The sequence below is a fragment of the Acetobacterium paludosum genome, from assembly GCF_008086595.1.
In the GTDB taxonomy this organism is placed as follows: Bacteria; Bacillota; Clostridia; order Eubacteriales; family Eubacteriaceae; genus Acetobacterium; species Acetobacterium paludosum.
Genome location: NZ_RXYA01000006.1, coordinates 173,015 through 229,322 on the forward strand (window position 1 = coordinate 173,015; position 56,308 = coordinate 229,322).

45 protein-coding genes, 5 tRNA genes, 2 riboswitches and 1 other annotated feature are annotated in these 56,308 nt (G+C 39.6%); of the genes, 43 read left to right on the forward strand and 7 right to left on the reverse strand.

Annotated elements, in window-relative coordinates:
• Window positions 1-80: 80 nt before the first annotated feature.
• Window positions 81-629 (reverse strand): PadR family transcriptional regulator, encoded by a 549-nt coding sequence (locus FZC41_RS08210; RefSeq protein ID WP_148566920.1) that lies wholly within the window; start codon window positions 627-629, stop codon window positions 81-83.
• A 346-nt stretch (window positions 630-975) separates the two neighbouring features.
• Between FZC41_RS08210 and FZC41_RS08215 the strand changes: the two genes are divergently transcribed.
• From FZC41_RS08215 to carE, 5 genes are all read left to right on the forward strand, one after another.
• Window positions 976-2,550 (forward strand): acyl CoA:acetate/3-ketoacid CoA transferase, encoded by a 1,575-nt coding sequence (locus FZC41_RS08215; RefSeq protein ID WP_148566921.1) that lies wholly within the window; start codon window positions 976-978, stop codon window positions 2,548-2,550.
• Between the two features lie 29 nt (window positions 2,551-2,579).
• Window positions 2,580-4,148: an AMP-binding protein gene (locus FZC41_RS08220; protein ID WP_170253914.1), complete on the forward strand. Its 1,569-nt coding sequence runs from the start codon at window positions 2,580-2,582 to the stop codon at window positions 4,146-4,148.
• Between the two features lie 165 nt (window positions 4,149-4,313).
• Entirely contained in the window at window positions 4,314-5,453 is a 1,140-nt protein-coding gene (gene carC, locus FZC41_RS08225) for a caffeyl-CoA reductase-Etf complex subunit CarC (RefSeq protein WP_148566923.1), read from the forward strand.
• A gap of 25 nt (window positions 5,454-5,478) precedes the next feature.
• On the forward strand, window positions 5,479-6,267 hold the full coding sequence (carD, locus tag FZC41_RS08230) for a caffeyl-CoA reductase-Etf complex subunit CarD (RefSeq protein WP_148566924.1): 789 nt from the start codon (window positions 5,479-5,481) through the stop codon (window positions 6,265-6,267).
• Window positions 6,268-6,282: 15 nt separating this feature from the next.
• Window positions 6,283-7,464 (forward strand): caffeyl-CoA reductase-Etf complex subunit CarE, encoded by a 1,182-nt coding sequence (gene carE, locus FZC41_RS08235; RefSeq protein ID WP_148566925.1) that lies wholly within the window; start codon window positions 6,283-6,285, stop codon window positions 7,462-7,464.
• 220 nt (window positions 7,465-7,684) lie between these two features.
• Here carE and FZC41_RS08240 read toward each other — a convergent pair whose 3' ends face one another.
• From FZC41_RS08240 to FZC41_RS08250, 3 genes are all read right to left on the reverse strand, one after another.
• Complete coding sequence (locus FZC41_RS08240; protein ID WP_148566926.1) at window positions 7,685-9,292, reverse strand: MDR family MFS transporter; 1,608 nt, start codon at window positions 9,290-9,292, stop codon at window positions 7,685-7,687.
• Between the two features lie 75 nt (window positions 9,293-9,367).
• Complete coding sequence (locus FZC41_RS08245; protein ID WP_148566927.1) at window positions 9,368-9,904, reverse strand: PadR family transcriptional regulator; 537 nt, start codon at window positions 9,902-9,904, stop codon at window positions 9,368-9,370.
• Window positions 9,905-10,170: 266 nt separating this feature from the next.
• Window positions 10,171-11,511 carry a GDSL-type esterase/lipase family protein gene (locus FZC41_RS08250; protein WP_170253915.1) on the reverse strand — a complete coding sequence of 447 codons (1,341 nt, stop codon included), beginning with the start codon at window positions 11,509-11,511 and terminating at the stop codon, window positions 10,171-10,173.
• Window positions 11,512-11,730: 219 nt separating this feature from the next.
• Here FZC41_RS08250 and FZC41_RS08255 point away from each other — a divergent pair, with 219 nt between their 5' ends.
• From FZC41_RS08255 to FZC41_RS08265, 3 genes are read left to right on the forward strand one after another with little or no spacing between them, the layout of a single operon-like run.
• Window positions 11,731-13,392 carry a GspE/PulE family protein gene (locus tag FZC41_RS08255; RefSeq protein WP_148566929.1) on the forward strand — a complete coding sequence of 554 codons (1,662 nt, stop codon included), beginning with the start codon at window positions 11,731-11,733 and terminating at the stop codon, window positions 13,390-13,392.
• A gap of 9 nt (window positions 13,393-13,401) precedes the next feature.
• Entirely contained in the window at window positions 13,402-14,628 is a 1,227-nt protein-coding gene (locus tag FZC41_RS08260; RefSeq protein ID WP_148566930.1) for a type II secretion system F family protein, read from the forward strand.
• A 44-nt stretch (window positions 14,629-14,672) separates the two neighbouring features.
• Window positions 14,673-15,338 carry a putative ABC transporter permease gene (locus FZC41_RS08265; protein ID WP_148566931.1) on the forward strand — a complete coding sequence of 222 codons (666 nt, stop codon included), beginning with the start codon at window positions 14,673-14,675 and terminating at the stop codon, window positions 15,336-15,338.
• A 57-nt stretch (window positions 15,339-15,395) separates the two neighbouring features.
• On the opposite strand, the gene FZC41_RS08270 is transcribed toward FZC41_RS08265, so the two are convergent.
• On the reverse strand, window positions 15,396-15,683 hold the full coding sequence (locus tag FZC41_RS08270) for a hypothetical protein (protein WP_148566932.1): 288 nt from the start codon (window positions 15,681-15,683) through the stop codon (window positions 15,396-15,398).
• Window positions 15,684-16,094: 411 nt separating this feature from the next.
• On the opposite strand from FZC41_RS08270, the gene FZC41_RS08275 reads away from it, so the two are divergent.
• From FZC41_RS08275 to FZC41_RS08390, 24 genes are all read left to right on the forward strand, one after another.
• On the forward strand, window positions 16,095-17,282 hold the full coding sequence (locus FZC41_RS08275) for an FprA family A-type flavoprotein (RefSeq protein ID WP_148566933.1): 1,188 nt from the start codon (window positions 16,095-16,097) through the stop codon (window positions 17,280-17,282).
• Window positions 17,283-17,289: 7 nt separating this feature from the next.
• On the forward strand, window positions 17,290-18,402 hold the full coding sequence (gene mnmA / locus FZC41_RS08280; protein ID WP_170253916.1) for a tRNA 2-thiouridine(34) synthase MnmA: 1,113 nt from the start codon (window positions 17,290-17,292) through the stop codon (window positions 18,400-18,402).
• 196 nt (window positions 18,403-18,598) lie between these two features.
• On the forward strand, window positions 18,599-20,644 hold the full coding sequence (locus FZC41_RS08285) for a hypothetical protein (RefSeq protein WP_148566935.1): 2,046 nt from the start codon (window positions 18,599-18,601) through the stop codon (window positions 20,642-20,644).
• A gap of 31 nt (window positions 20,645-20,675) precedes the next feature.
• Window positions 20,676-21,359, forward strand: coding sequence for a response regulator transcription factor (locus FZC41_RS08290; RefSeq protein WP_148566936.1), 684 nt, complete (start codon window positions 20,676-20,678; stop codon window positions 21,357-21,359).
• Window positions 21,346-22,659 carry a sensor histidine kinase gene (locus FZC41_RS08295; protein WP_148566937.1) on the forward strand — a complete coding sequence of 438 codons (1,314 nt, stop codon included), beginning with the start codon at window positions 21,346-21,348 and terminating at the stop codon, window positions 22,657-22,659. Before FZC41_RS08290 ends, FZC41_RS08295 begins: the two co-directional genes overlap by 14 nt.
• Window positions 22,656-23,795 (forward strand): iron-containing alcohol dehydrogenase, encoded by a 1,140-nt coding sequence (locus FZC41_RS08300; RefSeq protein WP_148566938.1) that lies wholly within the window; start codon window positions 22,656-22,658, stop codon window positions 23,793-23,795. Before FZC41_RS08295 ends, FZC41_RS08300 begins: the two co-directional genes overlap by 4 nt.
• A 45-nt stretch (window positions 23,796-23,840) precedes the next feature.
• The gene (locus tag FZC41_RS08305) at window positions 23,841-26,048 is read left to right on the forward strand and encodes an ATP-dependent helicase (protein WP_148566939.1); all 2,208 of its coding nucleotides are present in this window, start codon (window positions 23,841-23,843) and stop codon (window positions 26,046-26,048) included.
• A gap of 46 nt (window positions 26,049-26,094) precedes the next feature.
• Window positions 26,095-28,086: an NAD-dependent DNA ligase LigA gene (ligA, locus tag FZC41_RS08310; protein WP_148566940.1), complete on the forward strand. Its 1,992-nt coding sequence runs from the start codon at window positions 26,095-26,097 to the stop codon at window positions 28,084-28,086.
• A 99-nt stretch (window positions 28,087-28,185) separates the two neighbouring features.
• Window positions 28,186-28,473, forward strand: a complete 288-nt coding sequence (gene gatC / locus FZC41_RS08315; RefSeq protein WP_148566941.1) for an Asp-tRNA(Asn)/Glu-tRNA(Gln) amidotransferase subunit GatC — start codon at window positions 28,186-28,188, stop codon at window positions 28,471-28,473.
• A gap of 9 nt (window positions 28,474-28,482) precedes the next feature.
• Window positions 28,483-29,955 (forward strand): Asp-tRNA(Asn)/Glu-tRNA(Gln) amidotransferase subunit GatA, encoded by a 1,473-nt coding sequence (gene gatA / locus FZC41_RS08320; RefSeq protein ID WP_148566942.1) that lies wholly within the window; start codon window positions 28,483-28,485, stop codon window positions 29,953-29,955.
• A 3-nt stretch (window positions 29,956-29,958) separates the two neighbouring features.
• Entirely contained in the window at window positions 29,959-31,395 is a 1,437-nt protein-coding gene (gatB, locus tag FZC41_RS08325; protein WP_148566943.1) for an Asp-tRNA(Asn)/Glu-tRNA(Gln) amidotransferase subunit GatB, read from the forward strand.
• A gap of 178 nt (window positions 31,396-31,573) precedes the next feature.
• Window positions 31,574-32,290 carry a ribonuclease PH gene (gene rph / locus FZC41_RS08330; protein ID WP_148566973.1) on the forward strand — a complete coding sequence of 239 codons (717 nt, stop codon included), beginning with the start codon at window positions 31,574-31,576 and terminating at the stop codon, window positions 32,288-32,290.
• Window positions 32,291-32,303: 13 nt separating this feature from the next.
• On the forward strand, window positions 32,304-32,900 hold the full coding sequence (rdgB, locus tag FZC41_RS08335; protein ID WP_148566944.1) for an RdgB/HAM1 family non-canonical purine NTP pyrophosphatase: 597 nt from the start codon (window positions 32,304-32,306) through the stop codon (window positions 32,898-32,900).
• A 13-nt stretch (window positions 32,901-32,913) separates the two neighbouring features.
• Entirely contained in the window at window positions 32,914-33,405 is a 492-nt protein-coding gene (locus tag FZC41_RS08340) for a metallophosphoesterase family protein (RefSeq protein WP_148566945.1), read from the forward strand.
• 200 nt (window positions 33,406-33,605) lie between these two features.
• Window positions 33,606-33,679, forward strand: a tRNA-Gly gene (locus FZC41_RS08345).
• Window positions 33,680-33,697: 18 nt separating this feature from the next.
• Window positions 33,698-33,774: transfer RNA gene (locus tag FZC41_RS08350), tRNA-Arg, on the forward strand.
• A 24-nt stretch (window positions 33,775-33,798) separates the two neighbouring features.
• A tRNA-His gene (locus tag FZC41_RS08355) sits at window positions 33,799-33,875 on the forward strand.
• Window positions 33,876-33,895: 20 nt separating this feature from the next.
• Window positions 33,896-33,971, forward strand: a tRNA-Gln gene (locus tag FZC41_RS08360).
• A 190-nt stretch (window positions 33,972-34,161) separates the two neighbouring features.
• Window positions 34,162-34,237 (forward strand) — tRNA-Lys (locus FZC41_RS08365).
• 162 nt (window positions 34,238-34,399) lie between these two features.
• The gene (locus tag FZC41_RS08370) at window positions 34,400-35,149 is read left to right on the forward strand and encodes an alpha/beta fold hydrolase (protein WP_148566946.1); all 750 of its coding nucleotides are present in this window, start codon (window positions 34,400-34,402) and stop codon (window positions 35,147-35,149) included.
• Window positions 35,150-35,205: 56 nt separating this feature from the next.
• The gene (locus FZC41_RS08375; RefSeq protein ID WP_148566947.1) at window positions 35,206-35,577 is read left to right on the forward strand and encodes a YccF domain-containing protein; all 372 of its coding nucleotides are present in this window, start codon (window positions 35,206-35,208) and stop codon (window positions 35,575-35,577) included.
• 255 nt (window positions 35,578-35,832) lie between these two features.
• Complete coding sequence (locus FZC41_RS08380; RefSeq protein ID WP_148566948.1) at window positions 35,833-36,882, forward strand: ATP-binding cassette domain-containing protein; 1,050 nt, start codon at window positions 35,833-35,835, stop codon at window positions 36,880-36,882.
• A complete protein-coding gene (locus FZC41_RS08385; protein WP_148566949.1) occupies window positions 36,875-37,531 on the forward strand; it encodes a methionine ABC transporter permease in 657 nt (218 codons plus the stop codon). The genes FZC41_RS08380 and FZC41_RS08385 overlap by 8 nt, the downstream gene beginning before the upstream one ends.
• A gap of 121 nt (window positions 37,532-37,652) precedes the next feature.
• Window positions 37,653-38,471, forward strand: coding sequence for a MetQ/NlpA family ABC transporter substrate-binding protein (locus FZC41_RS08390; RefSeq protein ID WP_148566950.1), 819 nt, complete (start codon window positions 37,653-37,655; stop codon window positions 38,469-38,471).
• 156 nt (window positions 38,472-38,627) lie between these two features.
• Here the strand turns inward: FZC41_RS08390 and FZC41_RS08395 are convergent, their stop codons facing one another.
• Window positions 38,628-39,947 (reverse strand): amidase domain-containing protein, encoded by a 1,320-nt coding sequence (locus tag FZC41_RS08395; protein WP_243136678.1) that lies wholly within the window; start codon window positions 39,945-39,947, stop codon window positions 38,628-38,630.
• Between the two features lie 412 nt (window positions 39,948-40,359).
• On the opposite strand from FZC41_RS08395, the gene cobT reads away from it, so the two are divergent.
• The 9 genes from cobT (at window position 40,360) to FZC41_RS08440 (ending at window position 51,878) form a co-directional block, all read left to right on the forward strand.
• Window positions 40,360-41,412, forward strand: a complete 1,053-nt coding sequence (gene cobT, locus FZC41_RS08400) for a nicotinate-nucleotide--dimethylbenzimidazole phosphoribosyltransferase (protein ID WP_148566952.1) — start codon at window positions 40,360-40,362, stop codon at window positions 41,410-41,412.
• A gap of 55 nt (window positions 41,413-41,467) precedes the next feature.
• Window positions 41,468-41,737: a binding site (T-box leader), on the forward strand.
• 150 nt (window positions 41,738-41,887) lie between these two features.
• A complete protein-coding gene (locus FZC41_RS08405) occupies window positions 41,888-43,189 on the forward strand; it encodes a phenylacetate--CoA ligase family protein (protein WP_148566953.1) in 1,302 nt (433 codons plus the stop codon).
• Window positions 43,190-43,200: 11 nt separating this feature from the next.
• The gene (locus FZC41_RS08410) at window positions 43,201-43,638 is read left to right on the forward strand and encodes an ACT domain-containing protein (protein ID WP_148566954.1); all 438 of its coding nucleotides are present in this window, start codon (window positions 43,201-43,203) and stop codon (window positions 43,636-43,638) included.
• Window positions 43,639-43,775: 137 nt separating this feature from the next.
• Entirely contained in the window at window positions 43,776-44,423 is a 648-nt protein-coding gene (locus FZC41_RS08415) for a TetR/AcrR family transcriptional regulator (protein WP_148566955.1), read from the forward strand.
• Between the two features lie 302 nt (window positions 44,424-44,725).
• Window positions 44,726-45,478 carry a DeoR/GlpR family DNA-binding transcription regulator gene (locus FZC41_RS08420; protein ID WP_148566956.1) on the forward strand — a complete coding sequence of 251 codons (753 nt, stop codon included), beginning with the start codon at window positions 44,726-44,728 and terminating at the stop codon, window positions 45,476-45,478.
• A complete protein-coding gene (gene pfkB, locus FZC41_RS08425; protein WP_148566957.1) occupies window positions 45,475-46,392 on the forward strand; it encodes a 1-phosphofructokinase in 918 nt (305 codons plus the stop codon). Before FZC41_RS08420 ends, pfkB begins: the two co-directional genes overlap by 4 nt.
• 12 nt (window positions 46,393-46,404) lie before the next feature.
• Window positions 46,405-48,315 (forward strand): PTS fructose transporter subunit IIABC, encoded by a 1,911-nt coding sequence (locus FZC41_RS08430; protein ID WP_148566958.1) that lies wholly within the window; start codon window positions 46,405-46,407, stop codon window positions 48,313-48,315.
• 314 nt (window positions 48,316-48,629) lie between these two features.
• Window positions 48,630-50,168, forward strand: a complete 1,539-nt coding sequence (locus FZC41_RS08435) for an MBG domain-containing protein (protein WP_148566959.1) — start codon at window positions 48,630-48,632, stop codon at window positions 50,166-50,168.
• Window positions 50,169-50,318: 150 nt separating this feature from the next.
• Window positions 50,319-51,878, forward strand: a complete 1,560-nt coding sequence (locus FZC41_RS08440; protein WP_148566960.1) for a hypothetical protein — start codon at window positions 50,319-50,321, stop codon at window positions 51,876-51,878.
• 76 nt (window positions 51,879-51,954) lie between these two features.
• Here FZC41_RS08440 and gad read toward each other — a convergent pair whose 3' ends face one another.
• The gene (gad, locus tag FZC41_RS08445; protein ID WP_148566961.1) at window positions 51,955-53,364 is read right to left on the reverse strand and encodes a glutamate decarboxylase; all 1,410 of its coding nucleotides are present in this window, start codon (window positions 53,362-53,364) and stop codon (window positions 51,955-51,957) included.
• A gap of 239 nt (window positions 53,365-53,603) precedes the next feature.
• A riboswitch (M-box (ykoK) riboswitch) is annotated at window positions 53,604-53,767 on the forward strand.
• Window positions 53,768-54,018: 251 nt separating this feature from the next.
• Between gad and FZC41_RS08450 the strand changes: the two genes are divergently transcribed.
• Both FZC41_RS08450 and FZC41_RS08455 read left to right on the forward strand, forming a co-directional pair.
• Window positions 54,019-54,948: a magnesium transporter CorA family protein gene (locus FZC41_RS08450; RefSeq protein ID WP_148566962.1), complete on the forward strand. Its 930-nt coding sequence runs from the start codon at window positions 54,019-54,021 to the stop codon at window positions 54,946-54,948.
• A 65-nt stretch (window positions 54,949-55,013) separates the two neighbouring features.
• Window positions 55,014-55,142, forward strand: a riboswitch (FMN riboswitch).
• A 78-nt stretch (window positions 55,143-55,220) separates the two neighbouring features.
• Window positions 55,221-55,787 (forward strand): ECF transporter S component, encoded by a 567-nt coding sequence (locus FZC41_RS08455; protein WP_148566963.1) that lies wholly within the window; start codon window positions 55,221-55,223, stop codon window positions 55,785-55,787.
• Window positions 55,788-56,308: the final 521 nt, after the last annotated feature.

The following is a 56,308-nucleotide window of genomic DNA, read 5'->3' on the forward strand; positions in this document are numbered from 1 at the left end:
GAAAAAATGGCGCTCTGCTAATAAAAAAAACTGCTTTGCAAGTTTTTTTGCAAGTCAGTTTTTTTTATTTGATCAGTTTGTTAATTCTGATGACTAACGGCATCAAGGCATACTTTTAACCAGGCTATATAAGAATCTTCCCGCATAATAGCACCCAATAAGACGGCATAATCCCCAAATTCTTTTGACCCGTATTGGGGGATGCTATCATAAGATTTTGTCATGGAGCTTTCCAGATAGCCTTTTTTAAAATTATGTTTACCCAGTTGACTGTGTAAATGTTGCTCATAATCAGATGCTGATATAAAATCGCTGAAGAAAGTCCGCAATCTAAATACATCTTTAGGGGTTACGCCTAAAGGTTCGTCACGTAATAGCCACTCAACAAATTCAGCATGTCCCTCAGTTGTAATGGTATATAATTTTTTCTCCATTTTCTCACCTTGAATAATGAGTTCAACGGTGATGAGATTTTCATCAAATAAGCGTTTTAATTCCGGGTAAACCTGGCTGTGCTTAGCATGCCAGAAATTTGCCATGATTCGCTTTTCAAATTCTTTGGAAATATCATATCCTGTTATGGGTCCTCGATCAATTAAGCCGAGCAATGCGTATTTTAATGTTCTCATAGATATTCCCCTTTCAAAATCATTTTGTTAGCAGATTGCACAATTAGATATTTTAGCATAAGTAAATCAGGATAGATAGAGTTTTATGACTCCTTTAGGGTAAATTACTTTATAGTTTAAGAATAATCTTTACGGTGATCACGCGTGAATCTTTACTGCTAAAAAAATATTATACTTGAAATCGATGACACAATCAATAAAAATATGTATTTCTTAAAATGTTTAATATAACATGTAACTATTGACATGTTTAATAAATTGTGATAAATTAATAACATGAAAACGCAAGCAATTTACTAAAAACTTTCAATGAACTAGGTAATATTTTATCAAGGAGGACAATTTTATGGCTAAATTTATTTCGGCGGCAGAAGCAGCTAAGTTAATTCCAGACGGAGCAACAGTAGGTGTGGCTGGAATGGGACTTTCAGGCTGGCCAGAAGAAGTAGCAGTTGCGATTGCTGATAACTTTAAAGAAACCGGCCATCCCTGTAAACTCACAATGAAACAGGGAAGTGCAATGGGTGACTGGCGAGAAAGAGGGATGACCAGACTGGGACTTGAAGGACTGGTTACAAAATGGTCGGCTGCACATATTGGTTCGGCTTTTGCAATGAATGATCTGGTACGGGCCAATAAAATGGCTTGCCATTGTTTACCACAAGGTGTAATCGTTAATCTTTGGCGGGAAATTGCCGCTAAAAGACCTGGTTTGATCACAAAAGTGGGATTGGGTACTTTCGTGGATCCGCGTTTAGAAGGCGGAAAAATGAATAAGGTCACCACTGAGGATCTGGTTGAACTCGTCGAGTTCAAGGGTGAAGAATACCTGTTCTATAAATCCTTCAAGTTGGACGTTGCGATGTTACGTGGAACCACCGCAGATGAAAACGGCAACATTACCTTTGAAAATGAAGGCCCTATCAATGAAGGTCTGGCAGTTGCCCAGGCGGCTAAGAACAGCGGCGGGATTGTCATCGTTCAAGTGGAATATCAGGCAGTGAAAAACACCTTAAAACCGAAAGATGTAAAAATACCGGGAGCACTGGTTGACTATGTCGTTGTTGCAACGGATAAGAATGCCTGCTGGCAGACCGAAGGTGTTTACTATGAACCTGCTTTTGCCGGTAATCTGAGAAAACCACTGAGTGCTATTCCAATCCTGCCACTGACTGAAAGAAAAGTCATGGCCAGACGCGCTGCGATGGAACTGGCGAAAGGGGATTTGGTTAACCTTGGGGTTGGTATTCCTTCCGATGTTGCCAGTATTGTCTCAGAAGGCGGTTATATCGAAGAAATTACGATGACAACAGAAATCGGTGGTTTTGGTGGAATCCCGGCAAGTCTTCCGAATTTTGGGAGTTCATACAATGCCGAAGCCAATATTGATCATGGATCCATGTTTGATTTATATGACGGCGGTGGCATCAATATTGCAATTCTTGGTTTGGCTCAAGCCGATGAAGCGGGAAATATCAATGTCAGCAAATTTACAATCCCTGGCGTGGGCGACCGATTAACGGGCCCTGGTGGTTTTATCAATATCACTCAAAGCACCCACAAGGTTGTCTTTGCAGGATCTTTCAACGCAAAATGTGAAGTGGAAGTAAGCGATGGGAAACTGGTTATTAAAAAAGAAGGTAAAGGAAAAAAATTCCTGAAAGCAGTTGAACAAATCACTTTCAGTGGAAAATACGCAGCCGAAAACGGACAGGAAATCCTTTATGTGACAGAACGTTGTGTGTTTAAACTGATTGACGGAAAAATGACCATCATTGAAGTGGCACCTGGGATTGACCTGGAAAAAGATATCCTCAATCAGATGGATTTCAAACCAGCGATTTCTGCAGACTTGAAAGAAATGGATCCGGGTCTATTTTCTGAAAAATGGGATGGACTTGACACAATAATGGGCAAGTAATCGGGGCCTGGATTTAGGGAGTGATGGATGTGGAACTAATAAGGCATACAATCAATTCTTTTTTAAAGGAAAGAGTTAAAAAAACACCAGAAAAAATTGCCATTGTCTTTGAGGATGATGCTTACACCTGGATGGAGCTGGATCAGCTTTCGGATGGCATTGCCCTGTCACTGCTTAAATCCGGGGTGGAAAAAGGGACCCATGTCGGAATCTGGAGTCTGAACAGTCCGCTGTTTATGCTTTATACTCTGGCACTGGCGAAAATCGGGGCGGTTATGGTTTTGATCAATACCCGGTGTCATCAGTCAGAACTGGAAGATCTTTTAGTCTATGCCGATGTGGCAGCCTTATGTTATGGCGAAGATACAAATACCCTTAAATTCTCAGCATTGATTGAACAGCTTGACCGCAAAAGACTCGCTTTGCTGAAGCGAACAATTGCCATGGGAAAGAATAAAAAGGACATTCCCGAGCAATATCAAATGAAGATGGATGACAACGCTGATCTGGAACGGCTCGGCAACGCCAAGAAAAAGGTCATGCCAGAAGATGTGCTGGGGATCTTATTCACGTCCGGAACAACATCCGCTGCCAAAGGCGTCATGCTTAGTCATTTTGCCACCATTAACATTGCCATCGAAACGGCAACCCAACTGCATTGGAACGAAACCGACAAAAGTTGTCTGGGAATTCCATTATTTCACTGCTTTGGGCTTTCGTCGGGTTTTATGGCCGGTATTTATGCCGGCATCGAGATCCACTTACTGGAGAGTTATAAAACCATTCGGGTTTTAAAATGTGTGGAGCAGAACCAATGCACAATTTTAAATGGGGTCCCAACCATGTTCATGGCAATGATTAAACATCCCCGATTCGTAACCTACAAGCTCGATTCACTAAACAGCGGCATTATTGCCGGGTCTTATGTGAATGCCAATGACTATCTGACCATTTGTGAGAAATTGGGAATGAGAAAACTGCAGATGTCCTACGGTCAGACCGAGGCTTCGCCGAGTATCACCTTTTCGGATTATGAAGACACGATTCTTGATAAAAGCAGATCGGTGGGCAAAGTGATTCCTCATGTTGAGCTAAAAATACTGGCCGATAATCAAAATGAAATCTGCATTAAAGGGTACAACACCATGCTGGGCTATTATAAACTGGCAGCAGAAACGCAACAGGCCATCGACGCTGAGGGCTGGCTTCATACCGGCGACCTGGGATACCTGGATGCGGATGGAAATCTCTGTATCACCGGAAGATTAAAAGAAATGATCGTCCGCGGCGGCGAAAATATCTCCCCCTATGAGATTGAAAACCACATCAAAAATTTTCCCTACGTTGCCGATGTCAAAGTCATCGGGATCGAAGCCGAAGTACTCCAGGAAGAAATTGCCGCCTGTATTGTCACCGATGGCCGAAAAAAAATAAGTGAGACGGAAATGCGGGAATTTTTAAGTCAGCACCTGGCGGCCTATAAGATCCCCAAATATTTTATCTTCTTAAAGAAGTTTCCCTTAAATGCCAGTGGAAAAATAGTTCTGATTGAACTGAAAAATCAGATCAAGATGATTATCGATAAAAATAAAAAATAGAATTTAAAAATAAGCTTCAATTGCTTAGCGTTCGGTTTCCACAAACGATTTCGTAACGTGTAGCCTGTACGACGTGCAGTGGAGAAATTGTTTCGTGCGAAACTGATCGCTAAGCTCACGATACACTATTATTTAACAAAAATTAGCTAAGCTAAGGAGGAAAAAATGTATTTCAGTGAACAAAACAAAATGATTCGAAAGTTGGCAAGAGATTTTGCGCTAAAAGAATTAACAACCGAAATATTGGATCAAGTGGAAGAATCAGGTGAATTTCCCCAGGAGATTCTTGATAAAATGGCGAAATTTGGTTTCTTTGGAATTAAGATTCCCAAGTCATTAGGCGGAGCCGGCGGGGATCACATGTCCTATGTCATTTGTATGGAAGAATTTGCCCGGGTTAGCGGGGTTGCCAGCGTTTATTTGTCAGCACCTAACTCACTGGCCGGTGGTCCATTACTGCTTTCCGGAACCGATGAACAAATCGAAAAATACCTGAAACCCATTATCACCGGCAAGAAAAAACTGGCCTTTGCCTTAACTGAACCGGGAGCTGGTTCAGATGCCGGGGGGATGTCAACCTCCGCTGTGGATATGGGCGATTATTACCTTTTAAACGGACGTAAAACCTTTATTACCATGGCACCCTTATGCGATGATGCCGTTATCTATGCCAAAACAGATATGTCAAAAGGCACCCGCGGCATTTCAGCATTTATTGTCGACTTAAAATCCGAAGGGGTTTCGTTGGGGAAAAACGAGCACAAGATGGGTCTGATTGGTTGTGCTACATCAGATATTATCATGGAAGATGTGAAAGTACCCAAGGAAAATCGTTTGGGAGAAGTCAACAAAGGCTTTAGTAATGCCATGAAAACGCTGGACGTAGGTCGACTTGGCGTGGCATCACAATCCATCGGTGTGGCTCAGGGCGCTTTAGACGAAGCCATTAAATATGCCAAAGAAAGAAAACAATTCGGCAGACGAATTGCCGATTTCCAGGCCATCGCCTTTATGATTGCCGATATGGCCACTAAACTGGAAGCAGCCAAACTATTGGTTTACAATGCCGCCAGCTTAATGGACAATAAGCAGAATGCCTCAAAAGAAGCATCGATGGCTAAGTTCTACGCCGCCGAGATCTGTAACGAAATCTGTGGCAAAGCCGTTCAGATTCACGGCGGATATGGATTTATTAAAGACTATAAAGTTGAACGGATGTATCGTGACTGTCGCGTATTTACTATCTACGAAGGAACCTCTCAGGTTCAGCAGATGGTTATTTCCGGCATGCTGTTAAAGAAATAGAGACTAAGAAAGGAACTAAATATAGATGAGAATTCTAGTTTGTGCAAAACAAGTACCGGATACGAATGAGGTAAAAATCGATCCGAAAACAGGAACAATGATCCGTGAAGGCGTACCAAGTATTTTAAATCCCGATGATGCTAATGCTTTAGAAGCGGCGCTGGTAATTAAGGATGAAAACCCGGGAACTGAAGTCATTGTCATAACGATGGGACCACCTCAGGCTTCTGAAATGCTCAGAGAATGCCTGGCAATGGGTGCCGATGAAGCCTATTTATTAAGTGATCGCGCTTTCGGAGGCGCCGACACCTGGGCAACATCAGCAACCCTGGCAGCCGGGATCAAAAATGTCAAAAAAATTGACCTGATTCTGGCCGGCAGACAAGCCATCGATGGCGATACCGCTCAGGTTGGCTCACAGATTGCCCAACGGTTGAAAATGCCAGTGGTCACCTACGTCGAGGATATCAAAATCGAAGACAAAAAGGCCATTGTTCATCGTCAAATGGAAGACGGTTACGAAGTCATCGAAGTTCAGATGCCCTGTCTTTTGACCTGCGTGAAAGAACTGAATGAACCCCGATATATGAGTATCGGAGGAATTATGGATGCATACGAACAAACAATCACTACCTGGAATCATGAAGATATTGGGCTGTCACCAGAAGCCTGTGGTCTGAATGCCTCCCCAACTCAGGTATTCCGATCGTTCTCACCGCCAGCTAAGGGCGTCGGTGAAATGATCACCGGGAACACCGTGAACGAAATTGCCGGCACCCTGGTTTCGAAGCTTAAAGAAAAGCACATAATATAGAAAGGACAAATAAAAATGGCGATAAAAGTAATAGATGAAAAATGTATCGGATGTTCAAAATGTCAGAAAAGCTGTCCTTTTGATGCAATCACGATTGAAAATAAAATAGCGGTTATCGGCGATGCGTGTACCAATTGCGGAACCTGTATTGACGTTTGTCCCACCGATGCCATTCTCCAGGAAGGCACCGAAAAGATCATCCGGGACCTGAGTATGTATAAAGGCGTCTGGGTTTTTGCTGAACAACGCGAAGGAAAAATCATGCCGGTTGTTTTCGAACTGCTGGGCGAAGGTAAAAAACTGGCCAATGAAATCGGCACCGAACTGTGTGCGATTCTGTGTGGCAGCAATGTTGCCGGATTAACCGACGAACTGATTGCCTATGGCGCTGACAAGGTTTATTTGGCCGATGCTCCAGAACTGGAAAAATACACGACTGATGGTTATTCCAAAGTGATCAACGAAGCCATCGGAGTGTATAAACCGGAAATTGTTTTATATGGTGCCACCCATATCGGCCGGGATCTGGCTCCTTGTCTGGCAGTTAAAGTCAACACCGGTTTGACTGCTGACTGTACCAAACTGGAAATTGATCCTGACGATAAGAAAATCAGACAGACCCGACCAGCCTTTGGCGGAAACCTGATGGCCACCATTGTCTGCCCGGGTAGCCGTCCGCAGATGTCGACCGTCCGACCTGGCGTGATGGACAAAGCCGTCTATGATCCAACTAAAAAAGGCGAAGTCATTAAACTGAACGCTGTCTTTGCCGAAGGCGATATCCGCACTAAAGTGCTGGAGATTGTTAAAACAACCGCTGATATCATTTCCATTTCTGACGCTGATTTCATTGTCGCCGGCGGGATGGGTCTGGGCAAGCCTGAAGGGATGGAACTGCTGCAACAGCTGGCCGATAAATTGGGCGGTACTGTAGCCGCATCACGAGCCTGTGTCGATGCCGGATGGGCAGATCATAATATTCAGGTCGGTCAGACTGGAACCACTGTTAAACCGCAGATTTATTTTGCCTGTGGGATTTCCGGCGCCATCCAACATATTGCTGGGATGCAGGAATCTGACTTGATCATTGCGATTAACAAAAATGAAAATGCCCCTATTTTCGAAGTGGCCGATTATGGCATTGTCGGCGATCTTTACAAAGTGATTCCGGCCATCATCGATGAGTTAAATAAGTAACAGCTGAAAAAATAAAAATATCAGTACCGGGGGGCGCAGTACCCGCTCCGGCCTGAAAAAGTAAAAAAGTTTAAAGTGACGTAAACAGTCACTTTAAACTTTTTTTGATATGCTTAAATATGGGGTGATTTAAAAGTGGCGAAAATACGTTATAAATAATATGAACTCATGTACTGATGCTATTGAGAAAAAATGCTTGTTCTGGGAACCACGGTAAGCGCTACCTATTTGCTAAATCATCCATCATTTCAACAACTTTTACAGGTTCACTTTTAACTATTTTTTTACTTCTTATCATCGGAGCCTCACGGAGAAACAGAGAGCAAAAAAATCCGATAGCAGCGATGACGACGCAAAACAGAAAGACATCATGAATTGAGTTGGCAAGTACGGCTTTCGCCTGCAAATACAAATCATCAAAATAACTCAAGTATAACTCCGGCACCTGGGATCGGATGGTTGCCACCGTTTGGACATTCGTAATGATTTGGGTATTTTTAAGCATTCCTTGTATTTCCTGCGGTAAATACTGCATATTTAACCCAGAGAATCCATTACTTAGCGAATTGGTCATGATCACACCATAGACAGCTGAACTGATGGTGCTGCCGATGTTGCGAAAAAACATCACGGTTGATGTGACTGAACCAATCTGGTCTCTAGGAGCGGCGTTTTGCGCGTTAACATTGGTAATGGGCATACTCATACCGACACCAAACCCTAAAATCACCATAAAAAGGATGGCACTGGAGTAGGAAGTCCCGACTCTCATGGTGGAAAGGAGCAATGCCCCCACACCCATAATAACAAAAGCTGATGCCGATAATATTCTGGCTTTGCCGATTCTTGAAACCAACTGACCGGTGATATTGCTTGACAGGAGCAACCCGAGCATCATCGGTGTGATGACGGCGCCGGATGTTGTCGCTGACGAACCAATCACACCCTGAACAAAGTATGGTAGATAGATAACGGTTGAAAACATCAAAGCCTGGGAAAAGAATGCAATCAGAAATGATACGCAGATTGCACGATCTTTGAAAAAAGCAAGTGGGATCATGGGGTTGGATGATCGTTTTTCAAGAAAAACAAACAGTGCCATCATGATGGCTGAAAAAAGAAACATGCCAATACAAGGAACAGAAATCCATGCGAAATTGTTCCCGGCCATACTAAAAGCCAGCAGCATGGGCACTAGGGTTAAAACAAGTGCGGCGATCCCTTTGTAATCCACCGGCTTTTTTAGTTCAACGTTTTTGAAGGAAGGCATTGCGATTGCGACGATAACGATTGCCAGGATACCCAGAGGAAGGTTGATGAAAAAAATCCATCGCCAGCCGAGAGCGTCGGTGATAAAACCGCCGGCCAAAGGTCCGATAATGCTGGCCAGACCATACATGGATGTTACAATACCAGTATACTTACCGCGATCTGCCGGTTCGAACATATCAGCAACCACCGTGAATACGCTTGAAACAATGATCCCTCCGCCAATTCCCTGTAATCCTCTGAAGGCAATCAGCTGTATCATACTCTGGGATAATCCGCACAGCATGGAACCAGCGAGAAAAGTTACAATACCGATCATAAACATCAATTTGTGCCCGTAGATATCTGCAAGCCCCCCGCAAATCAGTATGGCGATAGTGGAACACAGCATGTAGGTGGTGAATGGCCATGAATAGAGCTGCATGCCACCTAGATTGTCGACAATATTTTTCATTGCGGTACTAACGACCGTCGAATCCAGTGCGGATAGCAGCAGACTTGCCATAATACCGGCAAGAATTAATGCCGTCCTTGATTTACTCATTTGTTTTTCCGTCATAAAAAATTCCTCCTAAATGGTTTATAATATAGTAGTATACTTTATACTAAGTGGGCAAAAAAAATAGCAGTTGGTTCAGCTATTTTTACTAGGATCATTATACCCTTTTTTAAAATCCTCTATCCAGTTACAAAAAACAGTATACATCTGAGAATAGAGAGTGATGACGGACGTACCATAAAATGACACACCGTCCATGCGTTCAAGTTGGTTTTCAACAGTGTTAAGCTTGAACGCAAGACGATCCTGCAACATCTCAATCATTTTCAAGCCGGTCTCATGATCCACACAATAAAGATTGGAAATAAAGGCACAGAAATCCACATAAATTGTCCCTGGATTTTCAGAGTACTGGTGCATCAGCTGCATAAAATAATTTCTGCCTTTCTCGTTGATTGTATAAATGGTTTTCTCGGGCATTTCACCTTCACGGATCGTTTCGCCATCAATGTATTCTGATTTATACAGCTTCACAAGATTTTTGTAAACAGACGGTGAACTGATTTTGATCCATTTATTAATATTGCGGTGTTCCATCTCTTTTTTCATCTCATAGGCGTTCATCGGTTTTTGTATCAAAACACCCAATAACATCAAATCGACAGTTGACATTTACTCACTTCCCAACTAGTATATTATATACTAATATAGCATACAGTAAATATATGCGGAAGTCAATGTTTAATAATGGCGAAATTATATAACATTGACAAATTTAGCATGGTATTAATTAAGATGCATATCGATCAAACCAAGGTGGTTAAATTAGTAAAAAAAAGATGAAAACCATCTACAAGAGGTGATTTCATCTTTTTTTCGGTGCTCATACTTTTATGGAGATGGTTTATTCTGGGTTTGGTGAACTGATTGTCTGGCTATTAATAAGTCTGAGCGTTAAGAAGACATTGGTAAATAACGGAATGCCCTAAAGTTGTTGGATGTGGATCCAAATTACTGGTGTACCAATTAACTAAAGGACTTACTCCCTGGTAATTTTTGAAGGCGGTATACACATCCGCTACTTTATAACCGGTGCCTGGTGTCATGATGACGCCGTTGATTCCCTGGATTACCGGATCAAATACCTGATAAAGGGGATCTTGAGAATTGAGGGGATCATACAATGTTGATACATAGATATCAGCTTGAGGTGCCAACGTCCTGATGGTTGCAACTATTTGGGGCCAGTCAGTTGCAAACTGCTGGGCACCGGCGGTCAGATTGGTCTGAATTTCAGGCATTGCAGCAGCGATGGTTGTCTGATTGTTAGGATCGGCTAAAGCAGCTGCCAGCTCGGTGGCAAAATTCTCTGAAGTCGGATCGAGATTGAATGCAGTGGCCAGAGTCGTAATCACAGGGGATAGAAGATTGTTGCTCCCAATACTGATCGAGACCGTGCTGGCTTTCCCCAAAGCTTTAATAGTTGTAGGATCATTCTGTAATTGGTATAAGAGATCACTGGACTTTTCTCCTGGTATCCCCTGATTTACTAGGGAAATATCTTCATTACCGCTGATTGAGCTTAAGTTATTATAGAAAAGGTCAACATAGTCCGAGCCCGGTGCAGCACTCATACCGTAAGTGATGGAATCTCCAAGGGCTACATAATTATTGGTTTTAACAATTTTTATTTCGAGTGCTTCCAAACGCAGGCTTTCCCCGGTGGTTCCCAGTTCTGCTCCGTTTTTAACCCAGGTCCAGTCGCCGTTGGTGCTGGGTACGTCACCCTTATCCTGCACATGGCCCCGGTAATAAACATCATAGCCGGAAAGACCTTCAAGATTGATTTTAATAGCTTCTATTCGCAGACTTTGACCTGTTGTCCCGGTAAAAACACCATCCTTAACAGGATCCATCCAACCCTTATCTTGAACATGAACCTGATAGGTGATGCTTGCACCGGCCGGAACATCACCGGTTAATTTAATGGCGACACCTTCCAGCCGCAGACTTTGACCTCGGGTTCCCAATTCATCAGGACCAGTAAGATAGTTCAGATTTGGTCCAATTGAGCTGGGGGTATCCCCATAGTTTTCAATATGACCGCGATATTGAACCCCGATTTCTGCAGAGGAACTGGTTTCAATCGAATTATTTCCGGTTGTTGCTGTCTCTGTTTGTCCAGCAGCGGCAAAAACTCCGGTTGAAAAAAACATTGAAAGAATCATAATGATCGACAGCGCACTGGCAGAAATTTTCCAAGTGGTGAATTTTTTCATGATTTGTTTTCCTTTCTTTTCTTTGATTTTCATATCTTTTATATAATTATATACTTTTTTGACTATGACGCAAACGTTTTTATAATGAAATCAGATGAGTTAGATGTCATGGAATGATTAAGAAGCTTGATTTGAAATTTATTGAATACAATTGCGTTTTTGTGGATATTTTGTTGCAAATCGGATATACTGGCATTAGTTTTACTCATAGGAGGCGAAATGAAGGAAAATAAGTTTATTTTGGAAAGGCTTTTAAAAAACAAAGAAATAACACGCCAGGATATTACCGACAGAATTCAAGAAGCCAAACAGTCAGACCGCTCGTTATTGGACTTATTATTAGAAGACCGGGTTATTTCTCCGGAAAAATTGCTATTGATTTTTCATAAAGAGTGGGGTTTTAATGTATATGATCCTCAAAAAGATCTAATGGATTCAAAAGCTCTTTTTTTGTTCACAAAAGAACAAGCCTTGGAATATCTTGTTTTTCCATTAAACCAGCCGGATGAAGAACATTTAATCATCCTAATGGCTGATCCAACTGATGAAGAAACCATTCGAGTTTTGCAACAGATAACAAAGAAACGTCTAAAAATATTAGCGGCAGAAAAAGAATGTATTCAGAGTCTGATTCGAAGATACTATAATGGAAGTGTTCTTTATGATGAAGATATTTCAAAAAAAACAAACCATGATGGCAGCGGAAATGAAGAACCGTCAATCATCAACCTTGTGAACGAAATAATCGAAGAAGGTGTTTCCCAGGGTGCCAGTGATATTCATATCGAAGCATTCCCGAAGAAATTTCAAATTCGACTGCGCATTGACGGGTTGCTGCAGCTGATGAAAGTGTTGGAAGAAAAGACCTGGCAGGGTTTGATCTCGCGTTTGAAAATACTTGGAGGATGCGACATTGCGGAGCATCGGTTTCCTCAGGATGGTGCTTTTACGACCCGTTTTGAGGGGCGACAGATTGATATTCGGGTATCCATTATACCAACCATTCATGGTGAAAAAATAGTCTTGCGATTATTGGATCAGCGCAAGTTTTTAATGAAAATTGAAGAACTGGGATTTTCAAGTGACCAGAAAATTCTGATTAAAGACATAATGGATTCACCCCATGGCATGATATTGGCATCCGGACCAACCGGTAGCGGAAAATCGACGACTATTTACAGTTTGCTCAATGGGATCAATTCTGAGACCCAAAACATTATTACCATTGAGGATCCTGTTGAATTTCAGATGGAGGATGTGAATCAGATTCAGGTTAATGAGAAAACAGGACTTAATTTTGCCATGGGACTGCGTTCGATTTTACGACAAGATCCTAATGTGATTATGGTTGGCGAAATCCGAGATGAAGAAACCGCAGCGATGGCAACTCGGGCGGCGATTACCGGTCATTTGGTGTTATCCACTATTCATACCAACAATGCCATTGCATCGATTACACGCTTGATGGATATGAAGGTTCCGCTTTATTTATTGTCATCAGCCCTTAGAGGAATTATTTCTCAAAAGTTGATTAAAAGACTTTGTCCAAATTGCAAGCAGGAAGGCTGGGCAACTCAAGCAGAAAAGGATCTTCTTGGGTTGCCAGATGAAAAGATCAAACTATATTATCCTGAAGGCTGCCCTTTGTGTCACGGTACTGGGTATCGGGGCCGATTGGCGGTGCAGGAAGTTTTGAAAATAACTCGAAATATTCGCGAGTCTATCGGCCAGGGAAAAGATTATGACAGTATTCGCCAAATTGCCATGGAAGAAGGGCTGATCCCCATTGAAGAATCTTTAAAACAGTATATTTTAAATGGCAGCACCTCTTTTGCGGAGGGTTTTGAGATCCTGGCGTTTGAAAAAATCTGGCATCATTAGGAAACCGTTATGAATAAAAAATTTAGTTACAAAGCCAAAAATGCTCAAGGGGAGAATGTCGCCGGAACGCTCACCGCAAAAACATTGCAGGATGCTGCCGTGATGCTTCATGTGCAAAGTCTAATTGTTCTGGAGATAACAGAAAAAACGAAGGCTGATGGATTTTTATATCGAGAATTTGATTTTCAATTCAAACATGTATCGACAACTGAATTCAGCCAGTTCAGCAGAAAATTCTATGTCATGTTAAAGGCGGGAATTTCCATATTAAAATGTCTGGAATTAATTGGCGAAGAAACAAAGAATAAGGGCTTTTCCAGGGATATTTCTGGAATATGCAGTCGGATACAATCGGGGGAGAGTCTTTCCCAGGCCATGAAATCCTATCCTAAATCATTTCCATCGCTGTTTGTTTTTATGGTTGAGGCTGGTGAAATGAGTGGAAATCTTACGGAAATTCTGCTGGGAATGGCTGAATATTATGAGACTGAGCAAAAAAACAGCCGCCAGCTTCAGCAGGTCCTTTTTTATCCGGTTATTCTGGTCTTTGTGGCAGCACTAGTGCTGATTTTTTTACTGACCTATGTTCTGCCAACTTTTGTCGGTATGTTTGAGGCCATGGATGCACCGCTTCCAAAACCAACCCGATTACTTCTTGGCATTAGCCAAATACTAATGACCCGTTGGCCAATCATCCTTTTGATTATCATCGGAGGTGTTTTATTGTTTGCAATGATGTTGGAATTCCCGCAGGTTATCTTTGCCAGAGATTATCTAAAAATTAAATTACCGTTAATTGGAAGCCTTAATCAAAAACGATGTTTATCAATGATGGCGAAAACGATGGCAATGTTATTAAACAGTGGCATTGATCTCCTGTCGGCATTAAACCGTTTGGCGGGAGTTACTGACAATCGTTTTATAAAAAACGAAGTCAAAATATTAGCGAAAAAAGTATCCAGTGGGACAAGCCTGGTTCAGGGAATGAAAGAAAGCGTGGCTTTTCCAAGCCTTTTTCGTCAACTTGTCGGCATTGGTGAAGCTTCCGGTTCTTTACCGGTGGTATTGGAAACAATGCATGAAATCTATAAAGATGAGATACAAGCTCGTATCGAATTGGTGAGCACAGCCTTGGAGCCGCTAATACTGATCGTATTGGGGGGCGTGGTGCTCTTTATTTTAGCAGCTATTATGTTGCCGGTTTTTGATATCTATTCGGCATATTCCAGTATGTGAACAATGCATTTGATTAAAGATTGTATTTTAGTAGGAGATGAAAGATGGTTAGAGCGTCGAAAAAAAGTTTTGCTTCAGAAATTGATTTTTATAAGCTGTTTTGGGTGTTTATGATTGGGTGTTTTTTGGGGGTAGTCGTTGAAATTTTGTTTTGCTTAGTGTCGAACGGTTATATTGAAAGTCGACAAGGCTTGATATATGGCCCCTTCAATCCGGTTTACGGTTTTGGGGCAGTACTTATGACCCTGGTGCTCCATCCTATTGAACATAAAAGATGGTATGTTATTTTTATATTAAGTATGATTCTGGGGGGCGGCTTTGAGTTTATAAGTAGTTATGTTCAGCAATTTACAACTGGCACCATCTCCTGGCAGTACCAGGAGATGCCATTTAACCTGGGCGGACGAACCAGTTTAAAATTTTCTTTATATTGGGGAATTCTAGGGCTTTTATGGGTAAAAGAAATTTACCCCCATATGTCCAGACTGATTGAAAAAATTCCAAATCATTTTGGAATCATAATGACATGGATCCTGGTGGTATTTATGATTCTAAATATGACCATATCTGCCCTGGCAGTCAATCGCTGGACACAGAGAGAAGAAGGAATTTCGGAAAACAGTGGTTTTGAGGAATTTTTAGATCAGACCTATCCAGACAATTTTATGGATAAGATTTATCCCAACATGGTAAAAGTCGGACATCCTTAAAAAAATAAAAAGGACTTTCTCGAAATTATTGAGAAAGTCCTTTAATAAATTGAAAAACTAAATATGATTGCGTCCGGTCAAAATGGTGTGGCATTCATTGTAATAAAATTTTTTTGCATCACCAACAGATAACTCATCAAAAAGATGATAGAGTATAATGGCCAAATTCTGAGTTGTATTTATATCGAGCTTTGCACTTTGACAAGTTTTAAGAAAATAACCCATGCAAGCTTCTTTGCTCCAGTCATCCCCACCTAAAAATAATCGTCGTAATTCCTCTTTTATTTCTTTTTCACTACATTGTGAATCAGCAACAGAAAAATCGGGGTCTTTTTTTTCACTCATTTCGCCAGCTCCTTTCAGTATCGGATAAAATTTATTCGAGCTTATTATAACACAGCTTTTTTAAAATCGTAAACACATTAAAAAGTAATAAGAACAGCGAAATTTCATTAAGCTTTAAGGCACTAAATGGATAAAAAATTAAAAAAATTCATAAAAAACAAAAAAACACTGGATTTTTAAAATGTAATCGTATATAATAAAAACATGGTGTGAAAACGTTTTAATTTCCTTTCTTAATTTTCTTAAAAAAAAGGTGCTGATGCACCTTTTTTTTGTCCGGAATTTTATTTGCCTTAATTGATGCCCAATATTGGACCTATAATTGAAGGGGATAGTATTTTCCTCTTGAAAAAATTGTGATTTAAGGTTATATTTAAACCTAAACAAATATAGTCAAAGTGGGAGAATAATATGAATGCAGTAAAAATAAAAGAAGACATATTTTGGGTCGGCGTTAATGATTATCAAACAACACTTTTTGAGGGAATGTGGCCAATTGAGCAAGAAGGTGTTTCCTATAACGCCTATGTGATCAATGATGAAAAAGTAGCCATTATCGATACGGTTAAATCCATCAAAGCTGATGAATATATAGAAAAAATAAAATCGATTATCGGAAACAAAAAGGTTGATTATCTGATTGTCAATCATATGGAACCAGATCATTCCAGTGGAATTATTGAACTATTAGCAGAATATCCAGATATAAAAATTGTGGGAAATAAAAAAACATTTCCGATCATGAATAATTTCTATCAAATTACTGAAAATCTTCATGAAGTTTGTGAAGGTGACACTCTTTGCCTTGGAAAGCATACGCTTCAGTTTTTCATGACTCCAATGGTTCATTGGCCGGAATCGATGGTCACCTACGATACCATCGACAAGGTGCTGTTTTCAATGGACGTATTTGGGAGCTTTAAAGCACCAGTGGGAAGTATTTTTGATGATGAAAATGATTTGGCAGCTTTTGAAGAACCTACTCGGCGATATTATGCCTGTATTGTAGGAAAGGTTGCCGGACAGGCTTTAAAAGCTTTGAATAAGTTGGGCGGAATTGAGATCGGAACCATTTGTCCATCCCATGGACTCATTTGGAGAGATAATCCGAAGTATATTCTTGATATGTATGTCAAAATGAGTGCCAAGGAAACGGACCCAGGCGTTGTGATCGCTTACGGTTCCATGTATGGCTGTACTCAAAAGGCCGCAGAAACTTTGGCCATTGCCTTAAAAAATGAAGGCGTTGGTGAAGTGAAATTGTATAATGTGGCAAAAACAGATATTTCATTTATCATTTCTGACATATGGAAATATAAGGGCCTGTTTCTGGGAGCCCCTTCTTATTACGGACAGATTTTTCCTAAAATGGCAAATTTGCTTTATAAATTAAGCGAAATTAAAGTGGATAATCATAAGGTTGGTTTCTTTGCTGATTATAGTTGGAGCGGTGGCGCAGATAAAAATTTCAGTGCTTTTATTGAGTGCGCAAAAGTTGATGTGATTGATGAGATATTGATGATAAAAGGCACACCTGATGAACAGGATGTGCTAGCACTTAATACACTAGCAAAGAAAATGGCCGAAGCAATTAAGTAAGAAGGAATTGGGAGATAAAACAGAGGAGGAAAACCAAAAAATGAAAATCGTTGTAGGCATGTCAGGTGGGGTCGATTCATCGGTTGCAGCATTGTTGTTGAAGGAACGCGGCTATGAAGTCATTGGAGTCTTCATGAAAAATTGGGAAGAAAAGGATGATTCAGGTTTGTGTACTGCGACAGAGGATTATGATGATGTGAGACGGGTGTGCGACACGATTGATATTCCCTATTATACAGTGAATTTTGCTAAAGAATATTACGACTCTGTTTTTACTTATTTTCTTGACGAATATAAAAAAGGGAGAACTCCAAATCCGGATGTATTATGCAACCGCGAAATAAAATTCAAACGTTTTTTAGATTATGCACTAAAGGTGGTAGGGGGAGATTATTTAGCAACCGGCCATTATGCGCAAATCGATTTTGTCAATGAGCAATACCGTTTAAAACGAGCATTTGACCACAATAAGGATCAAACCTATTTTTTATGCCAATTAGGTCAAAAAGAATTGGCGGACGTGATGTTTCCAATTGGACACCTTTCCAAGTCTGAGGTTCGGCGCATGGCGGTAAAAAATAATTTATCGACTGCCAGAAAAAAAGATTCTACCGGAATCTGTTTTATTGGGGAGCGGCCCTTTACTCAATTTTTAAGCCAATACTTACCGGCGAAACCCGGGGAAATTGTGGATCTGGCGGGTAATGTAAAAGGAATTCACCAGGGCTTGATGTATTATACCCTGGGACAAAGAAAGGGCCTGGGCATCGGGGGCGGAGAAGGAACGGGAGAACCTTGGTTTGTTGTCAGTAAAGACATGAATAAAAATGAATTGGTGGTTGTCCAGGGAGATTCGCATCCCGCGCTTTATTCCAAGTCACTAGAGGCTTCGGAAATGAATTGGATTGCCGGACATGCTCCAGCTAAAGAGTTTAAATGTACAGCTAAATTTAGATATCGTCAGCCCGATCAGGGAGTTTCAGTTCGCGTCGCTCCGGATCGTCTTTTTATTGATTTTGATGAGCCTCAAAAAGCGGTTACACCGGGACAGGTTGTTGTGCTTTATCAAGGGAACATTTGTCTTGGCGGTGGGATTATCGATTACATTGAAATGATTTAGTAATTCCATATAAAGGCACAAAAGAGCAAACTTAAATAGCTTGCTCTTTTGTGTTTTTTTTGAGAAAAAAGTACAGTTTTATGGTAAACTATAAACAGTTCCATTAATATAATTGGTGGATACTGTGAAGAAGTTAAGCAAAAGATTGCTAAAATAGAATTTATTAAGCCAGACGACAGGGAAGGATTGGAAAAAAATGAAAACGCCATGTAACAAATGCGGAAAAGCCATCGGCTTTTTTGAACGGAGTTTTAAAATAGAAAATGAAAAATTAAATATAAAATATGATGTTCTTTGTGGAGAATGTCATGGGATCGTGAAAAAGGGTATCAGTGAAATTGATGATATGTATCAATGGATGGCGAATAACCTTAAAAAAAATAAGGATGTCCAGAAAAATGGGCTGGTTACAGTTGAGGTTGATCTCCTTATTCTTTTAGCGGTTGAAGCTCTTTTTTCAGTTGCACCGAACTATTTTCGGTTAGATTCACCACTCAATCAGACCATTATTCGGGCAAAAGAGAGTAGGGGTATTGACAAACAAAAAGATATTGTGCGGATTGTTCATAAATTACTCCAATATGGTTTCGAACCAAATCTAAAAGATCAGGGTTTGGATACGACTCGAAATTTTGTCGCTTATATGATTCAAAACGAACAATTCCTTCAAGAGGTTGAGGTTAACTGCGGCGCCGAAGATGAACTGATCAAAGCCAATGTTTTTTTGAGTAGAAGAGGACTAATTATTGATACCATTGAGAATCCTAAGCTCATCCATATTTCAATTCCCAGTGACACATTGGTGGATTATCAAGTTGAGAATTCAGAAATTATCAATGAAATGACCTTAAAGAATGTGTGTTATCCCTGGGATGATAAAAAAAATGTTGTTTTGACACTTATGTCGGAAAGTATTATGTTTGCTGTTGGCAATGCGATTGACCGCTTTAATCAAAAGACGACTAAGCTATTGGATAAGCTTAAAAAAGACAGCTTGGAATATTTTAATGATCGGGTTGTGGAAGATTTAAAAAAAATTAAACCGGGGGAATTCATTGAGGCAATTCATTTAGATTGTCTGCTTTTATGCATCGTGAAAAATTTAAAAGGACAGAAGATGTTTTCCATGGAGGCGTTATTTGATCCGAAAGGAACCACTATCGAGCTGCTTTGGGCTTATTATCGTCAGAATCTGCGAAATATGGGGATTGATAATAGTGAAAAGATAGTGACCTATCTTTTGAAAAATTGTCTTTATACAGAAGGCTTTAATATCAAGCATGGAAATAAACCCAGTGATAAAGGTTGGGGATTTTTCACAACAAAGGGTTATATTATTTATTTCAGACGAAGTCGACAGGTGTTTTTTATTTACACCGAAACTTTTCCCAATGCGATCTATCATCCCTGCAATACGGTAACTTATGAAAACAAGCAGTATTTGCAACTGGTTATGAATAATGGCCGAAACGCAGGAGAAGAACTGAGAGATTTAGATGAATTGATTTTTTATAGTGATGAACCGGAAACAATTTCTCAAATGGAACGTTTTTTTGAACGTCATAACCTCTATTATCAAATGGAAACCTTTCTAAAAAAACAAAAGGAGATTCAAAGAAAACGGGAAAAATATTTGGAGGTCCAACGGATTATCAATCATATTTTTGCTGATTTTGGCTATTTGCCCTATTGTATTTATGACGAATGGTATGTGATCCAAAAAAAACTGAAAGAAAGCGATCTTTTATTAAACAAATTAATTGATACTGATGGAAATTTGAGAGAAAATTATACGCTTGGTCAGATCGTCTATGCCCCTAAAATCATTGAGGCAATTAATCGCGGCGCCGAGGAGTGCCAAAAATCGCTGAATATTCTGGAAGACTCGGTTGCAAGGGCAATTATATGGGTTAGTTTTAAAGAAGCAGTGACGGAAACCCTGTCGAAAGAATGGGTTCGGATCGCGGGAGAAATCCTTGATGAGGGAGACAATGCCCTTTCAGCCTTCTTCAAATATGTTAATCTGAAGAATATTGAACCGGATAAGGTTTATTATATGGGGTTATTTATCTATCATTTGATGGATCGCGGAATATTGCAATCAGATAATTTTTTGGAAAATTATGAAGGTGCGGTGCGCATTTTTCTGGAATGCCGACGGGTTATTGAAGAGCCGAAGTTTGAAGGGAAGGTTCTTCCAATGGATGAGTTGTTAGAGGAAGCATTTCCAGAAAAAAAATAAAAAAGATCATTAAAAGGAGAACTGAAAAACGATGCGTGTTCTTTTAGTTGAAGACGAAAAACCATTAGCGGCGGCTTTGGGAAAAATCTTTGAAAAAAACAAGATATTGGTAGATGTAGTAAATGACGGCATCGAAGGCAAACTGTTCAGTGAAAATGATGTGTATGATGTCATTATTTTAGATATTATGCTCCCGGGAATGAGCGGATTGGAAATTCTTCGCTCGATCAGAGAAGCTGGAAAGAATGTGCCAATTTTACTGTTAACGGCCAAAGATGATACTAAAGATAAAGTGAATGGTCTTAACATGGGCGCGGATGATTATCTTGTAAAACCTTTTGTTACAGAGGAATTGATTGCTCGAGTCAGAGCGCTGGGAAGACGTCCGTGGGAGGTTTATCAAGATAATGTGATTCATTATGCAAACATTTCCTTAAACATTAACACCGGCGAGCTTTTTGTAGATGCGGTTTTAAATAAACTGACGGCCAAAGAGGCCCAACTATTAGAAATGTTTATCAGAAATCCGGGAATGACTATTTCGAAAGAACAGATTTTAGACCGGATTTGGGGTATCGAAAGTATGGCAATGGAAAATAGTGTCGAAATATACGTTCATTATTTAAGAAAAAAGCTGGATAAATCACAAGCCTATATTAAAACCATTCGTGGATTGGGTTATGTTCTAAAGGAGAAGGAGAATGTTGAGCCTTAACAAGCTGCGAATGAATCTCACACTCATGAATACAGGAGTCCTAATAGGACTCCTGTTATTTATATCAATCTTTCTTTATGTAGTCCTCAGTATGGATGTGGAAACAAATGTGAATAACAATCTTAAAATTTACTGTTCCCAGCTGGCAAATGAAATTGATTATTTGGAAAGAGCACAAAGCGGGCAAGATACCACCGAAGAAGAAAAACAGGGATATTCTGAGTATACTCGAAGTCTGATTCAAAATAATATTTCCTATGTCATCTTGAATCAGGAGTTTAAGGTATTGGATCAATCATCTTATCTGCCGTTAGAAAAAACACAACTTATTGAAATCGCCAATCATTATTTCAGCGAAAACCGCGAAAAATATCTGATCAGCAATTATGAACAAGACGAAAAAGATTATAAAATTTGCACCTATATGGTCATTAACAATAATGGTGAATTAAAAATCATACAAGCGATGCAAAACATGGCACCTGAACGGTTGCTTTTAGGAAATGCACTGCGAATGATTATGATAGCCGTATTGATTGGCGCAACTCTTTCTTTTCTGGGAGGATATTTTTTATCAGGGCGTTCGCTGATACCCATAAAAAAAAGTGTTGAGCGCCAGCAGGAATTTTTAGCAGATGCATCACATGAGTTGAGAACCCCTATTGCGGTGATTCAAACAAATCTGGAGGTCGTAAAATCCAGTGGTGATGAGACAGTCGATAGTCAAATAATATGGATCGATAATGCTTATGATGAAGTCCAGCGAATGCATCAGATTGTCGAAGATCTCATGTTTCTGGCAAGGGCGGATTCAGGTGCGATGGTTGTTCAGCGAGAATCTATCGATTTAAACTATTTAATTAGAGTTGTCACTGAAAAAATGGCTCCTTTAGCAGGGAAAAAGGGGATCACATTAATTAACAACCTTGACGAAGATTTGATTATTAATGGCGATGAAAAGCAAATTATTCAATTGCTGATTATTCTTCTGGATAATGCCATAAAATACAGTGGGGAGAAAACAGCCATTCAAGTGATGGCAAAAAAAAACTATCAGGGTATATCGGTAGAAGTGATCGACCGGGGAATTGGCATTCCCAAGGATGAAATTGATAAAGTGACCCAGCGGTTTTATCGAGTTGATAAGGCTCGTTCTCGAACAGAGGGCGGGACCGGCCTGGGATTGTCCATTGCCAATTGGATTGTCGAAGGACATCATGCAGGAATGATTATTGAAAGTGAAGAAAATAAAGGGACAAAAATCATATTGAATTTTGATGAAGGAGAAAAGAAAAAATGAGTGATCTGAAATTCTACGGTGATCAGATGATTACTGGTCCAGGGACACTGAAAGCCATTGAGAACATTGAGGGGCAACGATTCTTTATCATTACCGGAAAGTCGGCCATGTTTAAAAACGGTGCAATTAAAAGGGCAGAGTCATTTTTAATTGGAAAAAATAAGGCTTACGAGATTTACAGCGGGATTGGAGCCAATCCCACGGTTTTTGATGTTGAGACTGGACTGCCGAAAATGAGGGCTTTTAATCCTGACGTGGTTCTTGCCATCGGCGGAGGGTCGGTTATTGATGCCGCCAAGGTGATGACGTTAATGTGCGAGTATGAAGGTTTATCCATCGAAGCGATCAGAAATGGAATTGTTCCTCAGAAAAGAGAAAAAATTAAACTCGTTGCCGTCCCGTCAACTTCAGGAACGGCGGCTGAAGTTACCCGGGCAGCGGTTATTACATTTCCTGAAGAAAATCTAAAAATTGGACTCAAAACAAAGGCTTTTATTCCGGACATCGCTATTTTGGATGGGGAGCTGACCCTTTCTATGCCTCGGAATGTGATGGTTGAATCAGGGATGGATGCGGTGACTCATGCAGTAGAAGCATATACCAACAAAAATGCCGATGATTTTACGAAAACAATGGCAAAGGGAGCCTTTGAAGGACTGATCAAGCATCTCCGGGATTCTTTTGAAGAGGGCGATATTGAAAGTCGACAACATGTTCACAATTTTCAATCGCTGGCCGGATTTTCCTTTCAAAATGCCGGCTTGGGGATGGATCATGGGATTGCTCATGCTTTCGGAGGACGATTTGGCACAAGCCACGGGCTATTAAATGCCATTGCGCTGCCCTATGTTTTGGAATACAACCAAAGGGACCCAGCGGTAGCCGAAGATTTAGGAGAGTTATCCAGGCTTATTGGAAAAGATATTATCGCAGAAATAAAAGATCTGAACAAAACTTTTGGAGTGCCAGTTTCTTTCAAACTGGCAGGAATTAAAGAAAGCGATTTTTCAGAAAATTATGATAGTCTTTTAGAAAATGCATTAAAAGGATCGACCCAAAAAAATCCTGTTAAAATGGATGCAAATGAAATGGATAAGGTTTTAAAAAGTATTTATTACGGAGAAAAGTTGTTTTAGCAACAAGTTGATAAAACAACTTTAAATTAGCAAGTAGGAGGATTCATGAGTTTATTAGATGGATTAAACAGTAGGCAAAGAGAAGCCGCAGAAACGATTCAGGGGCCATTACTTATACTGGCAGGAGCTGGATCGGGAAAAACACGGACCATTATCCACCGTATTGCGCATATTATTGAAACAGAACAGGCATGGCCATCGCAAATTTTGGCGATAACTTTTACAAATAAAGCAGCCGGTGAAATGCGGGAACGTATCGCGAAAATGAATATTCAGGATAGCAAACGCATCTGGATGTCCACTTTTCACGCAATGTGCGCGCGGATTATGAGAACCCACAGCCAGTGGTTGGGATATGATGAAAATTTTGTTATTTATGATATGGATGATCAAAAAAGGTTGTACAAAAGTCTGGTCAAGGAACTGGAATTGAACGATAAATATTATTCTCATCAATATTTAGGTGGAGAAGTTTCCACCGCAAAGAACAATTTTATAAGTCCGGATAGCTATATTAAAAAAAATGCCGGAGATTTCAGAAAAGAAAAGGTTGGAATTTACTATAAGCGCTATCAGGAAAGCTTGAAAGCAAATAATGCCATGGATTTTGATGATCTTATCTACAATGCGTTGGTGTTGTTTAAGGGGTTTCCTGAAATATTGGAACAATACCAAAATCGCTTCAAATATATCATGGTGGATGAATACCAGGATACCAACCATAGTCAGTATGAGTTGGTTAACCTACTGGCTGCAAAATACAAAAATCTTTGCGTCTGTGGAGATGATGATCAGAGCATTTATGGCTGGCGTGGTGCCGATATTAGCAACATCCTGGATTTCGAAAAGGATTATCCCGACGCAAAAGTTGTTAAGCTGGAAGAAAACTATCGCTCAACCCAGGTCATTCTGGATTGTGCAAATGGTGTTATTTCAAGGAATACCGGTCGTAAGGAAAAGGCTTTATGGACGAATAATCTTGGAGATGAAAAAATTATGATTTCTTCATTTAACCAGGGTTACGATGAAGCCCGTTTTGTTATTGACGAGATAAAAGATAATATTAAACAGGGAAATGGCGTTTATGGAGATTTTGCCATTCTTTATCGAACCAATGCGCAATCAAGATTATTTGAAGAGGCACTGATGCGTGCGGATTTACCGTTTCAGTTAATCGGCGGAACTGGTTTTTATTCACGGACTGAAATTAAAGACGTGATTGCCTATTTAAATGTCTTAAGCAACCCAAAAGACAACATGGGTTTTTTGCGTATTGTTAATGTGCCAAAACGAGGTATCGGTTCGGCAACGATTGAAAAAATTGGCGAGTATGCGAATTTCAAAAGCTATAGCTTAATGGAAGCCTTTTATCATGTGGAAGAAATTCCGGAACTGAGTTCCAGTGTGAGAAATAAAGTACGTGCTTTTAGTGATCTGATGATCGAATTATCGGAAACAAGAGAGAATGCAAGTCTCAGTGAGGTAATCACTGCGGTGATAGAAAAAACAGGATATATGGAAATGCTGGAGCTGGGAAAAATGGACAAGGGCGAAAGCCGTTTGGAAAATCTCAGGGAATTGGTATCATCAGCAACTGATTTCGAAAAAAACAGTGATGATCAGAGCCTGAGCGCCTATCTTGAAACAGTGGCATTGTCGTCACAAACGGATAATTATGAGGGAGATGATGGAAAAGTATTATTGATGACTTTGCATAACGCCAAGGGGCTGGAGTTCCCGATTGTGTTTTTGCCAGGACTGGAAGAAGGAATTTTTCCTCATGGACGATCTATGGATTCACCCGAAGAAATCGAAGAGGAGCGCCGCATCTGTTATGTGGGGATTACCCGGGCTATGAAACGTCTTTATATTTCATGGGCGGCAGAAAGAACCCTTTATGGACGGCGACAACTGCAATCACCGTCACGATTTTTAAAAGAAATGCCGAGTGAGGTATGCGTAGAAAATAAACAACGATATGAACGAAAGCCGGAAATTGATGTGGATACGAAAAAGAATACAACATTTTCCGAACGCGTTACCCAATCAAAGGTCGCTATTCGCAGGAATAAGTCCAAAGCGATGAGTACAACGATGAATAAGACGGAAAATACTTTTGGGCTGACCGACAAGGTAAAACATAAAAAGTTTGGCATTGGCACGGTGGTGGAAGTTAAAAACAATATGATTTCCGTTGCATTTCCGGGAATTGGAATAAAGAAAATGGATCCGGATTTTGTTGAAAAAGCTTAAACAAAAATTTTTTTAAGAATGAAAATTTGCAGAATGGAATTAAGAAATGAATAGCTCTGAGATTGAACAACTAAGAAAAAAAATTGAAGATCATAACAAAGCATATTACCTCGATGATGCACCAGTGATTTCCGATTATGATTATGATAAACTCATGCAGCAACTTATTGACATAGAAGCGTTACATCCGGAACTGATTACTCCGGATTCGCCAACACAACGGGTGGGTGGAACTCCTTCTGACGGTTTTAAAAAAGTCAAGTATACGCAACCAAAACTAAGCTTAAGCAATGCCTTCGATGCCGGAGATCTCAGAGATTTTGACCGCCGGGTTCGCCAGACCTGTCCCGATGCAACCTATGTCGTTGAATATAAGTTTGATGGGCTGACCGTAGTTTTAAATTATCAGGATGGCTTGTTAGTACAAGGGGCCACCCGGGGCGATGGAGAAGTTGGTGAAAATGTTACCACCAATCTCAAGACGGTTCGGACCATTCCACTGCGACTGACAAAACCCGTAACCCTAGAGGTGCGTGGCGAAGTGTTTATGGGAAAATCGGATTTTGAAAAGTTGAATCAGCGACGCTCGCTGGATGATGAAAGCCCCTTTGCAAATCCGCGAAATGCCGCTGCCGGTTCGCTAAGGCAACTTGATCCTAAATTGACAGCTTCACGGCCGCTTGATATTTTTGTCTTTAATCTTGAGCTGCTGGAGGATAGCAACCTAAGAACGCATACAGAAAGCCTGAATTACCTAAAATCTTTAGGATTTAAAACTAGTGAGGTTAAGACTTGCAGTGATATTGAAGAAATTATTAATTATTGCAGCCTAATGAAAGATGAAAGACAAAAGCTGGCTTTTGAAATTGATGGATTAGTCATTAAAGTGGATGAACTTTCTGACCGAGAAATACTAGGTAACACAACCAAAAATCCACGTTGGGCCATCGCGTATAAATTTCCTCCTGATCAAGCGGTAACAACCGTTGATGCGATTACGGTACAGGTTGGGCGAACCGGAGCCCTTACACCAGTGGCGGAGCTTAATCCGGTGACTCTGGCAGGTTCAGTGATCAGCCGAGCAACACTTCATAATGAAGATAACATAAAAGAAAAAGATATTCGTATTGGTGATCATGTTGTCATTCAAAAAGCCGGTGATGTGATTCCGGAAGTGGATCATGTCGTGATTGAAAAACGGTCAGGAAATGAAGTGGTTTTTGAGATGCCGAAAACCTGTCCAGTTTGCCATGAACCGACCTTTCGAATTGAGGGTGAGGCGGTCACAAAATGCCTGAATATGGCGTGCCCGGCTCAAGTGTTCCGGAAGCTGGTTCATTTTACGTCCCGGGATGCCATGAATATTGAAGGATTGGGACCCGGTGTGTTGCGGCTGATGATGAATGAGAAACTAGTGACAAATCCGGTGGATATCTATCATCTTCATGAAAAAAGAGATGTGTTGGTTAGCCTGGAAAAAATGGGAGAAAAATCGGTGGACAATCTTTTGACGGGCATTGAAGCGTCAAAGAAAAGGGAATTATCCCGGCTGATTTTTGGGCTGGGAATTCCTTTGGTGGGATCCAGAGGAGCTAAGGTTTTAGCCGAACATTTTCAATCCATGGAAAAACTGATGGTGGAAGAAGAGGAAGAGCTGAAGGAAATTTTTGATATTGGTGAAAAGATGGCAATTGAAATTGTGGATTTTTTCAAAACCACAAAGAATATTGAGATTATCAGGGGGTTGAAATCAGCGGGACTCAATATGGTTCAGGAAACCAAGGCGGTATCCCAAACACTTCAAGGAAAAACTTTTGTGCTGACAGGAACGTTGCCATCATTGGATCGACGGGAAGCCAGGGAACTCATTGAAGCGAATGGTGGAAAAGTATCCACAAGTGTGAGTAAAAAAACCGATTTCGTGCTGGCTGGAGAAAAATCCGGATCAAAACAAACCAAAGCTCAGGAATTAGGAATTAGAATTATTGATGAAAACCAGTTTTTAACCCTTGTCACCAATGGTGACTTTGATTTATAATGAAGGATGATTTTTAAAACAGGAAACATCAGGCTGTTATTGAAAAATATCAACAGTCAGATGCATTAAAATTGAATATAATTGAGAAAGGAAAATAATATGAGTTTAACACGAGAAGATGTGACCTATGTGGCGAATCTTGCCCGTTTAGAATTTACACCGGATGAAGTGACAGCCCTGATCGATAAAATGGGCGCAGTCCTTGATTATGCCGAAACCCTCAGCGAATTAGATACATCAACAGTTAAGGCGACAGAACATGTGCTGGCGGTGCAAAATGTATTTAGGGAGGACGTGCCAAAACCATGTTTATCCAATGAACAAGCTTTGGCCAATGCGCCGGAAAGCGAAGCCGGGTGCTTTAAGGTTCCCCGGGTTATGGAGTAGGAGGCAATGATGGAATTAAGTAAAAAAACAATACATGAAATAAATGACCTCCTTGATAAAAAGGAAGTGACTGTCACCGAGGTCACTCAGTCGGTGGTTAATCGTATCGATGCGGTGGAAAATTCAACTGCGGCATACCTAAGTCTGCAGACTGAAGAAGCGTTGATTGCAGCCCGGGCGGTGGATGAAAAACTTCGAGAACGAAAGCGAAGAACCCCGTTGGAAGGGATCCCATACGGTCTTAAAGACAACATGTGTACCCAGGGGATTTTAACCACCTGCGCATCAAAAATGCTTTATAATTTCAATCCGCCATATAATGCCCACGTCTATGATCGCTTGATTGATGAAGGCGGGATCTTATTGGGAAAAACAAATATGGATGAATTTGCCATGGGGTCATCCACTGAAAACTCAGCGTATAAAATCACCCATAATCCCTGGGATTTAAATAAAGTGCCTGGCGGTTCCAGCGGTGGATCGGCTGTCGCCGTGGCGGCAGATACCGCATTTTATACGCTTGGTTCGGATACCGGGGGTTCCATCCGGCAACCAGCATCCTTTTGCGGTGTGGTCGGGATGAAACCAACCTATGGTCTTGTTTCCCGTTATGGTTTGGTGGCCTTTGCATCCTCTCTGGATCAGATTGGGCCGCTTACCAAAGATGTGGAAGACTGTGCTTTGGTTTTAAATGCCATTATCGGACACGACGCCAAAGATTCCACTTCACTTAAATTAGAAAAAAAAGACTATACGCAAAATCTTAAACAAGGCGTTAAGGGACTGAAAATTGGGGTTGCTCAAGCCTTCTTTGGCGAAGGTCTCCAACCAGAAGTCAGAAAGAGTCTCGAAGAAGCCATTGAAGTTTATAAAGCTTTAGGCGCTGAAATTGTCGATGTATCTTTCCAACATTTAGATTATGCTCTTTCGGCTTATTATATGATTTCGTCGGCTGAAGCTAGTTCCAATCTCGCCCGTTATGATGGAATCCGCTATGGTTACCGGGCAGAAGAATACGATGGCTTAGTGGATCTGTATAAAAAAACACGCAGCCAGGGCTTTGGAGATGAAGTTAAACGTCGGATTATGCTGGGAACTTATGCATTAAGCTCAGGATATTATGATGCATACTACAAAAAAGCCATGCAGGTGCGAACCTTAATTAAAGAAGATTTTGAACAGGTGTTTGGCGGATGCGATGTTCTTTTAACACCGACGGCACCTACCACGGCGTTTGGAATAGGTGAAAAAACCAGTAATCCATTGGAAATGTATCTTACCGATATTTATACGGTGCCGGTGAATATTGCCGGAATTCCAGGTATATCCATTCCATCCGGTTTGGATAATAGCGGTATGCCTATCGGTATGCAATTGTTGGGCCCGATACTGAGTGAAGAAAATTTATTAAAAGTGGCTTGGGCCTTTGAAAATGAAAAAGGCTTGAAAAATCTAAAAGCACCATTGGAAACGGAGGTCTAAACCATGGAATATGAAATGGTCATTGGGATGGAAATCCATGTCGAATTAGGCACAAAAACGAAAATATTTTGTTCCTGTCCAACCAAGTTTGGTCAGGAAGAAAACACCCATACCTGTCCAGTCTGTTTAGGAATGCCCGGGGTTTTGCCGGTATTAAATGAAAAGGTAGTCGAATATGCGACGAGAGCCGGATTGGCTTTAAATTGTGAAATTGCCCATTTTAGCAAGATGGATCGAAAAAACTATTTTTATCCAGACTTGCCAAAGGCCTATCAAACCTCGCAATTTGATTTACCGATCTGTACCGGTGGGGTCGTGGAAATTGAAGTGGACGGGGTAAAAAAAGATATCGGGATTACCCGGATACATATTGAAGAGGATGCCGGAAAATTGCTTCATGAATCGGCCGATGGAACATTGGTTGACGTGAACCGATGTGGCGTACCGCTCGTTGAAATTGTTACAGAACCGGATTTGCGCAGCGCCGAAGAAGCAAGAACTTTTGCTGAAAAAGTAAGAAATATTATGGAGTATACTGGGGTATCCGATTGTAAGATGCAGGAAGGGTCGATGCGTTTTGATGTCAATATTTCGATGAGAGAAAAGGGCGTGACCGTTTTGGGTACCCGTACCGAAATGAAAAATCTGAACTCCTTCCGGGCCTTAATTCGGGCGGTGCAATATGAAAGCAAACGACAGATTATTGAGCTGAAAAAGGGACATGAAATTGTTCAGGAAACCAGAAAATGGGACGATACCAAAGGGGTCTCTTCTTCCCTGCGAAGCAAGGAAGAAGCCCAGGATTATCGATATTTTCCAGAACCGGATTTGGTCCCCATTGTCATTGAAAAAGAATATATCGAAAAAATAAAACGTGAGTTGCCGGAACTGCCGGAAGCAAAAAAACAACGCTATATCGATGAATATAAACTGCCGGAGTACGATGCTGGCGTGTTGACAGCCACCGGTGTAACAGCTCGGTTCTTTGAAGAAGCAGTGCTATTGTATGACGAACCAAAACAAATTTCAAACTGGATAATGGTAGAAATCCCACCATTATTAAAAGAAAAAGAAATAACCATGGAAAACATTCCAATTGCTCCGGTTCAATTGGCAGAACTTTTAAAATTGGTTAAAGAGAATGTTATCAATGGAACCAGCGGAAAAGAAGTATTAAAAGAAATGTTTAATACCGGTAAAAATCCGGGTGAGATTGTAAAAGAAAAGGGTCTTGCTCAAATGAGTGATACGGCAGAACTGGAAGCAATTATCGAAAAAATTGTTGCCGATAATCCGAAATCGGTCGAAGATATCGGAACTGGAAATGAGAAAGCCTATGGATTCTTAACTGGAAAGGTTATGAAAGAAACAAAAGGCAAAGCAAATCCGCAAGTTGCCAATAAAATCATTCGAGAAGTGGTCGCTAAACACTTAGGATAACCACTATCATGTCCGATCTTCCTGTTATCATGGCTACGCCGGAGCGTGGACTTTAGCTTCAAGTATACCAATGGATAAACAGGAAACCGGACATAAAGGCATTTTGCTTTTAAATTTAAATCGACCCAAAAAGAAAAGGAAAAACATGGAAAATATAGATGAAATAGACAATAATGATTTGCGAATAGATGGACGAAAAAAGAATGAATTAAGACCTATGGCGGTTACCCGGAATTATATTAAGCATGCCCAGGGATCCGTACTTATTGAAGTGGGGGATACCAAGGTCATTTGTACAGCAATGATTGAAGAAAAAGTACCGCCGTTTTTAAAAGGTCATAAACAGGGTTGGGTTACCGCCGAATATGAAATGCTTCCAGGATCAACCAATACCCGAAAAAGCAGAGATCGGAATCGGGGAAAAATAGACGGACGAACCATGGAAATACAGCGATTGATTGGGAGAAGTCTGAGGTCGGTGATCGATCTGAGTAAACTTGGAGAGCGCACCCTTTGGATTGATTGCGATGTTATTCAGGCCGATGGAGGAACACGAACTGCTGCCATTACCGGTTCTTTTGTAGCACTGCATGATGCCTTGTCAAACATGGTTAATAAAGGCATGGTTAAAGAAATGCCGATTACCAATTTTGTTGCGGCCACCAGCGTGGGGATTCATCAGGGCGAACCGCTTGTGGATTTGTGTTACGAAGAAGATTCAAATGCCGAAGTGGATATGAATATGGTTATGACCGAAAAAGGCGAAATCATTGAAATACAGGGGACCGGCGAAGAACGACCATTTAGTAAACAAGAACTTGAAAAAATGTTGGCGCTTGGCGAAGAAAGCATTAAAAAAATCATTGACTTCCAGAAAGAAACATTATTGGGATAGTGGGTAAATAGAGATGAGAACAATACTATTAGCGACAGGAAATCAAAATAAGGCCAAAGAGATAAAAGCGATGCTTGGTGGCGCCTTTGAGGTTGTTACCATGAAGGATCTTGGAATCGACATCGAGATTATTGAGGATGGTCTGAGTTATAAAGAAAATGCACTCATCAAGGTTCGGGCGCTAAAACCTTATGTACAGGGAAAAGACATGATCATAATGGGTGATGACTCGGGATTATCGGTGGATATTTTAAATGGAGAGCCGGGAATTTATTCCGCGCGTTATGCCGGGGAAAATGTGACGTATGCAGATAACAATAAAAAATTGCTAAAAGTGATGGCAGAAGTTCCGAAAGAAAAACGTGGCGCAGCATTTATAACAGCCATTGCCATGATTCTTCCTGATGGCCGGGAATTGACTTGTCAAGGGCTGGTTCGAGGTATGATCGCCTTGGATTATTGCGGAGAAGAGGGATTTGGTTATGATCCGCTATTTATCCACGAAGAGACAGGCCGTTGTTTCGGAGAAATGACAAATGAAGAGAAAAACAAAATCAGCCATCGAGCAGTTGCCGTTGCAAAAGCAAAGGAATTATTATTGAATAATTAGAAGGGGAGAAAAAATGAAAGTTGGAGTGATGAGTGACAGCCATGGAAACTTTGAAGCTTTAGAAAAGGCATTAAACGAGATGGGTCAAGTGGATGTAATCATCCATCTGGGAGATTACGTTGAGGATGCCTTGCATTTACGAACCCTGACAAATATACCTATTCATATTCTCAAAGGAAATTTAGACTTCTATGCAAAGGAAGGCAGCATGGATTTAGAGACGATCCTAGGTGGTTTTAGATTCTTTGCTTGTCATGGACATAAATATGGTGTTAAAGGAGATTTAAACCGCCTATATCACGCAGGTATGGAAAGAAATGCCCAGGTTATTCTTTTTGGTCATACCCACCAAGCTTTTATAGAAGATGACGGTCAAACAGTGATTATGAATCCCGGATCGGTAGGCGCAGCCAGAATGGGAGATCCGGAAAGCTATGGTATTATAACGATAGAAAATGGAGAAATTGATGCCAGAATACTGCCTGTTTGGAGTTATAACCGCTGAACAGATAAATTATGAAGAAAACTAGATGCGAGCCATTTAGTAGACTTTTTGGGATAAGGCCGATCGTTCACTTAATCAAAAAGGCGGCCAGTTGATTGTTAAAGCGGTCAGTATTTATAAAAATCAAGATTAAAATAAAAAACATCTTGACAATAATTGTCATTTAAAGTATACTAACACTTGTCTTTAAGAGAGACAATGCGGGTGTAGCTCAGTGGTAGAGCCCTGGCCTTCCAAGCCAGTCGCGAGGGTCCGATTCCCTTCACCCGCTCCATTTTTTTTTTAGGATTGAGCGCCTGTAGCTCAGTAGGATAGAGCAACGGCCTTCTAAGCCGTGTGCCAAGGGTTCGAATCCCCTCAGGCGCACCATTTTATCAAAGTGTTTATATTGTGGTGGGTATAGTTCAGTCGGTTAGAGCGCCAGATTGTGATTCTGGAAATCGTGGGTTCGAGTCCCACTATCCACCCCATTTTATATCATGATTTGCTTAGGGGTATAGCCAAGTCGGTAAGGCACAAGATTTTGATTCTTGCATGCGTAGGTTCGAGTCCTGCTACCCCTGCCATTTTTACTTTTGACAAGTAGAGAACCCAAGGCTTCTAAAGATAAACAATAACTAAATATTCTATCTGACCCATTAGCTCAGTTGGTATAAGTAGAGAACCCAAATCTTTGATTTGGTGTGAATCACTTAGTTAGGCAAACAGTTGGATCACACAATCGTTTAAAGACATGCAATAATTTAATATTTTTATGACCCATTAGCTCAGTTGGTAGAGCATCTGACTTTTAATCAGGGTGTCGGGCGTTCAAGTCGCCCATGGGTCACCATTAAGAAAACATAACCGCAGAGATTGCGGTTTTTTTATTTTTTGATAGAATGTGGATTATGTAGTATAGTGTTGCTAATGGGTGTTTTTTAATGATGAAAGGGGTAATAAACAAACGAAAGTGTTTGTTTTGCAATGGCTTCAATGATGCCAAGGAGATACTATGATAAAAAAGGGAAGAATACAGAAACTAATTGGAGTAATCGGAATAATTCTGGTTGCCGTTATCATTGGAATGCTGACTTATCTGGGAGACTATTATCATGCTGATAAAACAGCTCATGATGCGCTCATCTCAGATTCACAAGTGACGGTTGAGGAAAAAGGAAATCTCATCATTTTTACGCCAACACAGGGACAAACGGATATTGGGTTTGTTTTTTACCCTGGTGGGAAAGTCGAGGTGAGTGCATATGCTCCTCTCATGCACTTGCTGGCGGAAAAAGGGATGACAACAGTAATTGTAAAAATGCCTTTTAATCTCGCGGTATTTAATATCAATGGTGCAGATGCGGCGATGGAAGCGCTGCCGGAAGTGTCAAAATGGATTATTGGCGGACATTCGCTGGGCGGTGCCATAGCATCGGATTATGCAGCTGAGAATGAAGAGAAGGTTTCCGGATTGGTACTCCTGGGAGCTTATCCCAATAAAGATTTATCGCAAACCAAGATAACGGTTTTAAGCCTATATGGAAGTGAAGATCACATTTTAAATCGAACGGCTTTTGAAGCGGCAAAAACAAAAATGCCTGCTGATACCACTTTTTATGAAATAATCGGTGGAAATCACGGGAATTTCGGAAATTATGGGGAACAAAAAGGTGATGGGGTATCGACAATTTCAGCAGCAGATCAGCAGTCCATCACTTGTGAAAGGATAGTAGAAAAGGAAATGGCTGAGATAAGAAAATAATAAGAAATTACTTTGGCCACAGATTCATTTATTTTGAAGAAAAAAGAGGAAAAACAATGAAAGTACTTGGTAATATTCTCTGGGTAATACTTGGTGGATTGATCATGGCTTTGGGCTGGATTTTGGCAGGCGTGATTTGCTGTATTACGATTATTGGCATCCCTTTGGGGATTCAGGCATTTAAAATGGCACAGCTGGTATTTTGGCCTTTTGGAAAAACAGTTGATTATTCAAAAATGGGGACCGGGTCGGTTCTTTTGAATATTCTCTGGCTGCTTATATTTGGATGGGGACTAGCTTTGGGCTCCGCTATTTTGGGCTTAGTTTATTGTATTACGATTATTGGCATTCCCTTTGGATTGCAATGGTTTAAATTTGCTAAGTTGGCATTACTTCCGTTTGGTGCAGAAATCATCGATACTAGATAACTGATAGGTATAATATGCTTGACAATAAAATAAAATCAAGACTATAATAAAGCAACAAGTTAGTATGAAACATAACGGAGCTTGTAGAAAAGTGATAATAGATTTATATTTATCTGTTAGATACTTTATCTAATCAAGCTCTTTTTCAAGTACCGTTATTTATCATTCGACGCCAGGATTGGAGAGGTTTACCAATCCGTTATGAGAAATACAATTTAATAACATACTTGAAATTGAGATAGTGTTTCAATCTTTATGATTAGGAGGGTGAGGAACATCAAAAGTAATAAGACGTCCCAACAACCCATCATTGAAATTAAAAACCTGGGAAAAACCTTTCATCCCAAAAGTGGTGAGGTAAAGGCATTGGAGGGGATTAACCTAACAGTGAACCAGGGAGATATTTTTGGAATTATTGGTATGAGCGGGGCAGGAAAAAGCACCTTGGTTCGTTGTATCAATCTTCTGGAAAAGCCGACTGACGGCAGTGTTTTCATTGATGGACAAGACATTTCAAAACTGACTGAAAAAGAACTGAGAACCGTACGCTATTCGGTGGGAATGATTTTTCAACAATTCAATTTATTGATGCAGAGAACTGCGGAAAGAAACATCCTTTTTCCCCTGGAAATTGCAGGAGTTGATAAGGAGACGGCAAAGAAAAGAACTGCGGAGCTTTTGGAACTGGTAGGGTTGCCGGATAAAGCAAAGGCCTATCCATCACAATTATCGGGCGGACAAAAACAGAGAATTGCGATTGCCAGAGCACTGGCAAATAATCCCAAAATTCTGCTGTGCGATGAAGCAACTTCAGCACTTGATCCATCAACAACGAAATCAATTCTGAGTCTACTAAAAGAAATCAATCAAAAAATGGGGATTACCATTGTCATCATTACCCATGAAATGAGTGTTGTTGAACAAATCTGTAATCACGTGGCAATCATTGACGAAAGCAAGATCGCTGAATATGGACCGGTGGAAGAAATTTTTAGAAATCCAAAAACCGAAATAGCAAAAAAAATGATCTTTTCTGAAGGTGATCAGGGATCGGTTGTCATGGGTAAGAATTGTTATCGACTTGTATTTGATGAGAATTCATCCAGTGATTCAGTTATGGCAAAAATGGTACTGGAAACAAAGTGTCTGGTAAAGATTGTTCATGCCGATATGAAAGATATTGACGGTGTTAGTTTTGGACAAATGGTTATCCAGTTACCGGAGGACGAGTTAACCGCATCTCGGGCAATCTACTACCTTCGTTCTCGCCAGATTGGCGTTGAGGAGGTGGAAATCGATGGATAGCTCAATGACGACATTAATTATTCAAGGAACTTTTGAAACACTTTACATGACCTTGGTTTCAACTCTTATTGCCTACATTATCGGATTGCCGGTGGGGGTGTTATTGGTGACCAGTGATTCAGAAGGAATTGTACCGATGAGACTGCTTAACAAGGTATTGGATATTATTGTAAATATTACCCGGTCAATTCCCTTTTTAATTCTCTTAATAGCAGTGATCCCGTTTACCCGATTTGTTGTCGGAACGAGCATTGGCTCTACGGCAACCATTGTTCCACTCGTTCTTGCGGCGGCGCCTTTCATCGCTCGTTTGGTGGAGTCTTCTATTAAAGAAGTGGACTATGGAATTATCGAGGCTTCTTTGTCTATGGGGGCTAGTCCGCTTCAAGTCGTGACAAAGGTCATGATTCCAGAAGCAAAGCCATCCTTGATTATCGGAGCGGCCATTGCAACAACGACCATTTTGGGTTATTCAGCCATGGCTGGAATCGTTGGCGGCGGTGGACTGGGAGATATTGCCATTCGTTTTGGGTACTATCGTTATGAAACTGGGGTAATGGTTGTTACGGTCATGCTGTTAGTTTTAATCGTTCAGATTTTTCAAGAATTTGGGATGAAAATTGCGCAAAAGCAGGATCATAGAAAATAGTAGCTTGTTTTTTAAAAAAAGAGGATTGACAACTGAAATTTGCTATGTTATATTACATATCAAACATGTAGGAATTATATGGAATTTGAGAGATCCCATATAGAAAGAAGAGGAGAGAAAAATGAAAAAGTTTGGTTCACTATTATTGATCAGTATTGTTGGGTTGGCATTGCTGACAGGTTGTGCAGCAAAAGGAACGGGAACTGATGATAAAACAATTGTTGTTGGCGCTAGTCCTACGCCTCATGCAGAGATTCTAAAAGTTGCCGGAGAGGTATTGGCAGATGAAGGATATACTTTGCAAATTAAAGAATTTACGGATTATGTTCAACCTAACTTAACACTGCAAAGTGGAGAGTTGGATGCTAACTATTTCCAACATCTTCCATATTTAGAAGATTTTAATACTAAAAACAATACAAAGCTTGTAAGTGCAGGTGCCATTCATTATGAACCATTGGGTTTGTATCCGGGAAAAACAAAAACACTTGATGCAATTGCGGATGGTTCAACCATAGCGATTCCAAATGATACCACCAATGAAGCGCGTGCTTTGTTACTGCTTCAAACAATTGGTTTAATTAAAGTTAATCCTAGTGCTGGACTCGAGGCAACACCTAAGGATGTCATTGAAAATCCGAAAAATATTCAATTTGCAGAATTGGAAGCGGCACAACTGGGACGATCACTTCAGGATGTGGATTTAGCGGTTATTAACGGAAATTACGCGATTGAAGCCGGATTGAATGTCAGTACAGATGCGATTGCGAAAGAAGAAAAAGACTCCCTGGCGGCCCAAACCTATGCAAACATCGTGGCTGTTCGAGCTGGTGATGAGAATAGTGCTAAAACCGTGGCATTGATCAAGGCACTTAAAAGTGACAAAGTTAAAGCTTACATAGAAGATACCTATAAAGGTGCAGTTGTACCTATTTTCTAGTAAAAATCAATAAAGGAATATGATAATTAAGGCCAGTTATTTGTCGCTGTGTTTGGAAAAACACAGACAGAACGAATAGCTGGCTTTAAATTTATATTATGATTTATAACTGGTACGGTACAAGGAGGTAACAATCTGAAGGTTTGCGTTTTCGCTTTAGGGGTTCTGAAGGGTATTTGGGTCATTTTCGCTGCCAGCGTTGGGATCAGTTGGATTGTCGTTCCAGCCCATGATTTTAATCAATCGTATTTCTGGATAGCCGTAGGCACTGGCGGGATAGTTTATTCGGTCGGTAGTATTTGAATTAATGAGATAATCTAACATATTACCATTCTCATCGGTAATGACATCAGTAATAATAACCGAATGATGCCATTCCTGATTATAACCATATTGTAGAATATCGCCGATCGATCCACTAAAAACATTATCATCAACAATGGCTGCAAGTCCATATCCTGTGTTTTCGTTGGCATAGGTGTAAAATTCATCAACACCTGCCCATGCGGGACTTCTGCCCGAATCCGTTTCTTCTAAATTAATGGAATCATCATACCATTTCCATTGAGTGTACGCATCTCCAAAATAATCCATGGGGATTCCTCCAGCGTGGAGACACTGGGAAATATAGTTGTTGCAATTTCCGTCGTATTGGTCGTATATACCGTATTCATCAGTATTGCGGATAACCCCTTGGGAATTAACCCAGGTCATGGCATAGCTAACGGCTGATTTGGCGTCATAGGGATTTTTAGAATTGGATTCTCGAGTTTTCTGTTCGCTGACATTATATGCTTTTTTATCTAAGGATAAGTCTTTCACAACAGATGTGGCTTGATTTAGAAGAGCTGCGGGGGCTTCCTTTAAATTGCCGGAATTATCGGTAATTGTTTTCTCAATCATTGAAAAGTAGTCTTCTTCTTGATGATGTTCAACAATTACGTAACCATTGTCATCTTTTTTTAAATAAAAGGTATGTTTTATCCCGCTGCTTGATGAGTCGATATTGGGAATAAAAGCAAAATTCACAGTTCGATCTTCCATTACGACCACTTCAAGCTCATCTCCGGTATCGTTGATTTCAGATATCTTTAAGCCGCATTCATAATTAGTCATGCGCAAATCATCGGTTTGAGCAAGTCTTAAATTAATGAGATAGTCGAGGGTATTTTGGTTGATCCAGGCATTTTCACTGGATGGATCAAGAAAAAGGGTGGTAATGTCAGTAGTTTTTAAATCTGCGGTTGCAGCGTAGGTCGTTTCAAAATATTTGGAAATCGGAGCTATTATTTCAGGTTCAAGCATATCTTCCCCGCTACGGATTTTCACCACCCGAACGTAATCACTTGAGGTAATGCCATTGATGCTGGCAGAGATTCTTTTGAAATCAGGGGAATTCATAAAATTCTTAGCAAAAATAAGTCCAACAGCGACAAAGACTATCAGGAGTAGACTTATTAAATATTTTTTTTTCATCAATTCAGAACCTTTCACTGGTTTGGAGTTATTTAGGTCATTTATATATGTTTTTCTTTGTGAAATAAACAAAAATCGTATAAATTACTTGAACTGTTCATTTAGTTGATAAGATCTAAAATATCTTGCTGATTTTTCAGATCGTTATCAATTGAACTTTGTATTCTATCATATAAAAGCTGTTATAAATATTTTTTAAATATTTATATTTTTAGACAAAATTGAAACGGACCGGAGACCTGCACTTGTTGAGTGGAATATAGCGGTTAAGGTTGCAGTGGATAAACGAGCAAATCAGGTGTGATTTAAAACAATATGGTCACTGCAATATTCAGAAAATTATCGATTCCACACGATAATGATTGTGTTATAATATAGTTCATAAATATTAATATTGACAGAGGAGATAAAAATGAGTTTGTTAAATGAAACATTAGAAAAAATTCAGCCCCTAAACGAAGAAATTATGAAAAAATCAAAAGTTCGGGTTGATGATCTGTTAAAACCAGTAGGCAGTTTAGGTGTGCTGGAAGAAATTGCAGTACAATTATCAGGAATTTCAGATGAAATGTTCCCTGATGTCAGCAAAAAAGCAATGCTCGTTTTCTGCGGCGATCATGGTGTTTTTGAAGAAGGGGTTGCGGCGGCACCACAAGAAGTTACTGATTTAATGGCCCAAATGGTCGTTGCCGGGAAGAGCGGAGTTGCAGTACTTTGCAAACAAGCCGGAGCCGATGTTTTTGTCTGTGATGTCGGGATGATTTCTGAAATTGATCCAAAATCAAAAATTTTGGATAAAAAAATAAGAAAAGGAACATCGAATATGCGAAAGGGTCCGGCAATGACTCGTGATGAAGCAATAGCATCTCTTGAGGCTGGAATTGATGTGGCTGGAAGAGCGATTAAAAATGGATATAATATCCTGGGAACTGGCGAAGTAGGGATTTCTAATACCACTCCAAGTGCAGCAATTTTTTCCGCTTTTAGTGGTGTTGATCCAGGCGAACTTGTTGGCGCTGGCGCAAACTTATCTGAAGAAAAAATGGTTAACAAAGCCCAGGTAATAAGAGATGCAATTACCCTGAATAAACCGGATAAAAATGATGCGATTGATGTATTGGCAAAAGTCGGCGGATTTGAGATTGGCGCTATGGCAGGAGCGATGCTTGCGGGTGCTTCATATAAGGTCCCGGTTCTTATTGATGGCTTTATTTCAACAGCTGCTGCGGCCATAGCGATTGCGCTGAAACCAGAAGTAAAAGGTTATCTCATTTGTTCTCATGCGTCAGCAGAAAGAGGAGCAGCTTTCGGTTCGGAATTTATTGGAGCTAAACCTTTCTTGAATATGGGCATGCGCTTGGGTGAAGGAAGCGGAGCGGCTATCGCTTTTAATATTGTTGAAGCTGCTTTATATATGAATCGTGAAATGGCAACTTATAGCGATGTCGGTTTGGGTGTTGTTTAAGGATCAAAAATATCTTGACAATATTTTGAGATTAGGAATATAATGGATCATATATAAAAAAACTGTGAGTGAGGAAAGTAATCTTCGTTAGAGCCTGCAGAGAGTCGGTAATGGTGAGAACCGATGGCGATAAGGATGATGAAGTTCCCTCAGGAGTTGTTTTACTGAATAGGATTGAAGCAGATAATCGTTATTAGGTAGAATCGGTAGATCCTTATCGTTATCAAAAGGAAGAACATAAACTGCTGTTGTGGGAGTGTTCTTAAGTAAGTGGATTATTATGTAATCAAATTAGGTGGTACCGCGAGTAAGACTCGTCCTTTATATAAAGGACGGGTCTTTTATAGTATATGGGAAAGCACTTCCCTGGCGACTAATCCTGGACCATCATGAACGAGGGATTACATAGCGTCTATGGTTTTAAAGAAGACACCATTAGTAAATGATATAATTAAGAAAATTCAGGAGGAAAACAATGTATTGGAATAAGAGCTGTGAATGTATGCCAAGAGAAAAATTGCAGGAACTGCAATTAGAGCGGTTAAAAGAAATGGTCAATCGAATCTATCATGATGTTCCATTTTATCGAAACAAATTTCAGGAAGCCGGCTTAGTTCCAGAAGATGTTCAAGAGCTTTCGGATTTGCAAAAGTTGCCCTTTACAACTAAGGTGGATTTGAGAGATAATTATCCATATGGATTGTTTGCCGTGCCATTGGAAAAAATTGTGAGAATCCATGCATCTTCCGGAACAACCGGCAAACCAACGGTTGTTGGTTACACCCGAAAAGATATTACCATCTGGGCTGAGATAATGGCACGCTCGTTGGTGGCAGCCGGAGCAGATTCTCACTCAGTGGTGCAAAATGCTTATGGATACGGATTATTTACCGGAGGACTGGGAGTTCATTATGGCGCTGAAATGTTGGGCGCTTCAATTATTCCGATTTCCGGTGGGAATACGGACAAACAAATTATGATTATGAAGGATTTCGGGACAACCGTATTGACATGTACACCATCCTATGCCATCTATTTGGGAGATGCTCTCAAAAAAAAGGGAATCGATCCAGAATCTTTAAAACTTAAAGTTGGTGTTTTTGGGGCAGAACCCTGGTCAGACAGTATGAGAAAAGAGATCGAAAAGAAATTAAAAATTAAAGCTCACGATATCTATGGATTATCAGAAATTATGGGACCAAGTGTTGCCATTGAATGTGAAGCCCAGGATGGGCTGCATATTTGGGAAGATCATTTTATTCCGGAGATCATTGATCCGGTCACTTTAAAAGTGCTTCCTTACGGTGAGCAGGGAGAACTGGTAATCACAACCATTACAAAAGAAGGAATTCCACTTTTACGTTACCAAACCCATGATATTACTTCGATTAATCCAGAACCATGTGGATGTGGACGAACTCATTTAAGAATTAATCGATTGCAGGGAAGAACGGATGATATGTTAATCATTCGAGGGGTAAATGTATTCCCAACCCAAATTGAAAGTGTTCTTTTAGAACTTGGAGAAGTCGAACCCCATTATCAGCTGATCGTCAGAAGAGAAGGATCTTTGGATACGCTCGAAATCAAGGTTGAACTCAGTGAAGAAATGTTTTCGGATAAAATCAGCAATCTTGAAAAACTTGAAAAACGGATTGCCCTGCGAATTCATTCAACGATTGGTATTAATGCAAAAATTGCCCTTGTTGAGCCGGGAAGCCTTCCCAGGGCTGAGGGCGGAAAAAGCCAACGGGTTCTGGATTTAAGAAAAATTTAGGAGGAGAAAAAATGATACGACAAGTTTCAATTTTTATGGAAAATCATGAAGGTCGTTTGAATAAGATGCTTAAAATTCTGGCGGAAAATGACATTAATATTCGTTCCCTGAATATTGCGGAAACGATGGATTATGGGATCATTCGTTTAATTTTGCAGGAGACAGAAAAAGGAATTGAAGTGCTGAAAAAGAATAATATCCGATGTACATTGACCTCTGTTTTAGCCGCTGAAGTTCCTGATCAGCCAGGCGGATTAAGTAACCTGGTGGATGCGCTAACTCAGGCAAAAATAAACATTGTGTATGCCTATTCTTTTCTGCCAAAAAAAACAGATAATGCGATTATTATCATGCGCGTTGACGATGAGGTTCAGCAAAAAGCCATTGAAACCCTTGAGAAGATTTCAACTGTCAATTTGTTAGACGCCGAAACATTATTAATGAAATAAAAAAATATGGAAGCTTAAAGCTAAAACATTCTAAAACTATATATTGACATTTGCCGTAACTTTTCGTATTATGAAAGATATGAATTAAAATTAAATGCATATAATATAAGAATTAATTGTTTTAAGAAAGGTAAATTATGGCAAAGTCAAAAAAAGGAACACAAACTAAACAAAATATTATCAATACCGCAAAAATTCTATTTTACGAGAATGGATATAATAAAACAGGGATACAAGATATTGCAGATCGTGCCACCGTTAAACTGGGAACCATCACTTACTATTATAAAAAGAAGGATGAAATGATCTCAGACATCTACAATGTTTTCTTTCTGGCATTATACGAATATGTTTCTTCTGTTTCCGGCAATCTCAATCTTTATACCAAGTATTGCTATTCCCTGATATTGTATTACGAAGCAATTCTAAATGATGAACATAATAAAACTCTTTATTATGAAGTGCTGGTTAAAAATGTCAATCCGAATGGAAGGACAAACATCACCAAAACCATGAATCGATCTTGCCTGGATTTTTTAAACAAAAACTACATTGAAGCAGATTTAGAAATTATTGCACGATCAGAATATGGGGCAAGAAAAGAACTGTTCATTGATTTCTATGAAAAGGAAATTAAGTTTACAAGCAGGGCAATGGTCTATTTCTTTGTGAGAAATTTATTTAGATTAATGAATCTTGATGGAGAAATGATAGAGAATACGATCCAACAGGGTTTGGATTTTTCCAACAAAAACAAGCCAGTAGATATTAAATTTTTGATTTGATACTATTAAAATTTTAGAAGAAAGATAGTGAACATTAGTTTGCTATCTTTTTTTATTTGCGCAAAATATCTTGATGAGATAACGCTTATAAGGAGATCAGGAAGCTAATTAAATAAAAGGTGCATAAATTAATTAAAAATTATTTGCTAACTAAAAAAAATTGGGGTAATAAGTAAATAAAATGATATAAATCAAAAAAAAGTGTAAAGATATACAATGTGACCATAAATGGAATAATATGAATAATAATGATTGACAATGGAATAATATGCTGATATCATTCAATTAAAAGAGGTGAGTAGATGCTTATTGAAGAACGTTTTACTAAAATATTAGAATTGATTGAAAAAAAAGGAGCCGTGACCGTTTCGGAGTTATCGAAAACACTGGCAATATCCGAGTCGACCATTCGAAGGGATTTAACAACGCTAAATAAGAGTAAAAAATTAAATAAAGTTCATGGGGGTGCCACGCGCATCAATGGGAGCTTTACATCAATAGATTTTGACATTCAATTTAGAGGAGATCATTATAAAGAGGAAAAACAACAGATTGGGAAGTTTAGTGCAGGTCTTATTGAAAATAACGACTTTGTATACATTGATGCGGGCACCACAACTGAGGCGATGGTTGATTACATAAAAGAATTAGGGGCTGTTTATGTCACTAACGGAATGGTCATTGCAAAGAAACTTGTGAAAAAAGGTTGCCGAACAATTATCCTTGGCGGTGAAATCAAACCAATTACAGAAGCTGTAGTTGGCGGTGAAGTGTTGAAATGTCTGACGAAATATCACTTTTCAAAAGGTTTCTTTGGAACTAACGGAGTGGATATTGTTGCTGGGTTTAGTACGCCGGATCCAACGGAGGCTCAGGTAAAACGTGAAGCTTTTAACCGATGTAAAGTAGCCTATGTTTTAGCTGATTCGACAAAGTTTAATATTACTGCACCGGTTAGCTTTGGAAATTTGCAGGACGGGGAAATCGTTACGACAAAGCTCACGAGTGCGATCTATAAAAAATACACAAAAATATGGGAGGTGGATAATACGTGATTTTTACAGTAACATTCAACCCATCCTTAGATTATATTATTGGGTTGGATACATTTCAAGAGGGTGCGGTTAACCGGAGTCAGTGGGAACATATTTTTCCGGGAGGAAAAGGTATTAATGTTTCCATGGTACTTAAAAACTTGGGGGTCAGAAATGTTGCACTGGGATTCTTGGGTGGGTTTACCGGAAAAGAAATTCAGCGGATGGTCAATGATTTTGGATGCTACACCGATTTTGTAAAAATAAAATCAGGAATTTCAAGAATTAATGTAAAAATAAAATCGGACAAAGAAAGCGAAATTAACGGACAAGGCCCGAGTATTACAAAAAAAGAAATTAAGGAGCTTTTTGAAAAATTAGATCTGATAAAAAGTCAGGATATCCTGGTGCTGGCAGGCAGTATTCCAGGGACTCTGCCAGAAAATACATATGAAAATATTATGAAGCACCTGGAAGACAGAAAAATTAAAATTGTGGTCGATGCGACCGGAGAACTGCTGCTAAAGGTAGTTAAGTACAAACCATTTTTAATTAAACCCAATAAACAGGAATTGAGTGAAATTTTTGGAGTGACGGTAAAAAATCGTGAAGATGTCATTTTATATGCCAAACGACTTCAGGAAATAGGTGCGAAAAACGTCTTGGTTTCAATGGCTGGCGAAGGCGCTATTCTTATCGATGAAAACGATAATATCCATGAAATGAAGGCACCAACGGGTTTGGTTAAAAATTCTGTTGGGGCAGGAGATTCAATGGTGGCAGGTTTTATTGCCGGATATTTACTAAACAACGATTTTGAAGAAGCATTTCGAATGGGAGTTGCGACAGGAAGCGCCTCAGCATTTTCAGAAAACTTAGCAACTCAAACGGAAGTGTTAGAGTTGCTTAGCATATTACCGAAGAAAGAAAAATAAGGAGGAAGAGAAATGCGTATTAGTGAGTTATTGAGTAAAAAAGGAGTTGACCTTTTCGGGAAGCCGGCATCAAAAGAAGAAACAATTAAGCATCTGGTGAATCTCATGGATGAAACAGGAAATATCAGCGACAAAGAGATATTTCGGCTGGCTGTTATGAATCGTGAGGACGAAGGAACAACAGGCATTGGGGAAGGCGTAGCCATCCCGCATGGAAGATCAAAAGTAGTCAAAAATGCCGGACTTGCTGCCATGGTTGTTAGAGAAGGTGCGGATTTTGATTCGTTAGATGGGGAACCCGCGTTTCTGTTTTTTCTCATTGCTGTACCAGAGGTTGCCAATGATCTCCATTTAGAAGTGCTGAGCAAGCTTTCAACGATTTTAATGGATGAGAAGTTTCGAGCGAAGTTGATTCAAGCTTCAGATGTTGAAACATTTTTGAAACTGATTGATGAAAAAGAACAAGAAAAATTTGGGAGTGCTCAGGCGGCAGCTGATGATAAGCAAAAGAGAAAATATCAATTATTGGCGGTAACGGCATGTCCGACAGGAATTGCTCATACCTATATGGCAGCAGAAAGCCTGGAAAACAAGGCCAAGGAAATGGGTATCACGATAAAAGTTGAAACCAATGGGTCCGGAGGTGTGAAAAATCAATTGACGGCAGAAGAAATAAAAAATGCCGATGGTATTATCATTGCTGCCGATACAAATGTTGAAACGGATCGATTCAACGGAAAACCGGTGATACAAACGAAGGTTGCCAAAGGAATTCATAACCCCAAAGAGTTGATTGAGGAAGCATTATCAGGAAATGTTCCAATTTTTCATAGTGCAAGTGTAGCTGGAGAAGTAAAACAACAGTCAGGAGAAAAGGAAGGTGTCGGTCGGAAAATTTATAAGGATCTGATGAATGGCGTTTCCCATATGCTTCCCTTTGTTATCGGAGGCGGGATTCTAATCGCGTTAGCATTTCTTTTTGATGACTACAGTATAAATCCGGCTAATTTTGGAATGAATACGCCATTTGCGGCTTTCTTAAAGACGGTTGGCGGCACGGCTTTTGCATTTATGCTACCGGTATTAGCCGGATACATAGCAATGAGTATTGGCGATCGCCCGGCATTGGCAGTTGGATTCGTCGGTGGGATGCTCGCCAATACCGGAGGATCGGGATTTTTAGGAGCCCTATTGGCTGGTTTTGCAGCAGGTTATTTGGTTTTAGGTTTAAAAAAGGTATTTTCAAAATTGCCAAACAGTCTGGAAGGGATTAAACCGGTCTTGCTATATCCGTTCTTTGGTATCTTACTTATTGGAGCACTAATTATCTTTGTGATTAATCCGCCGGTGGCGGCGCTAAATAACTGGATGACGTTTATGTTAAACAGTATGGGATCTTCCAGCAAGGTTGTCTTGGGGATTGTACTTGGAGGCATGATGGCTGTGGATATGGGTGGACCGGTTAATAAAGCGGCTTATGTATTTGGAACCGCATCACTGGCATCCGGACAGTTTGATATTATGGCGGCAGTAATGGTTGGCGGGATGGTTCCACCACTTGGCATCGCATTATGTACAACATTTTTCAAAAACCGTTTTACTAAAAAAGAAAGAGAAGCTGGAGGAGCAAACTATATTATGGGACTTTCTTTCATTACGGAGGGAGCCATTCCTTTTGCTTCGGAAGATCCTATTCGGGTCATTCCCTCTTGTATAATCGGATCAGCAACAGCCGGCGGTTTGTCGATGTTTTTCGGCTGTACCCTAATGGCTCCGCATGGTGGTATATTTGTGTTCCCAGTTGTTGGAAATCCAATTGGCTATGTGATTGCACTCCTTGTGGGTTCAATTGTTGCAATGATACTGTTGGCAATTCTTAAAAAACCAAAAAATAAAGAAGTTATGGAAGCGATTGAAGATTAATATCTGAATTAATTCGGATAGTCGGAATGATGTTTTATCGGTTTGTCAGTGATTTAAAAAAACAAAAAAATCTTTAAAAACGATTTTTTTGTTTTTTTTTTGTATTAATTGTATACAAAATAGGTTGAAAGCAAATTATAAACGAACATTGGCCTAGTTTCATTGAATAGTGAGATTTTAACCAGTATAATGAATGATAAAGGTTTATATTACTGACTAGAAAACTGGATAACCAAATAACAAGTCGAGGATTAACTGCCTTTAAATAAACGCTATGTGTGCACTTGTGAAATACTAAAAGGAAGGATGTAGCAATGAAAAAGACAAAAATTTGTTGGCGATTTCTAAGCCTTGTTTTAGCGGTCATTCTAATTGCAACATGTTTTCCCATGGGGATTTTTGCTGAAGGGCTAAGCGGAAACGATTTCTGGTTTACTTCGAATGATTCAGAGACAACAGTTGCAACAATCGACGACAGTATGATTGTTCAAGGAACCTTAACTCCAATGATAACTTTTTCAGAGGACGTGTTCTATAATGGAAGTCCCCAGAACTTGGCGGCAATTAAACCAACTGTTGATGGACCAGAAGTGGATCCGGCGCTTGTCGAAATCACATATACCGGAACGAAGGTTAATGGGGAAGACTATTTAGAGTCGATCATTCCGCCTACCGATGCAGGAACTTATTCAGTGACAGCAAAATATGCAGGAGATGATAATTATAGAAGCGATTCAGAAACAAAAGAAATAAAAATAAAATGCATTGAACTTAATTTGATGGATTTTTTCACAGAAAAACCGATCACCAAGATATATGACGGAACGCTTGATGTTCCGGAAAACGCAATTGTCGGGCTAAAAAATAGAAAGGTGATAAAAGATGATGAGAATAACGTCATTTTTAATTTCAAGTCGGCAAGTTTTCTTTCAAAAGATGTGATGCCTGCTGAGCCCAATACTGTAACGGTGAAAAACGTGACGATTACCGGAAGTAAGGGACAAAACTATATTATTGTTGAAAACACCAACGAAAACAAAGAAACTGATCAGGAGAAAAAAGTTGCCAAAGATGCTAAACTCAATATTAGTGATGTAGTATTGTCTGCCAGCATAACACCAAAGCCGGTTGAAGTTTTTTTAACAGGACAAGATAAAGTTTATGATGGCACTGCAAATTTAAATGAGTGTGAATTCAACATTAATAGCGAGGATGTCATTGCCGGGGAAGAAATTGAGATATTTACTACCGATGATTTCAGCCCTTGGTATGGAGAAGAAAATAGCCAGCAGAAAGATGTTGGCGAGTATTACGTCTGGGCATCAGGTGGTTATTATTTTTATGGAATTAATGGTACAAACGGAAATAATTACACAATAAAAAATGATCCCATCTCATCAAAAGAAAAGTATTGCATTACACCGGCGCCAATAACCGTGGTACCTTCCTATCGATCAAAAGTTGAGGGAGATCAGGACCCATTTTTGACCTATACAGTCTGGCGTGATCACTCAGGAGATACGTTGGCAGAGGGACTCTTTGGAGGAGATACGCTTTATGGGTCTTTGGAACGCGAAGCAGGAGAAGCGGTTGGAAAATATGATGTTTACCTTGGCAGTTTAAGCAATTCAAATTATTACATTTCTTTTGTGCAAGGAGAAGATAAGTTTGAAATCCTCAAAAAGGATGAAGCTGCTGCTGCTGTTTATTCTGGTGATTATTACAACCCATCAACGGGAACAGGAGAAGATGAAAAAGAACCACCTGTTGCGTATTTTGGAATTGCATTAGCTTTATTGCTTCTTATAGTGGGCGGTATCTTTTTCGGAAAGAATCGATTGACTAAAATGTAAATTAAATAGTGAAGGATTGGTTTTAATGGAAAATTAAATGGATCCTTTTAGTTTATAAAATGGATCCTGCAAAGCAAAGGTAGAGACCAGATAATTTTTTAAAAGTGTATAGTTATGTTACTTTTAGGTCAGTAGAATGAAGGAGAGAGAATGAATAAGAAAATTTTTTTTATGCATATAGCTGCAACCGTTTTCGTATCGATGCTAGTTTTATTGGGGACGTCCACCAGTTTATTTGCGGAAGATGGAAAGTTGGCTACTTCGGTATCCATCGCCGATAATCCAGTATCGGTTGTTTTTAGTAGTTCGAGTGATGAGCTGGACAAAGCTGTTTATAATGCCCTTTGTGTGGTAGTAGTTGATGGAGATTCCAATAAGATTGATTTTTCATATGATGATATTAGTCTTGCTTATACTAAACAGATTGGAACACAGAAGGTAACGGTAACATTTAAGGGGAATGACAAATATGAAGCAAGTGCGGCAACTGGGTATATTACGATTACCGACGCTTCAAAAAAGGATACAAGACTTGTGTTAAAAGCTAATCCGCCGGCAGTGGGTTTTTCCAGCGATCAAGCCGTTTTAGACAAAGCCGTATATGATGATCTTTGCATTGTTGTGGTTGATAGTGATTCTAATAAAATCCCTTTCTCTCAGAACGATATTACTTTAAATTATAATCGAGTCATAGGAATACAAACAGTTGCGGTAACATATAAAGGAAATGAAAAATATAATAATTCTGCAGCAAGTGCAAAAGTTGAAATAACAGGCAAGATGGATACGAAAATTTCTTTAGCTGCCAGTCCACCATCTGTAGCATTTACAACGGATGCGGCAAAACTGGATTTAGCTGTCTATCAGGCGCTTAACATCGCGGTTGTTGATGCCGGTAATAATAAAATCAATTTTACAGCCAATGATATTGAAATAAGCTATAATCGGGAAGTCGGAAAACAGGATGTTACGGTAAAATATAAAGGGAATGATCAGTACACCGGGAGTAAAGCAACAGGGAACGTGACGATTACAGGTAAGACGGATCCTCCGATTCCAGCTAAAGAGAATACCTCGGTTTCTTTGACAAAATCTCCGCCTGGAGTTATTTACAATTCGAATTCTGTAAAAATGGACGCGGATGTCACCGCAGCCCTTGGCATTCAGGTCGTAGACAGCAAAAATAATAAAATCAATTTTTCGTCCAGTGACATAGAGATAAGTTATAATCGGACAGCAGGGGATCAGCCGGTGACAGTAAAATACAAGGGAACCGATAAATACAACAGCAGTCAGGCAGATCAGACGGTAAAAATCAAAGAACAGTTACCGTGCTCATTGGTGCTAACAGCAAATCCACCGACAGTCACATACGATGAAAACAAGAATAATCTTGATGCTGCTGTATATGAGAATCTTTGCATTGCTCTTGTTGATGATGATAATAATGCAATAAAATTTGAAAAGAAAGACATTGAACTTACCTATAAAGCCGAGATTGGAGATCAGCAAGTTGTTGTAAAATATAAGGGAAATGATAATTATAAGAGCACTATAGCAACTACACGGATAGTAATTGCCAAATCCAATTCACAATGGGGAACTTTGAAAATTGTTGGAGTGATTATGGCAGTTGTGATTATTTTAGGAATAGTTGGTTTCATTATTTATAGAAAAAAACATAAAACTGATTCAAAAAAAATCGATTGACAATGATGTGAATGTTACAACAAAAAATAAAAGGATCAATTTAATAAATATAAATTAAATAGATCCTTTTTATCAATTAATGAGTGAATCCGAAAGCACCTTTTTTTTCATCCGTATTACCATAAATAATAATATGAGCATGATCTAAGGTGTGAATGCTTTCCTTTAGATTCTCAACAAACAATCCAGCTAGTTGCAGACTTAAATCCTGCCGAATGACAACCCGCTGAATAACGATGTTGGACATATCATTGGGAAGAGGATATGCTGGGACCTGCCAACCATTGATTCTAAGGCGATCCGCTAAATCATAAAGAGTCCATTTTTTATCTGCGTTTTCTTTCATTTTCCAGCATACAATGGGGATATTATCGCCATCATTATAGATTTCAAAAAGTCCGGTTTTAGCTACCTCTTCAGAAATGTATTTCGCAACATTGCGTGTTCTTTGATGAATTTCTCGATAACCATCATACCCATAAGATAAAAAATTAAAGTACTGTCCTATTATATGACTGGAAGAGCGTGAAAAATTGATAGCCATAGTGGGTATATCGCCGCCAAGGTAACTTACCTTAAAAATAAGTTCGGAAGGAAGAAAGCATTTGTCTTTCCAGATTATCCAACCAACTCCAGGGTAAACAAGACCATATTTGTGACCGGAAGTATTAATGGAAATAACATTTTTCAATCTAAAATCCCATTCCAGATCAGGGTGAATAAAAGGAGCGAACAGTCCACCGGAAGCGGCATCCACATGAATGGATATTTTAAAATCCGTTGTTTGATTATAAGTCTCGACAAGTTTATCTAATTTTTTGACATCATCGTATTTGCCGGTATAGGTAATACCCATGATTGCAACGATGCCAATGGTATAGTCGTCAACATAATCCATTACTGTATCCATATTAAGACTCATGTGATTTTCGTCTATTGGGACAAGACGCATTTCAATATCCCAATAAACACAGAACTTTTCCCAGCAAACTTGAAAGCCAGAGGAAATGACCAAATTTGGCTTTTTTTCATTAATATTTAATCCGAATTTCTCAGCGTTCTTTCGCCAGGAGAATTTCATTGCTAATCCGCCAAGCATACAGGCTTCGGAAGAACCCACGGTAGATGTGCCGATAAAAGCCATATCTTGGGGTGCATTCCATAGATCGGCAATGATATTAACACAGCGATTTTCAAGATCCGTTGTTTGAGGATATTCAGATTTGTCGATGGCATTTTTTTCTAGCGTTTCGGACATGATCCGAACAGCAGCGGGTTCCATGTAAGTTTGACAGAAAGTGGCTAAGTTAAGTCTGGCACTGCCCTCGTCTAATAAATCATCTTTAATTAATTGATAAGCAAGTTCTGGATTAATTGATTTTTGACCCAATTGATATTTAGGTAAAAAGTCGGTAGAATTATCGCCAAAAATTGGCAGCGTGTAAACGCAATTTAATTGATCTTCTTCGGGCCTTGAATGTAACATATTTGCCTCCTGTAATAGTATTAATTTTTGAGTTTAGAGATAAATTGAAATAACTAGTAATTAAATTCTATTTTAACACACAAACACTGCTGGCAGAACTTTTGCATCCCAAAAATAAGCGGATAAATAAAACATACGCCATACTAATCGGTTAATAGTTACAAGGGTTTAACTTAAAAAGATTGACAATAATGATAGAAAAAGATATAGTTAATGAATAAAACAATCAAAAAACAAAGTGTTTCTTTTGTTAGGTGAGGCTCCTATACAGATATGGTTGCTGCCCGGAAACATCGAAAGATGCCAATGGGTCAACAGGTACTATCGAATTAAGGTTTTACTTAATGCAGCTGGGCATTGCCCTATGCTGTATAGTGCCGAAGCTCAACGAATGGAGGAATCATTATTTTGCTGCGCAAAAACCTCCACAAACAGTGGAGCTTTTTTATTTGCGGGCCGGTAATGATCCAAAAGAATGTTAGCAAAATATAGAGGTAGCTTGTAAAGAGCACTTCTTCTAGTTTGAATAATAAAAAAAGGAGATGAGATAGGATGGACGCAGATCCTGGAGATAAGCGCATTGAACAATGGAATAGCAAGAGCGACCAGAATATCTTAATGATCATTGGTTGCTCTTAATTAAGGAGGAAAATAATGATTAAAATCTACAAAACCATTGATGGAAAAATGGAAGAAATTGAATCCATCGAAAAAAATAGTTGGATTAATATGGTTAACCCAACGGAAGAAGAACTCCGTTTTATCACTGAAAAATTAGAGGTAGAACCTGATTTCCTTAGAGCGGCATTGGATGAAGAAGAAATTTCCCGTGTGGAACTTGAAGATAATAACCAGGCACTTATCACCATTGATGTACCGATTGTTGAAAAAGATGCAAAAATGGTACTTTATACGACTATCCCAGTTGGTATTGTTGAACTGGAAGATAACATTATTACAGTTTGTCTTCGTGAAAATACTCTTATTGACGATTTTGCCAAGGGGCGGGTTAAAAATGTATTCACAAATTTAAGAACACGATTCATCTTTCAGATACTCTATCGTGTTGCCAGTCGTTTCCTTGTTTATCTGAGACACATCAATCGAATGAGCAATGATGTCGAGAAAGAACTGCATATTTCCATGAAAAACAAAGAACTCTTTCAGCTACTTGATTTGGAAAAGAGTTTAGTTTTCTTTTCAACATCGCTGAAGGCCAATCAATCGGTTTTGGAAAAACTTCAACGCGGCCGTGTTATCAAACTTTATGAGGAAGATAAAGAGCTTTTAGAAGATGTTCTGATTGAGGTTCAACAAGCAATTGAAATGTCCAACATATACAGTAATATTCTAAGTGGTATGATGGATGCTTTTGCATCAATTATTTCTAACAATCTAAATATTGTTATGAAAGTATTGACGTCTATTACGATTCTTATGGCAATCCCAACAATGCTTTCAAGCTTTTTCGGAATGAACGTTATCGGAATTCCGATATCAAGTTTTTGGGGAGTGGTTTTAATTGCTTTCGCTTTTACGGGTGTGGCTGCATTTGTTTTATTTAAAAAGAAGATGTTTAGTTAGAGTTGTCTAAAAATATTATTGACAAAGAAATTCATATGGATGTATAATGAATTAAATAAATAAACAGTCTGTTTCAGGGCGAGGTGCAAGTCCTCACCGGTGGTATTTTGCTTCGGCAATAAGTCCGCGAGCCGAAAGGCTGATCTGGTTAGAATCCAGAACCGACGGTATAGTCCGGATGAAAGAAATGACGTACAAATTTTGCACGTAGAGCCCCTGGAATAAAATCCAGGGGCTTATTTATTTTCTGAACAGACAACAAGGAGGGTTTTATGAAAATCAAGACAAAACAACTGACACAAATGGCGGTATTGGCAGCAATGTCAATTCTATTGGTTTATTTGATTCATCTTCCGATTATTCCGGCAGCACCATTCCTGGAATATGATCCGGCAGATATACCAATTTTGATTGGGACCTTTATGTTTGGACCATTAGGCGGTTTGATCCTAACGGGTGTTGTTTGTGCCTTACAGGGAATAACAGTCAGCTCTTCAAGCGGTATTATAGGGGTCTTAATGCATTTCTTTGCAACGGGTTCCTTTGTTCTGGTAGCAGGCATGATATACAAAAAAAATCGCACCCGAAAAGGAGCTGTTATTGGTTTAGCTCTTGGGGCGGTGACAATGACGATTACGATGGTCATCTGGAATCTTGTTTTTACACCAATATTTATGGGTATACCCATTGATGCAGTAATACCGATGATTCTTCCGATGATTGTTCCGTTTAATCTCATTAAAACCGGTGTGAATTCGGTTGTTACTTTTATGGTGTATAAATCTGTTGGCAAAGTATTGGGAATGGAAATAAAAGAAGTGAAACTAGCAGATAAGTAAGGCTTAAAGCATGAATTAATATAGAAGGACCCTGAATCAATTTGATTCAGGGCCCTTCTATATTGGAATAAAACGCTTGAAACGGAGTTTAAGCAACAGTGAAACAAAAGAAAAAATTAAAATCGAAAAAAGATTGACAGAGTGTAATAATCGGAGTATACTGAAGAAGTTGTCTCGAACAGGGACAGCACAGCAAAAGAAACGATTTAAAAACAACTTAAAAAAAAGCTTGACAACTTAAGGCAGCGACGATATAATGTACAAGCTTCGTAAGAACGGAGCGGCGGTCATAGAAAAGAGAATAGTACCATAAAACCTGTAAAACAGCCAAAACATTCGTAAGAATGCAAGCGGCTAAAATAGAAACAGAGAGATGCACTCTATAAAACATCAACTCGCAAGAGGATAAAATTGAGTTATTCATGAGACAGATATGAAAGCCGAAAGGCTCGAATACAAACTTTTATTGAGAGTTTGATCCTGGCTCAGGACGAACGCTGGCGGTATGCTTAACACATGCA

Excerpts from the sequence above, each read along its gene's own strand:
- carE (WP_148566925.1), top strand. The coding sequence starts at position 6,283 with ATGGCGATAAAAGTAATAGATGAAAAATGTATCGGATGTTCAAAATGT.
- FZC41_RS08265 (WP_148566931.1), top strand. The coding sequence starts at position 14,673 with ATGGTTAGAGCGTCGAAAAAAAGTTTTGCTTCAGAAATTGATTTTTAT.
- FZC41_RS08435 (WP_148566959.1), top strand. The coding sequence starts at position 48,630 with ATGAAAAAGACAAAAATTTGTTGGCGATTTCTAAGCCTTGTTTTAGCG.
- FZC41_RS08410 (WP_148566954.1), top strand. The coding sequence starts at position 43,201 with ATGATACGACAAGTTTCAATTTTTATGGAAAATCATGAAGGTCGTTTG.
- FZC41_RS08290 (WP_148566936.1), top strand. The coding sequence starts at position 20,676 with ATGCGTGTTCTTTTAGTTGAAGACGAAAAACCATTAGCGGCGGCTTTG.
- FZC41_RS08455 (WP_148566963.1), top strand. The coding sequence starts at position 55,221 with ATGAAAATCAAGACAAAACAACTGACACAAATGGCGGTATTGGCAGCA.
- FZC41_RS08370 (WP_148566946.1), top strand. The coding sequence starts at position 34,400 with ATGATAAAAAAGGGAAGAATACAGAAACTAATTGGAGTAATCGGAATA.
- FZC41_RS08340 (WP_148566945.1), top strand. The coding sequence starts at position 32,914 with ATGAAAGTTGGAGTGATGAGTGACAGCCATGGAAACTTTGAAGCTTTA.
- FZC41_RS08305 (WP_148566939.1), top strand. The coding sequence starts at position 23,841 with ATGAGTTTATTAGATGGATTAAACAGTAGGCAAAGAGAAGCCGCAGAA.
- FZC41_RS08260 (WP_148566930.1), top strand. The coding sequence starts at position 13,402 with ATGAATAAAAAATTTAGTTACAAAGCCAAAAATGCTCAAGGGGAGAAT.
- FZC41_RS08210 (WP_148566920.1), bottom strand. The coding sequence starts at position 629 with ATGAGAACATTAAAATACGCATTGCTCGGCTTAATTGATCGAGGACCC.
- gatB (WP_148566943.1), top strand. The coding sequence starts at position 29,959 with ATGGAATATGAAATGGTCATTGGGATGGAAATCCATGTCGAATTAGGC.
- FZC41_RS08450 (WP_148566962.1), top strand. The coding sequence starts at position 54,019 with ATGATTAAAATCTACAAAACCATTGATGGAAAAATGGAAGAAATTGAA.
- rdgB (WP_148566944.1), top strand. The coding sequence starts at position 32,304 with ATGAGAACAATACTATTAGCGACAGGAAATCAAAATAAGGCCAAAGAG.
- FZC41_RS08245 (WP_148566927.1), bottom strand. The coding sequence starts at position 9,904 with ATGTCAACTGTCGATTTGATGTTATTGGGTGTTTTGATACAAAAACCG.
- gatC (WP_148566941.1), top strand. The coding sequence starts at position 28,186 with ATGAGTTTAACACGAGAAGATGTGACCTATGTGGCGAATCTTGCCCGT.
- FZC41_RS08215 (WP_148566921.1), top strand. The coding sequence starts at position 976 with ATGGCTAAATTTATTTCGGCGGCAGAAGCAGCTAAGTTAATTCCAGAC.
- FZC41_RS08420 (WP_148566956.1), top strand. The coding sequence starts at position 44,726 with ATGCTTATTGAAGAACGTTTTACTAAAATATTAGAATTGATTGAAAAA.
- FZC41_RS08440 (WP_148566960.1), top strand. The coding sequence starts at position 50,319 with ATGAATAAGAAAATTTTTTTTATGCATATAGCTGCAACCGTTTTCGTA.
- FZC41_RS08285 (WP_148566935.1), top strand. The coding sequence starts at position 18,599 with ATGAAAACGCCATGTAACAAATGCGGAAAAGCCATCGGCTTTTTTGAA.
- FZC41_RS08250 (WP_170253915.1), bottom strand. The coding sequence starts at position 11,511 with ATGAAAAAATTCACCACTTGGAAAATTTCTGCCAGTGCGCTGTCGATC.
- FZC41_RS08300 (WP_148566938.1), top strand. The coding sequence starts at position 22,656 with ATGAGTGATCTGAAATTCTACGGTGATCAGATGATTACTGGTCCAGGG.
- carC (WP_148566923.1), top strand. The coding sequence starts at position 4,314 with ATGTATTTCAGTGAACAAAACAAAATGATTCGAAAGTTGGCAAGAGAT.
- FZC41_RS08270 (WP_148566932.1), bottom strand. The coding sequence starts at position 15,683 with ATGAGTGAAAAAAAAGACCCCGATTTTTCTGTTGCTGATTCACAATGT.
- FZC41_RS08415 (WP_148566955.1), top strand. The coding sequence starts at position 43,776 with ATGGCAAAGTCAAAAAAAGGAACACAAACTAAACAAAATATTATCAAT.
- gatA (WP_148566942.1), top strand. The coding sequence starts at position 28,483 with ATGGAATTAAGTAAAAAAACAATACATGAAATAAATGACCTCCTTGAT.
- FZC41_RS08380 (WP_148566948.1), top strand. The coding sequence starts at position 35,833 with ATGATTAGGAGGGTGAGGAACATCAAAAGTAATAAGACGTCCCAACAA.
- FZC41_RS08295 (WP_148566937.1), top strand. The coding sequence starts at position 21,346 with ATGTTGAGCCTTAACAAGCTGCGAATGAATCTCACACTCATGAATACA.
- gad (WP_148566961.1), bottom strand. The coding sequence starts at position 53,364 with ATGTTACATTCAAGGCCCGAAGAAGATCAATTAAATTGCGTTTACACG.
- ligA (WP_148566940.1), top strand. The coding sequence starts at position 26,095 with ATGAATAGCTCTGAGATTGAACAACTAAGAAAAAAAATTGAAGATCAT.
- cobT (WP_148566952.1), top strand. The coding sequence starts at position 40,360 with ATGAGTTTGTTAAATGAAACATTAGAAAAAATTCAGCCCCTAAACGAA.
- FZC41_RS08275 (WP_148566933.1), top strand. The coding sequence starts at position 16,095 with ATGAATGCAGTAAAAATAAAAGAAGACATATTTTGGGTCGGCGTTAAT.
- FZC41_RS08375 (WP_148566947.1), top strand. The coding sequence starts at position 35,206 with ATGAAAGTACTTGGTAATATTCTCTGGGTAATACTTGGTGGATTGATC.
- carD (WP_148566924.1), top strand. The coding sequence starts at position 5,479 with ATGAGAATTCTAGTTTGTGCAAAACAAGTACCGGATACGAATGAGGTA.
- FZC41_RS08255 (WP_148566929.1), top strand. The coding sequence starts at position 11,731 with ATGAAGGAAAATAAGTTTATTTTGGAAAGGCTTTTAAAAAACAAAGAA.
- FZC41_RS08395 (WP_243136678.1), bottom strand. The coding sequence starts at position 39,947 with ATGAAAAAAAAATATTTAATAAGTCTACTCCTGATAGTCTTTGTCGCT.
- FZC41_RS08405 (WP_148566953.1), top strand. The coding sequence starts at position 41,888 with ATGTATTGGAATAAGAGCTGTGAATGTATGCCAAGAGAAAAATTGCAG.
- FZC41_RS08390 (WP_148566950.1), top strand. The coding sequence starts at position 37,653 with ATGAAAAAGTTTGGTTCACTATTATTGATCAGTATTGTTGGGTTGGCA.
- FZC41_RS08385 (WP_148566949.1), top strand. The coding sequence starts at position 36,875 with ATGGATAGCTCAATGACGACATTAATTATTCAAGGAACTTTTGAAACA.
- FZC41_RS08240 (WP_148566926.1), bottom strand. The coding sequence starts at position 9,292 with ATGACGGAAAAACAAATGAGTAAATCAAGGACGGCATTAATTCTTGCC.
- FZC41_RS08430 (WP_148566958.1), top strand. The coding sequence starts at position 46,405 with ATGCGTATTAGTGAGTTATTGAGTAAAAAAGGAGTTGACCTTTTCGGG.